General features: G+C 65.5%; 61 protein-coding genes (2 of these 61 only partly in view). 29 read left to right on the top strand and 32 right to left on the bottom strand.

The features are described 5' to 3' along the window. From ACNJYA_RS14775 to ACNJYA_RS14765, 3 genes are all read right to left on the bottom strand, one after another. Positions 1-310, bottom strand: partial view of a glycosyltransferase family 2 protein gene (locus ACNJYA_RS14775; protein ID WP_172783026.1) — the start only. It extends 818 nt beyond the left edge of the window; only the first 310 of its 1,128 coding nucleotides appear in the window; it begins with the start codon at positions 308-310; the stop codon falls past the left edge of the window. 241 nt (positions 311-551) lie between these two features. Next, positions 552-755 carry a hypothetical protein gene (locus ACNJYA_RS14770; protein ID WP_439366733.1) on the bottom strand — a complete coding sequence of 68 codons (204 nt, stop codon included), beginning with the start codon at positions 753-755 and terminating at the stop codon, positions 552-554. A gap of 87 nt (positions 756-842) precedes the next feature. After that, positions 843-1,223: a hypothetical protein gene (locus ACNJYA_RS14765; RefSeq protein ID WP_439366732.1), complete on the bottom strand. Its 381-nt coding sequence runs from the start codon at positions 1,221-1,223 to the stop codon at positions 843-845. 99 nt (positions 1,224-1,322) lie between these two features. Between ACNJYA_RS14765 and ACNJYA_RS14760 the strand changes: the two genes are divergently transcribed. Next, on the top strand, positions 1,323-2,159 hold the full coding sequence (locus ACNJYA_RS14760) for a DUF72 domain-containing protein (protein ID WP_439366731.1): 837 nt from the start codon (positions 1,323-1,325) through the stop codon (positions 2,157-2,159). 7 nt (positions 2,160-2,166) lie between these two features. After that, positions 2,167-2,628, top strand: coding sequence for a DUF488 domain-containing protein (locus ACNJYA_RS14755; protein WP_260379831.1), 462 nt, complete (start codon positions 2,167-2,169; stop codon positions 2,626-2,628). Positions 2,629-2,754: 126 nt separating this feature from the next. Here the strand turns inward: ACNJYA_RS14755 and ACNJYA_RS14750 are convergent, their stop codons facing one another. The 6 genes from ACNJYA_RS14750 to ACNJYA_RS14725 all read right to left on the bottom strand — a co-directional run bounded on the left by ACNJYA_RS14750 (position 2,755) and on the right by ACNJYA_RS14725 (position 8,724). Continuing rightward, positions 2,755-3,669: a PhzF family phenazine biosynthesis protein gene (locus tag ACNJYA_RS14750; protein ID WP_172783021.1), complete on the bottom strand. Its 915-nt coding sequence runs from the start codon at positions 3,667-3,669 to the stop codon at positions 2,755-2,757. Between the two features lie 151 nt (positions 3,670-3,820). Then, positions 3,821-5,128 (bottom strand): adenylate/guanylate cyclase domain-containing protein, encoded by a 1,308-nt coding sequence (locus tag ACNJYA_RS14745; protein WP_172783020.1) that lies wholly within the window; start codon positions 5,126-5,128, stop codon positions 3,821-3,823. A 29-nt stretch (positions 5,129-5,157) separates the two neighbouring features. Continuing rightward, positions 5,158-6,321 (bottom strand): ABC transporter permease, encoded by a 1,164-nt coding sequence (locus tag ACNJYA_RS14740; protein ID WP_439366730.1) that lies wholly within the window; start codon positions 6,319-6,321, stop codon positions 5,158-5,160. Beyond that, a complete protein-coding gene (locus ACNJYA_RS14735; protein WP_172783018.1) occupies positions 6,318-7,250 on the bottom strand; it encodes an ABC transporter ATP-binding protein in 933 nt (310 codons plus the stop codon). Before ACNJYA_RS14735 ends, ACNJYA_RS14740 begins: the two co-directional genes overlap by 4 nt. Then, the gene (locus ACNJYA_RS14730; protein ID WP_212258071.1) at positions 7,247-8,035 is read right to left on the bottom strand and encodes an HlyD family secretion protein; all 789 of its coding nucleotides are present in this window, start codon (positions 8,033-8,035) and stop codon (positions 7,247-7,249) included. The genes ACNJYA_RS14735 and ACNJYA_RS14730 overlap by 4 nt, the downstream gene beginning before the upstream one ends. After that, positions 8,032-8,724, bottom strand: a complete 693-nt coding sequence (locus ACNJYA_RS14725; RefSeq protein ID WP_212258070.1) for a TetR/AcrR family transcriptional regulator — start codon at positions 8,722-8,724, stop codon at positions 8,032-8,034. The genes ACNJYA_RS14730 and ACNJYA_RS14725 overlap by 4 nt, the downstream gene beginning before the upstream one ends. A 109-nt stretch (positions 8,725-8,833) precedes the next feature. Between ACNJYA_RS14725 and ACNJYA_RS14720 the strand changes: the two genes are divergently transcribed. The 3 genes from ACNJYA_RS14720 to ACNJYA_RS14710 are packed head-to-tail and all read left to right on the top strand — an operon-like array spanning position 8,834 to position 10,056. Continuing rightward, the gene (locus tag ACNJYA_RS14720; RefSeq protein ID WP_212258069.1) at positions 8,834-9,169 is read left to right on the top strand and encodes an ArsR/SmtB family transcription factor; all 336 of its coding nucleotides are present in this window, start codon (positions 8,834-8,836) and stop codon (positions 9,167-9,169) included. Continuing rightward, entirely contained in the window at positions 9,166-9,627 is a 462-nt protein-coding gene (locus ACNJYA_RS14715; RefSeq protein WP_212258068.1) for an SRPBCC family protein, read from the top strand. Before ACNJYA_RS14720 ends, ACNJYA_RS14715 begins: the two co-directional genes overlap by 4 nt. A 15-nt stretch (positions 9,628-9,642) precedes the next feature. Next, positions 9,643-10,056 (top strand): GFA family protein, encoded by a 414-nt coding sequence (locus ACNJYA_RS14710; protein ID WP_212258067.1) that lies wholly within the window; start codon positions 9,643-9,645, stop codon positions 10,054-10,056. Positions 10,057-10,177: 121 nt separating this feature from the next. Here ACNJYA_RS14710 and ACNJYA_RS14705 read toward each other — a convergent pair whose 3' ends face one another. The 10 genes from ACNJYA_RS14705 to ACNJYA_RS14660 all read right to left on the bottom strand — a co-directional run bounded on the left by ACNJYA_RS14705 (position 10,178) and on the right by ACNJYA_RS14660 (position 18,113). Beyond that, positions 10,178-10,588, bottom strand: coding sequence for a DUF2000 family protein (locus ACNJYA_RS14705; RefSeq protein WP_212258066.1), 411 nt, complete (start codon positions 10,586-10,588; stop codon positions 10,178-10,180). Positions 10,589-10,653: 65 nt separating this feature from the next. Next, complete coding sequence (locus ACNJYA_RS14700; protein ID WP_212258065.1) at positions 10,654-11,043, bottom strand: DUF4189 domain-containing protein; 390 nt, start codon at positions 11,041-11,043, stop codon at positions 10,654-10,656. A 186-nt stretch (positions 11,044-11,229) separates the two neighbouring features. Further along, positions 11,230-12,834, bottom strand: a complete 1,605-nt coding sequence (locus ACNJYA_RS14695) for an NTP transferase domain-containing protein (protein WP_212258064.1) — start codon at positions 12,832-12,834, stop codon at positions 11,230-11,232. After that, the gene (locus ACNJYA_RS14690; RefSeq protein ID WP_212258063.1) at positions 12,831-13,532 is read right to left on the bottom strand and encodes an XdhC family protein; all 702 of its coding nucleotides are present in this window, start codon (positions 13,530-13,532) and stop codon (positions 12,831-12,833) included. Before ACNJYA_RS14690 ends, ACNJYA_RS14695 begins: the two co-directional genes overlap by 4 nt. A gap of 2 nt (positions 13,533-13,534) precedes the next feature. Beyond that, entirely contained in the window at positions 13,535-13,858 is a 324-nt protein-coding gene (locus tag ACNJYA_RS14685) for an XdhC family protein (RefSeq protein WP_025037240.1), read from the bottom strand. Between the two features lie 10 nt (positions 13,859-13,868). After that, positions 13,869-15,071 carry a vWA domain-containing protein gene (locus tag ACNJYA_RS14680; RefSeq protein ID WP_172783008.1) on the bottom strand — a complete coding sequence of 401 codons (1,203 nt, stop codon included), beginning with the start codon at positions 15,069-15,071 and terminating at the stop codon, positions 13,869-13,871. 141 nt (positions 15,072-15,212) lie between these two features. Then, entirely contained in the window at positions 15,213-16,136 is a 924-nt protein-coding gene (locus ACNJYA_RS14675) for an AAA family ATPase (protein WP_212258062.1), read from the bottom strand. 61 nt (positions 16,137-16,197) lie between these two features. Beyond that, on the bottom strand, positions 16,198-17,004 hold the full coding sequence (locus ACNJYA_RS14670; protein WP_172783006.1) for an FAD binding domain-containing protein: 807 nt from the start codon (positions 17,002-17,004) through the stop codon (positions 16,198-16,200). A 27-nt stretch (positions 17,005-17,031) separates the two neighbouring features. Then, a complete protein-coding gene (locus tag ACNJYA_RS14665) occupies positions 17,032-17,517 on the bottom strand; it encodes a (2Fe-2S)-binding protein (RefSeq protein ID WP_014494194.1) in 486 nt (161 codons plus the stop codon). Positions 17,518-17,666: 149 nt separating this feature from the next. Continuing rightward, positions 17,667-18,113, bottom strand: a complete 447-nt coding sequence (locus ACNJYA_RS14660) for an SRPBCC family protein (protein WP_212258061.1) — start codon at positions 18,111-18,113, stop codon at positions 17,667-17,669. Between the two features lie 172 nt (positions 18,114-18,285). Here ACNJYA_RS14660 and ACNJYA_RS14655 point away from each other — a divergent pair, with 172 nt between their 5' ends. The 3 genes from ACNJYA_RS14655 (at position 18,286) to ACNJYA_RS14645 (ending at position 20,934) form a co-directional block, all read left to right on the top strand. Beyond that, entirely contained in the window at positions 18,286-19,641 is a 1,356-nt protein-coding gene (locus ACNJYA_RS14655; RefSeq protein WP_439403151.1) for a 3-carboxy-cis,cis-muconate cycloisomerase, read from the top strand. Between the two features lie 15 nt (positions 19,642-19,656). Further along, positions 19,657-20,439: a 3-oxoadipate enol-lactonase gene (gene pcaD, locus ACNJYA_RS14650; RefSeq protein WP_172783004.1), complete on the top strand. Its 783-nt coding sequence runs from the start codon at positions 19,657-19,659 to the stop codon at positions 20,437-20,439. 102 nt (positions 20,440-20,541) lie between these two features. Then, the gene (locus ACNJYA_RS14645) at positions 20,542-20,934 is read left to right on the top strand and encodes a carboxymuconolactone decarboxylase family protein (RefSeq protein ID WP_212258060.1); all 393 of its coding nucleotides are present in this window, start codon (positions 20,542-20,544) and stop codon (positions 20,932-20,934) included. On the opposite strand, the gene ACNJYA_RS14640 is transcribed toward ACNJYA_RS14645, so the two are convergent. After that, complete coding sequence (locus ACNJYA_RS14640) at positions 20,896-21,435, bottom strand: hypothetical protein (RefSeq protein ID WP_212258059.1); 540 nt, start codon at positions 21,433-21,435, stop codon at positions 20,896-20,898. The genes ACNJYA_RS14645 and ACNJYA_RS14640 overlap by 39 nt on opposite strands. Before the next feature lie 264 nt (positions 21,436-21,699). Further along, entirely contained in the window at positions 21,700-21,864 is a 165-nt protein-coding gene (locus ACNJYA_RS14635) for a hypothetical protein (protein WP_172783002.1), read from the bottom strand. A 263-nt stretch (positions 21,865-22,127) separates the two neighbouring features. Between ACNJYA_RS14635 and ACNJYA_RS14630 the strand changes: the two genes are divergently transcribed. The 5 genes from ACNJYA_RS14630 to ACNJYA_RS14610 all read left to right on the top strand — a co-directional run bounded on the left by ACNJYA_RS14630 (position 22,128) and on the right by ACNJYA_RS14610 (position 27,204). Beyond that, complete coding sequence (locus ACNJYA_RS14630) at positions 22,128-23,045, top strand: ABC transporter permease subunit (protein ID WP_212258057.1); 918 nt, start codon at positions 22,128-22,130, stop codon at positions 23,043-23,045. A 5-nt stretch (positions 23,046-23,050) separates the two neighbouring features. After that, positions 23,051-24,370, top strand: a complete 1,320-nt coding sequence (gene livM / locus ACNJYA_RS14625) for a high-affinity branched-chain amino acid ABC transporter permease LivM (RefSeq protein ID WP_212258056.1) — start codon at positions 23,051-23,053, stop codon at positions 24,368-24,370. Continuing rightward, positions 24,367-25,200 (top strand): ABC transporter ATP-binding protein, encoded by an 834-nt coding sequence (locus ACNJYA_RS14620; RefSeq protein WP_439403150.1) that lies wholly within the window; start codon positions 24,367-24,369, stop codon positions 25,198-25,200. Before livM ends, ACNJYA_RS14620 begins: the two co-directional genes overlap by 4 nt. Beyond that, positions 25,197-25,934, top strand: coding sequence for an ABC transporter ATP-binding protein (locus ACNJYA_RS14615; RefSeq protein ID WP_212258054.1), 738 nt, complete (start codon positions 25,197-25,199; stop codon positions 25,932-25,934). Before ACNJYA_RS14620 ends, ACNJYA_RS14615 begins: the two co-directional genes overlap by 4 nt. Positions 25,935-26,085: 151 nt before the next feature. Continuing rightward, entirely contained in the window at positions 26,086-27,204 is a 1,119-nt protein-coding gene (locus ACNJYA_RS14610; protein WP_172782997.1) for a branched-chain amino acid ABC transporter substrate-binding protein, read from the top strand. Positions 27,205-27,311: 107 nt separating this feature from the next. Here ACNJYA_RS14610 and ACNJYA_RS14605 read toward each other — a convergent pair whose 3' ends face one another. Then, positions 27,312-27,698, bottom strand: coding sequence for a response regulator (locus tag ACNJYA_RS14605; RefSeq protein WP_439403149.1), 387 nt, complete (start codon positions 27,696-27,698; stop codon positions 27,312-27,314). Positions 27,699-27,932: 234 nt separating this feature from the next. Between ACNJYA_RS14605 and ACNJYA_RS14600 the strand changes: the two genes are divergently transcribed. Genes ACNJYA_RS14600 through ACNJYA_RS14590 form a run of 3 tightly spaced genes read left to right on the top strand, consistent with a single transcriptional unit; the run spans position 27,933 to position 32,081 of the window. Next, positions 27,933-30,758 carry a PAS domain S-box protein gene (locus ACNJYA_RS14600; protein WP_246708691.1) on the top strand — a complete coding sequence of 942 codons (2,826 nt, stop codon included), beginning with the start codon at positions 27,933-27,935 and terminating at the stop codon, positions 30,756-30,758. Positions 30,759-30,816: 58 nt separating this feature from the next. Further along, positions 30,817-31,815 carry a P1 family peptidase gene (locus ACNJYA_RS14595; RefSeq protein ID WP_439366723.1) on the top strand — a complete coding sequence of 333 codons (999 nt, stop codon included), beginning with the start codon at positions 30,817-30,819 and terminating at the stop codon, positions 31,813-31,815. Between the two features lie 53 nt (positions 31,816-31,868). Next, entirely contained in the window at positions 31,869-32,081 is a 213-nt protein-coding gene (locus ACNJYA_RS14590) for a KTSC domain-containing protein (protein ID WP_260379851.1), read from the top strand. A 114-nt stretch (positions 32,082-32,195) separates the two neighbouring features. Here ACNJYA_RS14590 and ACNJYA_RS14585 read toward each other — a convergent pair whose 3' ends face one another. Then, positions 32,196-32,966 (bottom strand): EF-hand domain-containing protein, encoded by a 771-nt coding sequence (locus ACNJYA_RS14585; RefSeq protein ID WP_439366722.1) that lies wholly within the window; start codon positions 32,964-32,966, stop codon positions 32,196-32,198. Positions 32,967-33,220: 254 nt separating this feature from the next. Here ACNJYA_RS14585 and rpe point away from each other — a divergent pair, with 254 nt between their 5' ends. From rpe to ACNJYA_RS14560, 5 genes are all read left to right on the top strand, one after another. Next, complete coding sequence (gene rpe, locus ACNJYA_RS14580) at positions 33,221-33,922, top strand: ribulose-phosphate 3-epimerase (RefSeq protein ID WP_439403148.1); 702 nt, start codon at positions 33,221-33,223, stop codon at positions 33,920-33,922. Positions 33,923-33,971: 49 nt separating this feature from the next. Then, on the top strand, positions 33,972-34,571 hold the full coding sequence (locus ACNJYA_RS14575; protein ID WP_439403147.1) for a hypothetical protein: 600 nt from the start codon (positions 33,972-33,974) through the stop codon (positions 34,569-34,571). Positions 34,572-34,661: 90 nt separating this feature from the next. After that, a complete protein-coding gene (locus ACNJYA_RS14570) occupies positions 34,662-34,802 on the top strand; it encodes a hypothetical protein (RefSeq protein ID WP_439403146.1) in 141 nt (46 codons plus the stop codon). Positions 34,803-34,807: 5 nt separating this feature from the next. Then, a complete protein-coding gene (locus tag ACNJYA_RS14565; RefSeq protein WP_212258046.1) occupies positions 34,808-34,987 on the top strand; it encodes a hypothetical protein in 180 nt (59 codons plus the stop codon). A gap of 22 nt (positions 34,988-35,009) precedes the next feature. Next, positions 35,010-35,198 (top strand): hypothetical protein, encoded by a 189-nt coding sequence (locus ACNJYA_RS14560; RefSeq protein ID WP_025037262.1) that lies wholly within the window; start codon positions 35,010-35,012, stop codon positions 35,196-35,198. Between the two features lie 28 nt (positions 35,199-35,226). Here ACNJYA_RS14560 and ACNJYA_RS14555 read toward each other — a convergent pair whose 3' ends face one another. From ACNJYA_RS14555 to ACNJYA_RS14535, 5 genes are all read right to left on the bottom strand, one after another. Next, positions 35,227-36,660, bottom strand: a complete 1,434-nt coding sequence (locus tag ACNJYA_RS14555; RefSeq protein ID WP_439403145.1) for a serine/threonine protein kinase — start codon at positions 36,658-36,660, stop codon at positions 35,227-35,229. 6 nt (positions 36,661-36,666) lie between these two features. Further along, a complete protein-coding gene (locus ACNJYA_RS14550) occupies positions 36,667-37,407 on the bottom strand; it encodes a metallophosphoesterase family protein (protein ID WP_439366718.1) in 741 nt (246 codons plus the stop codon). Between the two features lie 117 nt (positions 37,408-37,524). Continuing rightward, the gene (locus ACNJYA_RS14545) at positions 37,525-38,130 is read right to left on the bottom strand and encodes a hypothetical protein (protein ID WP_212258044.1); all 606 of its coding nucleotides are present in this window, start codon (positions 38,128-38,130) and stop codon (positions 37,525-37,527) included. Continuing rightward, positions 38,123-38,809, bottom strand: a complete 687-nt coding sequence (locus ACNJYA_RS14540) for a hypothetical protein (protein ID WP_439366717.1) — start codon at positions 38,807-38,809, stop codon at positions 38,123-38,125. The genes ACNJYA_RS14545 and ACNJYA_RS14540 overlap by 8 nt, the downstream gene beginning before the upstream one ends. Further along, positions 38,806-39,576 carry a MotA/TolQ/ExbB proton channel family protein gene (locus ACNJYA_RS14535; protein ID WP_172782984.1) on the bottom strand — a complete coding sequence of 257 codons (771 nt, stop codon included), beginning with the start codon at positions 39,574-39,576 and terminating at the stop codon, positions 38,806-38,808. Before ACNJYA_RS14535 ends, ACNJYA_RS14540 begins: the two co-directional genes overlap by 4 nt. 199 nt (positions 39,577-39,775) lie before the next feature. Between ACNJYA_RS14535 and ACNJYA_RS14530 the strand changes: the two genes are divergently transcribed. The 3 genes from ACNJYA_RS14530 (at position 39,776) to ACNJYA_RS14520 (ending at position 42,213) form a co-directional block, all read left to right on the top strand. After that, positions 39,776-41,146: a sensor histidine kinase gene (locus ACNJYA_RS14530; RefSeq protein WP_439366716.1), complete on the top strand. Its 1,371-nt coding sequence runs from the start codon at positions 39,776-39,778 to the stop codon at positions 41,144-41,146. 7 nt (positions 41,147-41,153) lie between these two features. Further along, the gene (locus ACNJYA_RS14525) at positions 41,154-41,807 is read left to right on the top strand and encodes a response regulator (RefSeq protein WP_212258040.1); all 654 of its coding nucleotides are present in this window, start codon (positions 41,154-41,156) and stop codon (positions 41,805-41,807) included. A gap of 106 nt (positions 41,808-41,913) precedes the next feature. Continuing rightward, positions 41,914-42,213, top strand: a complete 300-nt coding sequence (locus ACNJYA_RS14520; RefSeq protein ID WP_172782981.1) for a hypothetical protein — start codon at positions 41,914-41,916, stop codon at positions 42,211-42,213. 28 nt (positions 42,214-42,241) lie between these two features. Here the strand turns inward: ACNJYA_RS14520 and ACNJYA_RS14515 are convergent, their stop codons facing one another. Beyond that, positions 42,242-42,829 (bottom strand): TetR family transcriptional regulator, encoded by a 588-nt coding sequence (locus tag ACNJYA_RS14515; RefSeq protein ID WP_439366715.1) that lies wholly within the window; start codon positions 42,827-42,829, stop codon positions 42,242-42,244. Between the two features lie 553 nt (positions 42,830-43,382). On the opposite strand from ACNJYA_RS14515, the gene purB reads away from it, so the two are divergent. Together purB and ACNJYA_RS14505 are read left to right on the top strand one after the other, a co-directional pair. Continuing rightward, on the top strand, positions 43,383-44,690 hold the full coding sequence (gene purB / locus ACNJYA_RS14510) for an adenylosuccinate lyase (RefSeq protein ID WP_439366714.1): 1,308 nt from the start codon (positions 43,383-43,385) through the stop codon (positions 44,688-44,690). Positions 44,691-44,864: 174 nt separating this feature from the next. After that, positions 44,865-46,037: a M20 aminoacylase family protein gene (locus ACNJYA_RS14505; protein ID WP_370140512.1), complete on the top strand. Its 1,173-nt coding sequence runs from the start codon at positions 44,865-44,867 to the stop codon at positions 46,035-46,037. Positions 46,038-46,074: 37 nt separating this feature from the next. Here ACNJYA_RS14505 and ACNJYA_RS14500 read toward each other — a convergent pair whose 3' ends face one another. Both ACNJYA_RS14500 and ACNJYA_RS14495 read right to left on the bottom strand, forming a co-directional pair. Continuing rightward, positions 46,075-47,916, bottom strand: a complete 1,842-nt coding sequence (locus ACNJYA_RS14500; RefSeq protein ID WP_439403144.1) for a caspase family protein — start codon at positions 47,914-47,916, stop codon at positions 46,075-46,077. 172 nt (positions 47,917-48,088) lie between these two features. Beyond that, positions 48,089-49,996 carry an acyl-CoA synthetase gene (locus tag ACNJYA_RS14495; protein WP_439366712.1) on the bottom strand — a complete coding sequence of 636 codons (1,908 nt, stop codon included), beginning with the start codon at positions 49,994-49,996 and terminating at the stop codon, positions 48,089-48,091. Between the two features lie 229 nt (positions 49,997-50,225). On the opposite strand from ACNJYA_RS14495, the gene ACNJYA_RS14490 reads away from it, so the two are divergent. Both ACNJYA_RS14490 and ACNJYA_RS14485 read left to right on the top strand, forming a co-directional pair. Further along, positions 50,226-51,305 (top strand): SecDF P1 head subdomain-containing protein, encoded by a 1,080-nt coding sequence (locus ACNJYA_RS14490; RefSeq protein ID WP_439366711.1) that lies wholly within the window; start codon positions 50,226-50,228, stop codon positions 51,303-51,305. 240 nt (positions 51,306-51,545) lie between these two features. Then, on the top strand, positions 51,546-52,352 hold the full coding sequence (locus ACNJYA_RS14485) for a Crp/Fnr family transcriptional regulator (protein WP_172782974.1): 807 nt from the start codon (positions 51,546-51,548) through the stop codon (positions 52,350-52,352). Between the two features lie 10 nt (positions 52,353-52,362). Here ACNJYA_RS14485 and ACNJYA_RS14480 read toward each other — a convergent pair whose 3' ends face one another. Continuing rightward, positions 52,363-53,004 (bottom strand): glutathione S-transferase family protein, encoded by a 642-nt coding sequence (locus ACNJYA_RS14480; protein WP_439366710.1) that lies wholly within the window; start codon positions 53,002-53,004, stop codon positions 52,363-52,365. Between the two features lie 221 nt (positions 53,005-53,225). Between ACNJYA_RS14480 and murI the strand changes: the two genes are divergently transcribed. Continuing rightward, positions 53,226-53,953, top strand: partial view of a glutamate racemase gene (gene murI / locus ACNJYA_RS14475; RefSeq protein WP_439366709.1) — the 5' portion only. The gene runs 70 nt beyond the window's last position; 728 of the gene's 798 nt are visible here — the first part of the coding sequence; its start codon is at positions 53,226-53,228; its stop codon lies beyond the right edge, outside the window.

Below are 53,953 nucleotides of genomic sequence, written 5' to 3'. Positions count from 1 at the left end.
CGGCCACATAGGGCGCGCTGGAGGCGAGGATGCCCTCGATGCAGGCGCCCGACAGGCCGCGGCGGCCGATGCGGCGGACGCAGCGCACGCGGCTGTCGCGCTGCGCCAGTTCGCGCACGACGTCCCAGGTGCCGTCGGGCGAATTGTCATCGACGAACACGACTTCCCAGGCGACGTTGGCGAGCGTCGCCTCCAGGCGCCGGTACAGCACCGTGACGTTGTCGCGCTCGTTGAAGGTCGGGACGATGACCGACAGTTCCGGCCCCTCTTGAGCCTGGTTGTCGATGCCCGGTCTGATCGCTTCGTTCATGACGGCAGCGTATATCCGCCGCATCCTGCGCTGCCAAGCCGGGGTTCTGGGGAATGGCCGAAAAGGGCCCTAAAATGCCAACGACCCCGGAACGGCGGGCCGCGCGTACATCCGGCGCAGGCCTTAAGCTATTCCAAGGTCGTTCCGGCGATGGAGATCTTTACGCTCAACGTCGCCGTTAGAAGCTAAATGGGGACGGCAATGGCGTTCCGCAAGGGGCCGAAACCCGGATTTTCATGCCCTATTGGTTGGGCACTTCCCGGATGATCGGCCCGCGTGGCGCGGGCGCGGCGGGGGCTGCCGGTGCCGCCGCTGGGGCCGGCTCGGCCTTCGCCGGCTTGGGCGGCTTGCCGTACTGGCCGATCGGCCCGAACACGACGGCAACCGCAAGCACGACCGCCGCGACGATCGCCCCCAGAATGCCACCCACCGACTCAGACGACATGCAAGTCCATCCCCGCTCCAGACCGGCCCACTGATACCACGGATGCGCGCGCGGCCGGAAGAGCTCACAGACAGCACTAGCGACGGGCTACTTCGCCGGCGGCCGATGCTTGACGAAGGCCATCACGATGTCCTTCTGCGCCGCCTCCACCGCCCTGTTCGCGGTGGCGAGATGGGCGCCGGCATCGATCTTTGGATACTGCGTGGTGAGATAATCGAGCAGCGCCACCCGGTAATATTGCCGCTCAGAAGGACAGGCGCCCGCAACCGAGCGGCCGAAATCCTGCTCCGACAGGCCCTGATTGGAGTCGCGCGAATATTCCCGCGCCAGGCAATGCCAGTAATCGTCGCGGCCCTGCTGGGCGAGCTTCTGCGCGCCCTTCGCGTCATCGTCATCCGCCACGGCAGAACTTGTCATGGCAGCAGATGTCATCAGGACGAGCGCTATTCCCACCAGCAGCATCCGCATCTTGTTCTCCTTCTTCGCGGGTCCGGTCGCGAGCTTAGACGGGGCCGGCCAACTGGCCAATCACATCTGGTTTGATTAGGATGAGATCCCTCCCCGTCGATGCGAGATCCTCCCGTGGCCAAAGCAAAAACTGCGTCCAAAAAATCCGGCAACATCTTCATCGGCATCGGCGGCTGGACCTTCGAGCCCTGGCGCGGCGTGTTCTATCCGGAGAAGCTGGCGCAGGCGAAGGAGCTGTCCTATGCCGCCTCCAAGCTGACCTCGATCGAAATCAACGGCACTTACTACGGCTCGCAGAAGCCGGAGAGCTTTCGCAAATGGGCGAGCGAGGTGCCTGAGGGCTTCGTGTTCTCGGTGAAGGGACCGCGCTTCGCGACCAACCGCCGCGTGCTCGCGGAGGCCGGCGATTCCATCAAGCGGTTCTACGATTCCGGCGTACTGGAACTCGGCGATCATCTTGGGCCGGTGCTGTGGCAGTTCGCGCCTACGAAAAAGTTCGACGGCGCCGATTTCGGCAAGTTCCTGGAGCTGTTGCCGCGCAAGCTGGAGGGGCGCGCGCTGCGCCATGTCGTCGAGGTCCGCCACGACAGCTTCTGCACGCCGGACTTCGTGACGCTGATCCGCGAGTTCGAGACGCCCGTGGTGTTCGCCGAGCACGGCAAATATCCTGCCATCGCTGACGTCGCCGGCGATTTCGTCTATGCGCGGCTGCAGAAGGGCAATGACGAGATCAAGACCTGCTATCCGCCGAAGCAGCTCGATGCCTGGGCCGAGCGCTTTCAGGCCTGGGCTTCGGGCGGTGAACCCGACGACCTGCCGAAGGTTGACAAGGCCAGGCCGGAGAAGGAGCCGCGCGACGTGTTCGCCTATGTCATCCACGAGGGCAAGGTGCGCGCGCCCCACGGCGCCATGGAATTGATCGCGCGGGTGAGCTGAGGTTCACATGGCAAAGGCGAAGAAGCTGTTCACCATCGGCTATGAGCAGACGCCGCCCAAGGCCGTGCTGGACGAGCTGGAACAGGCCGGCGTCAAGCTCGTGGTCGACGTGCGCGCGGTGACGTCGTCGCGCCGGCCGGGCTTTTCCAAGAAGCAGCTGTCGGCAGGCCTCGACGAGCGCGGCATCGGCTATGTCCATCTCGCCGCGCTCGGCACGCCAAAGGAAGGCCGCCTCGCCGCGCGCGGCGGTCAATACGACGTGCTCGAGAAGATCTATTCAAAACACCTGAAGACGCCGCAGGCGAAAGAAGAGATGGACGAGCTCTCGGCGCTGGTGAAGAAGGCCGGCCCGGTGTGCCTGCTCTGCTACGAGCGCGACCACACCCACTGCCACCGCCAGATGATCGCGGAGATCATCGAGGAGCGCGACGGGGTTGCGGTGAAGAATTTGGCGGGGCGGCAGGTGTAGGGGTCGCAGTCATTCCGGGGCGCGCCTCTTGGCGCGAACCCGGAATCCATCGAGCGGCAGAGGTGGTGGATGAATGGATTCCGGGCTCGCGACTTCGTCGCGCCCCGGAATGACACGTGGGGAGGCTCAGCCCTCCCCCGCCAACCTAAACGTCCCCTCCATCATCGGCACGCAAGCGCCGCCGACGTGAGCGGACACGCCCTTGCCATCCTGCTTGCGCACGCGCGTCGAGAGGATGCTCGGGCGGCCCATGTCAAAACCTTGGCCTACAGTGAGCTTCAGCTCACCGTCGCGCGCGGGATCGAGGTCGGCGAACAGCGCGGCGGCGGCAACCGTGGCGCTGCCGGTGGCGGGATCCTCGACGAGACCGCTGGCACCACGCATGAACATGCGCGCCTGCCGCTCGCAAGGCGCCTCCGCCGGGGGCACGTCGCGGGTATAGAACCACACCGAGCGAGCACCTTCGCGCGGCAAGACCTTGCTGAAGGCTGCCGCATCGGGCCGGGCCCGCTTCAGCGCCTCGCGCGAATGCAGCTCCATCACCAGAAACGCGTTTCCGACGGTGACGATCTCAGGCTCGTGATTGTCGGTCTTGATGTCGTCGGCAACGAGTGAGACGCAGCTCGCAGCTTCGGCAGCCGACAGCCGCGACAGCCGCTGCAGCGGCTGCGGCGCGGTGAGCTCGGTTCTGATCACCCTGCCCCGCTCTCGCACGATCTCGACCGGGACGAGCCCGGCCTTCTCCTCGAACAGCAGGCGCGGCTTCGGCTCTTTCGCCATCGAGGCGAGCACGAAGGCGGTGCCGACATTGGGATGGCCCGCAAAGGCAATCTCCTGGACCGGCGTGAAGATGCGCACCTCCGCATCATTGGCCTTGTCGCGCGGAGGCAACACGAAGGTGGTCTCGGAATAGTTGAACTCGGTCGCGATCGCCTGCATCTGCGCGGTCGTGAGCCCGCCGGCATCGAGCACCACGGCAAGCTGGTTGCCGCCGAAGGCGCGGTCGGTGAACACGTCGACGGTGATGTAGCGGCGCTGCATCGTCACTTCCCCATGCAAGTCGCGGCCACGACCGGCCGCATCGCGCGGCACTCTACAGGCCGACAACATCGCTCGTCATGCCCCAAAATTGAGTGCAATCGGAGCAATCGCTTGGATGAAAGAGAACTGCGCACACCGATTTGTGAGCGCGCTACCCCAGCTGATACACGGGTACTTTCTCGTCATAGCCGCGCACTTCAACCTCGCCGAGCGCGACGGCATCGTTGCCGTCATCGCCCAGCGCCTCGCGCACGGATGCGGAGATCAGGAGCTGCGAGCCGAACTCCTTGTTCAGCGCCTCGAGCCGCGAGGCGAAGTTCACGGTGTCGCCGATGACGGTGTATTCCTTGCGCCGGGGCGAGCCGATATTGCCGGCGACGACCTCGCCGAAATGGATGCCGATGCCGATCCGCAGCGGCCAGCTGCTCTCCGCGTTGATGCGATCCATCGCCCGCAGCATCTCGCGGCCGGCGGCGACCGCGCGGTGCGCGGCGTCGGATGCTTCCAGCGGCGCGCCAAACAGCGCGAGAAAGCCGTCACCCAGGAACTTGTTCACGATGCCGCCCTCGCGGTCGAGAATGTCGACCAGCACGGCGAAGGCGCCGTCGAGCCGGTCGACCACCTCCTGCGGCGTACGCGACTGCGCACCGGTCGTGAAGCCGCGGAAATCGACGAACATCACCGCGACGCGGCGGACATCGCCGCCGGTGCGCGGCCCCGCCGTCATCAGCCGCTCCACCACCTGCGGCGACACGTGCTGGCCGAACAGATTGGTGACGCGGTCGCGCGCGGTGGCGGCCGCGATGCTCGCGGCGAACTGCCGCCGCAATTGCGCGCCGACGGCGCCCGCGAGCACGCCGCAGATCAGGATGATGGTGCTGCGGACGGCGTGAAAATAGAGCTGGGGCTCGCCGACGCTGCTCGAGGGATCGTAGACCAGTGCGACCGCGAACAGCTCGGCAGCAGCGACGAAGCCGGTGAAGGTCGAGAGCCAGAAATCGAGCCGCAGCGTCGAGAGGATGACGAAAATGAAATACATCAGCGGCACGGCGAAGCCGAGGGCCTGGGTCGCGCCCATGGTCCGGATCTGCAGGATCAGGATCACGGTCGGCAGCGACGTCTCGATCAGCGTGCCGATATAGCGCCTGGCCACCGGCACGTCGCGATCGAGGCGGAGGTTCTTCCTGATCTGGGTATGGACCCAGACCTCGAACAAAATGAAGCCGACGAGCAGGCCGTAGACTTCGGCGAGCCCTTCGGTGCCGCGCCAGACCCGGTTCACCACGGCGGGATCGACCAAATAGACCGCGGTGAGGAACAGCGTCATGACGCAGCCGGTCGCGATCAACGCCCGCACCCGCAACAGCTCGGTGCGCAGCACCTCCCGCGTCAGCTCGCGCTCGAAGTCCTCCGACAAGGCGGCATGCTGCCGCGCCTTCCTGCTCGCAAACTTGGCCATTCCACCCCTCGATTCCGGGGTATTGTGCCTCAATCCAGCGTACGGCGGAAGCGCGTCACGGCGACGGTCATGGCGAGCAGCATCAGGGCCGCCAGCGCCAGCGCGTCGAAATGCAAATTCTGCATGGTCGCGCCCTTCAGCATGATGGCGCGGACGATTCGCAAATAATGGGTCAACGGCAAGGCCTCGCCCAGATATTGCGCCCAGGCCGGCATGCCTGCGAACGGGAACATGAAGCCCGAGAGCAGAATGCTCGGCAGGAAGAACATCATCGACATCTGCATGGCCTGGAGCTGGTTCTGCACCAATGTCGAGATGGTGTAGCCGATCGACAGATTGGTGGTGATGAACAGCGTCGAGAGCAGCGCCAGCAGAACGAGATTGCCGAGCACGGGCACGCCGAACAGGCCGACGCCGATGCCGATGATCAGGAAGGCCTGGACGAAGCCGACCAGCACGTAAGGGATGATCTTGCCGAACATCACCTCGACCGGCTTGATCGGCATCGACAACAGGCTCTCCATGGTGCCGCGCTCGACCTCGCGCGTCACCGACAGCGCGGTGAAGATCAGCATGGTCATGGTCAGGATGGTGCCGACGAGGCCCGGCACGATGTTGAGGCTGGAGCTAGCTGCCGGGTTGTAGCGGGCATGGGCGCGGATCTCGAACGGCATCTCAGGGGGATCGCCGATATAGAGGTCGTGCTTGAGCGCGGTCTGCACGACCATGCCGAGCGAGCCGATCGCCGAGCTCGCCGCCACCGGATCGGTGGCGTCGGCGGCAACCAGCAGCGCCGGCCTGTCGCCGCGCCGCACCGCCCGCTCGAAGCCGCGCGGGATCTCGACCCCGAACAGCACCTTGCCGGACTTCAGGAGGTTGTCGAAATCGTCGACGTCATGAACCTCGTAGAGGAAGCGGAAATATTTGGTGTTTTCCAGCGCCTTCAGGATCGAGCGGGCGAGATCGGAATCCTCCTGGAGCAGCACCGCGCTCGGCAGATGGTGCGGCGTGGTGTTGATGGCATACCCGAACAGCATGAGCTGCATCACCGGCAGCATCACGATCATCGCGAACGACACGCGGTCGCGCCTCAGCTGGATGAACTCCTTGATCAGCATCGCGTAGGAGCGCCGCAAAAAGCCGAAGCGCTCGCGGATTTCGCGCCGTGGTGCAGGATCGTCGACTGCGCTCATTGGAAATTATCCTTGGAGCGCCCCATCAGCTCAATGAACACGTCTTCGAGTGAGGGCTGCGACTTCTGCCAGTGCAGTCCGCTTTTCTCGCGCCAGGGCGCGATGCTGGCTTCGAGCGCCGGGACGTCGCGACCGGACACATGCAGCGAGGTGCCGAACGGCGCCACCATGTCGATGCCGGGCTTCCCCGTGAGCGCGCTGCCGAGCTCGTTCAGGTCTTCGCCCGTGACGGTGTAGGTCGTCAGCGCCGATTTCGCGATCACCTCCTCCACCGTGCCGTGCGCCAGCAGATAGCCATAGGCGATGTAAGCGATCTCGTGGCAGCGCTCGGCCTCGTCCATGTAATGGGTCGAGACCAGCACGGTGAGGCCCTCGGCGGCGAGGGCGTGGATCTCGTTCCAGAAATCGCGCCGCGCCTTGGGGTCGACGCCGGCCGTCGGTTCGTCCAGCAGCAACAATTGTGGATTGGGCAGCGTGCAGGCCCCCAGCGCCAGCCGCTGCTTCCAGCCGCCGGAGAGCTCGCCGGCGAGCTGCTCCTCGCGCCCCGAGAGCCCGAGCCGCTTGATCATGTCGCGCGCGGCGCCGCGCGCGTCGGTGAGGCCATAGAGCCGCGCGACGAATTCGAGGTTCTCGCGCACCGAGAGGTCCTGGTACAGGCTGAAGCGTTGCGTCATGTAGCCGACCTGGCGCTTGATCTTCTCGGCATCGCGGCGGATGTCGTAGCCGAGGCAGGTGCCCTCGCCGCTATCCGGCGTGAGCAGGCCGCAGAGAATGCGGATGGTCGTGGTCTTGCCCGAGCCGTTGGGACCGAGGAAGCCGTAGATCGAGCCGCGCTTCACCTGCATCGACAGATCGTGCACGACCTCGCGGCCGCCGAATGATTTCGTCAGGCCTTTGACGTCGATGGCGATGCCGTTGCCGTTGCTCATCGCTTGTCCGCCACCGGGGTCTTCGGATTAAGGTAGATGTCGATCGGCTGTCCGACGCGCAAGGCATCGGGCCGCGAGGGTCGCGCCTGGATCAGATAGACCAGCTTGTTGCGCTCCTCGAGGCTGTAGATGACGGGCGGCGTGTATTCGGCCGAGGTCGCGATGAAGTAGATCTTCGCGGTGAGATCGGCGGCGCAATTGTCGCAGGACACGCGCACCGTGTCGCCGATCGCGAGCTTCGGCAACTCGGTCTCCGGCACGAAGAAGCGCAGCTTCATGTTGCCGGGCGGCATGATCGAGAGCACCGGCCGCTGCGCCGCCACCATCTCGCCTTCGCGGAAATAGATCTGCTGGATGGTGCCGGCGACGGGCGCGAAGCCCTTGCGCCTCGCCATCCGCGTCTCCGAGGTCGCCACCCGCGCCTCCGCGACGCGCAGGGCGGACACGGCGGAATCGAGATTGGCCTGCGTGCCGGAGCCGGTCTTGTTCAGCGAAGCCGCACGGTCATAGGTCTGCTGCGCGTTCGCGAGCGTCGCCTTCTGCTGGTTGAGGTCGGCAAGCTGAAGATCGTCATCGACGGAATAGAGATGATCACCGACCTTGACCTCGTCGCCCTCGCGGACGTTGAGCTTGGTGACCCGCCCGGCTTCGTCCGGGCTGACGAAGATCATGTCGGCCTCGACCCAGCCCTGGAAGCCGGGATCGCGCTTCTCCTTGCACCCGGCAAGCCCGGTTGCGAGCACAGCGAGCAATGCCAGAACAGAAATTGTTTGCGACGACCTCATGTCGTCCTCCGTTCGCCAAAAATCAAATCGAGATGCACGCGCAGCATCTCCTGCGCGTCGAGCGGCGCATGCCGCGCAAACAAGCTCTGCCAGATCACGGCGATCATCGCGGGCGCGACCAGGATCTGCGGATAGCGCGCGAGGTCCTTCTGCCGGATCTCGCCGCGGGCGATGCCGAGCTCGATCAGCGCGCGCATCGCGGCGACCCCGCGCGAGACCACCTCGCGGTAGTAGAAGTCGGCGACCGACGGAAAGCGCGGCCCCTCCGCCACGATCAGGCGCACCAGATCGCCGCGCCTGGTGCCGATCACCTCCTTCAGGAAGTTGCCGGCGAAGGTCTCGACGAGGTCGCGCACCGAGCCCGCCGGCGGCGGCAGCGTGGTCAGCCGTGCGACCACGGGAACGATGACGATGCGCACCAGCTCCTCGAACATCGATTCCTTGTCCTTGAAGTGAAGGTAGATCGTGCCCTTGGCGACGCCGGCGCGCTTGGCGATGTCGTCGAGCCTGGTCGCCGCAAAGCCGCGCGCGATGAACTCCTCCATCGCCGCCTCGACGATCGCCGCACGCCGCTCCGCCGCCCGCGTGGCGCGGTTCGAGGCAGGTGCTGCATCGGGGCCTGCAGGCGCAGGACCGGTCGCGTGGGAGGCCGGAGAGGGCAAGGCGGCTTTGGTCGGCTTCTTCGTCATTTGAAATTTATGACTGACTAGTCAGTCATAGTCAAGACCGCAAAGAACAGGCCATTCCAGTAGACGAATTAGTGTTGACTAATGCATTAGTATTCGCTAATTTGATTTCATGATCGAAGCCGCCCCAAACCCCGTCACCGCCGTGATGCGCGCCCTTGCCGATCCGACCCGCCGCGCCGTGTTCGAGCGCGTGTTCGACAGCAAGGAGATCAGCGTCGCCGAGCTGACGCGCGGCAGCGGCGTGACCCAGGGCGCGATCTCGCAGCACCTGAAGTCGCTGAAGCAGGCCGGCCTCGTCGCCGAGCGCGCCGAGGGCCGCAACGTCTATTACCGCGCCGCGCCGCAAGGACTCGAGCCGCTGGTCACCTGGATGGACCATTACGGCGTGTTCTGGCGCGAGCGTTTCCAGAACCTGCGTGACCTCTTGAAGGAGATCGACCCGTGAGTGCTGCCGCGTTGAAAGCCGACACAAGAGACATCGTCATCGACGAGGTCTTCCCTCACACAGCCGAGACGATCTGGAAGGCGCTGACCAGCGCGCAGCTGATCGGGCGCTGGCTGATGCAGCCGACCGGCTTTGAAGCCGTCGAAGGCAAGGCCTTCACCTTCCAGACCACCCCCGGCGGCAATTGGGACGGCGTGATCCATTGCCGGGTTCTGGAGGTCGTGACCCTCAGGCGCCTCGTCTACGCCTGGAAGGGTGGCGACGAGCGCAACACCGGCTATGGCGCACCGCTCGACACCGTCGTGACCTGGTCCCTCACCCCGGTCGAAGCTGGCACGCGGATCCGCCTCGTCCATGCGGGCTTCGTCCTGCCCAGGAACGAGTCGGCCTACACGGTGATGAGCGGCGGCTGGAAGAAGGTCGTTCGCAAGCTCGATGAGATCAGCGGCGAAGGCTGAGTGGGAGATATCGCGATGGAAAAGCCCTATACCGGCGGCTGCGCCTGCGGCGCGATCCGCTATTCGATCGAAGGGGAGCCCCTCTTCAGCAATCACTGCCAGTGCCGGGACTGCCAGCGGGAAAGCGGCAGCGGCCATGGCTCCTACGCGACCTTCGCGCGCGCCGGTGTCACGCTGACGGGCGATGCCAGGCACTGGGACATGGTCGCCGACAGCGGCAAGGTGAAGACGCGCGGCTTCTGCACACAATGCGGCGTAGCCGTCTACATGACCTTCGCCGCGCAGCCGGACGTCTTCACCATCCGCGCGGCAAGCCTCGACGAGCCCGCCCGCTACAAGCCGCAGGCGGTGACCTTCGCCGCGCGGGGACATGGCTGGGATCCTCTTGACGCTGGCCTGATGAAATTCGAGGGCATGCCGCCGGGGTGAGCACGCACTCCGTCATTGCGAGGAGCGAAGCGACGAAGCAATCCAGAAAACCTGCGCCGAACGATTCTGGATTGCTTCGCTGCGCTCGCAATGACGATGTGGGAGCTTTTGAGCGGTGCGACTAACTATGGAATTTCAGGCCATCGACGATCTTGTCGATCACCTTGCGCTCGGCGCGCATGGCGATGCCGACGAGATTGAGGTCGGCGCGCGCAACCGCCCTCACCGCCTCGCGGTTGGCGGCGTCGTGCGTGGTCTTGAACATGTCCTCGGTGTAGACCGCCGCCTTGACGTTGCGGGTGAGCGCGCGGTCCAGCGCGCGCGACAATGCAGGACCATCGGCGCCGTAGATCAGAATCGGCTGGCCGATCAGCGCATGATACTTCGTGCCCGAGGCGTCCTCATAGGCTTCGCCGATGCATTCCGGAAAGGCCGCGGCGATGCCGCTGGTGAGGAAGGACGCGACGTTGAGCTTCTGCCAGGCTTGAAGATCGGTGCGGATCACGACGGCGATCTTGGTGTCGAACTGCATGTATGCCTTCCACTGTCATTCCCGAGGCGATGCTACGCAACGCCCCATCACGACAGCAAGAGAAATCAGCCCTTCGCGTCGCAGGCCCAGGCGCGGATCACGCATTCCTTGCCGCCGTATTTGTAGCATTCGCGCGTAGCGGCATTGAGCGAGGCCGAGATCTTCGGCTTGACGGCGTAGCCATAGGCGCCGCAGGGGTTGGTCATATCGACCGACATCGCGGCGCAGGCGCGCTTCATCGTCACGGTGGTGCAATCGCCCTTGCATTGCTTCTGGGCCGCCGCACGCGCCTCGTGCTCGGCGCCATAGTCAAAGGCCTGGCCGTAGGCGCCGCACTTGCCGACTGCAAACGCGCCGGCCGCGTGCGCATCCGTGATGTGGCGGGCGCCGGCGACGCAAACGGACAGCGCAAAGAAAAACATCGCGCAACGGCGCGCGACGACGTTCGAAGCCATGGAAAAACCCCTCCCCCCAAGGCAGGTCGGGGCAACTCTAAGCGGCGGTCGTTTCCAGATGGTGAATGGGTGGTTGAAATCGGGAGGCTTGGGAGGCGCCGTAGGGTGGACAAAGCGCAGCGTGCCGATCGCAATGACGAGACGGTGGGCACGGCGCTGCGCGCCTTTGCCCACCCTACGGCGCCCTCATCCGCGTCTTGCCGCTTCCAATGCCTGCGGCGTGTCGATGTCGAGGAAGGCGCTCTCGCCGTCCACCGGCACCTCGGCGACGGCCTCGGTGTGCTTGGCGATCAAATGCCGCGCGCCGATGTCGCCGTCGAGCGTCATCAGCTCCTTGAAGAAGCGGCGCGACCACAGCACGGGGTTGCCGCGGCGGCCTTCGCTGACGGGCACGACGATGAGGTTGCCGCGGTCCGGTGCAAAACTGTCGATGAGCCGGTCGATCAGGCCGGCGTCGATCAGCGGCATGTCGCCGAGACACACCACGGCGCCGTCGCAGGTCTCGGGCACGTCCGCGATTCCCGCCTTGACCGAGCTGGCGATGCCGCCGGCGAAGTCAGGGTTGCGGACGAATTTCACCTTCAGGCCTTGCAGCGCCTGCTCGACCAGTTCGGCTTGATGACCGGTGACGACGATCACCTCGGATGCCTTGGAGGCCAGCGCCTGCTCAGTCGCGAGGCGCACCAGCTTCTTGCCGTCGAGCTCGGCGAGCAGCTTGTTCGGTCCGCCCATCCGCGTCGAGCGGCCCGCCGCGAGCACGATGGCCGCGACCTGGCTGTTGCCCTCGGTCTCGGGCTTGGCGCGCGGCTGCGGCCGCGTCACGATCTCCATCAAGAGGCCACCGACGCCCATGCCCATCAGCTCGGACCGCGTCACCTCGATGCCGGCGAGAAGCCGCATCAAGACCCAGTCAAAACCGTTCTCGACCGGTGAGCGCGCGCAGCCCGGCGCGCCCAGCACCGGCACGTCGCCGGCGCGGGCGATCAGCAAGAGATTGCCGGGGTCGACCGGCATGCCGAAATGCTCGATCTCGCCGCCGATTCCGGTCACCGACGCTGGAATCACGTCGCGGCGGTCGGCGATCGCTGACGCGCCGAACACGATCACGAGCTCGGCGCCGAGCCCAAGCAATTCCTTGATCGCGGCCGACAGCGCCTGCTCCTCGTGCGGGACCCGGCGCTCGGCAATGATGCTGGCGCCGGCCGGGGCCAGCCGTTCGGCGGTGACGCGCAAGGTCTTGTCGATCACCTTCGAAGACAGGCCCGGCAGCAGCGTCGAGACCACGCCGACCTGCTTGATCACGTAAGGCGCGACCTTCAATACGTCCTTGCCCGCCGCCTTCACCGCGGCATCGCGCAAACTCGCTTCGACGCCGAACGGGATGATCTTGACGGTGCCGACCATCTCGCCCTCGACCACCGGCTTGTAGGCGGCGAGCGTCGCAAAGGTGATGGCTTCGTCGATGTTGTTGATACGGTCGACCGCGGCGCGGTCGATCACCAGCACGCCCGCTCGCGCGGCGAACAGATTGGCGCGGCCGGTGAAAGCGCGCTCGACATGGATGCCCTCGCCGCCGATGGCGAGCGCGATGCTGGCGGCCGCAACGTCCTCGGAGACGTCGCCCGCCTCCATGCGCACCACGACGATGTCCTTGATGCCGGCGCGCTCCAGCGCCTCGACCTCGGCAGGCCCGATCGTCGTGCCCTTCTTCAGCACCAGCGATCCCTGGCGCAGGGTGTGGACGGTCACCCCGCCAATCGCATCCCTCGGGCTCGCCGGGCCGAACTTCATGCCGCTTCTTCTTTTTCCTTGGGAGGCAGCCGAAGCACGGCCGTGATCTCGGCCATGATCGCCACCGCGATCTCGGATGGCGAGACCGCGCCGATCGCAAGGCCAATGGGCGCGTGGATGCGCGCGATGTCGCTTTCCTTGGCGCCCTGCGCCCGCAGCCGGTCGCCACGCTTGGCATGCGTCTTCCGCGAGCCGAGGGCGCCGATGTAGAAGCAGTTGCGCTCGAAGGCGTGCAGCAGCGCGGGGTCGTCGATCTTGGGATCGTGCGTCACCGCGACGAACGCCGTGTAGGCGTCGACGTTGAGCGGCGGCAGCGCAGTATCAGGCCATTCGGCGATCAGCGGAATGTCCGGAAAGCGCTCCGGGCTCGCGAAGGCCGTGCGCGGATCGACCACGGTGACGTCATAACCGAGCGAGCGCGCCAGCGGCGCCAGCGCCTGGCTGATATGGACCGCGCCGACGATGACGAGCTTTGCCGTCGGGGCATAGACATTGAGGAACAGCTTCTTGCCGGCGGCCTCGACACTGGCGCTCTTGCCCGTGCGAAGCTGCTTGTCCAGCTCGGCGCGCAGCGGATCCCTGGCGAAATCCTTCGCCTTCACCAGGCGCTGCTCGCCGCTCTCAGTGTCGGTCACCAGGATCACCGGTCGGCGCGCGGCGCGCTCGGCATTGAGTTCGTGCAGGATATCGAGCTTCACGGCTAACCGACCTTCTCGACGAAGACGCGGATGGTGCCGCCGCAGGACAGCCCGACATTCCAGGCGGTCTCGTCGGCGACGCCGAACTCCAGCATCTTGGGCTTGCCGCTCTGGATCACGTCCATGGCCTCGGTGACTACGGCGCCCTCGACGCAGCCGCCGGACACGGAGCCCAGGAAGGTGCCTTCGTCGTTGATGACGAGGCTGGAGCCCGCCGGGCGCGGCGCCGAGCCCCAGGTCTCGACGACCGTCGCCAGCGCAACGCCTCGGCCGGCCTTCTGCCAGTCCTCCGCCGCCTTCAGGATGTCCTCGTCGCGATCGAGCATGGCTGGCCTCTCAAGCTGCGGAGCGGATCAGGCTGCGGTGATGCGGGGGCAGCGGCTGGGAGAGCGTGGTGATCAGCTCCTGGATCGAACTCAAATTATGCACGGGGCGGAATTCGTCAACGTGGGGGAGCATCATTTTGATGCCCTGCGCCTTGGCCTCGAAGCCGCCAAACCGGAGCAGCGGGTTCAGCCAGATCAGCCGCCGGCAAGACCGGTGCAGCCGGTCCATCTCGAAGGCGAGCCTGGAATCGGCCTCCCGTTCCAGCCCATCGGAGATCAGGAGCACGATGGCGCCCTGGCTCAGCACCCGCCGCGCCCACAATTTGTTGAAGTTATGCAGCGAGGCCGAGATGCGGGTACCGCCAGCCCAGTCCTCGACCGACGCCGAGCAGCTCGCCAGCGCCTCGTCCGGATCGCGTTGGCGCAGCGCGCGGCTGACATTGGTGAGGCGCGTGCCGAACAGGAACACCGAGACGCGCTTGCGGGCATCCGTGATCGCATGCAGGAAATGCAGGAACAGTCGGGTGTATTCGCTCATCGAGCCCGAGATGTCGAGCAGCGCCACGATCGGCGCCGGCTTCTCGATCCGCCCGAGGCGATGGATGTCGATGATGTCGCCGCCGGTGCGTAAGGATGCGCGCAGCGTCCGGCGCAGGTCGAGGCGCAGGCCGCGGGCATCGGGCCGTTGCCGGCGCGTCAAGAGCTCGGCCTGCGGCAGATGCATCCGCTCGACGGCACGGAGCGCCTCGGCGATCTCCGCCGCGCTCATCTGCGCAAAATCCTTCTTCTGCAGGATCTCCTTGTCGGAAACCGACAGGCGCAAATCCTGCTCCTGGTGCTGCGGCGTCTCGGTCATGCGCGGCTGCGACATCGCCTCCTGGACGCGGCGGGCGCCGGCCTGGGGCTTCTTCTTGGCCTCGTCCGGCAGCGGCACCGAGTCCAGCATGTGCTTCCACTCTTCCGAGGCACGGAAGAACAGGTTGAAGGCCTGCTTGAAGATCAGCGCATGCTCGTGACGCTTGACGAAGATCGCCTCCAGCGTGGTGAAGACGTCGGATCGGTTGCCGATGTCGATCACCTGCAGCGCGCTCATGGCATCGATGACGGCGCCCGGCCCGACCGGCATGCCGGCGGCACGCAGCGCGCGGGCGAAGCCGACGATGTTGTCGGCGAATTGCTCGGTCTTTTCGGGGGCAAGGTGGTTGATGGCCATGGTCTATCCTCGCTCCGTCATTCCGGGGCGCGCCACTTGGCGCGAGCCCGGAATCCATTCATCCACCGTCGCCGCTGCCCAATGGATTCCGGGTTCGCGCTGACGCGCGCCCCGGAATGACGAACTCAATCTGACGCGAGATCAATTCTCGCTCGTCGCGTCCTTCAGCACCTTCTGCAGCGTCTCGCCCTGCATGCGGGTGATGTCGTCCTGGTACTTGAGCAGCGCGCCCAGCGTGTCGCCGACCACTTGCGGGGTCAGCGAGCGGGCATCGAGCTCGGACAGGGCGGTGGCCCAATCGATGGTCTCGGCGACGCCCGGCGACTTGTAGAAGTCCTGGTTGCGCAGCGCCTGCACGAAGCGCACGACCTGCTGCGACAGCTTGGCTGAGATGCCGGGCACGCGCGTCTTGACGATCGCAAGCTCGCGATCGGCGGCGGGATAATCGACCCAGTGATAGAGGCAGCGCCGCTTCAGCGCGTCGTGGATCTCGCGGGTGCGGTTGGAGGTGATGATGACGATCGGCGGGTGCGGTGCCTTCACCGTGCCGAATTCGGGGATGGTCACCTGGAAGTCACTGAGGATCTCGAGCAGGTACGCCTCGAACGCCTCGTCGGCGCGGTCGAGCTCGTCGATCAGCAGCACCGGCGGTCCCGCGACATCGGGCTCCAGCGCCTGGAGCAGCGGCCGCTTGATCATGTAGCGATCCGCGAAGATGTCGCTCGAAAGCTGATCGCGATCGGTGTCGCCGGCGGCTTCCGCCATCCGGATCGCGATCATCTGCGCGGCGCTGTTCCACTCGTAGACCGCGGAGGAGACGTCGAGGCCTTCATAGCACTGCAGGCGGATCAGCTTCCGCCCCAGCGCCGCCGAGAGCACTTTTGCGATCTCGGTCTTGCCGACGCCGGCCTCGCCTTCCAGGAACAGCGGCCGGCCCATGCGCAACGACAGATACGTCACCGTCGCCAGCGATCGCTCGGCCAGATAGCCGCGCGACGTCAGGAGTTCGAGCATCGCATCGACCGATGCCGGCATAGCACCGGAAGAAGTGGCCGCTGAAGTCATGAAAAAGCCAGTCTCGCTACGCCCTCACCGGGACAGGTCTGGACCGAGGAATGAGGTCAGCTCATTCCTTGGCATTGGCGGCGTCGACGGCGCGACGCGTCAGCACCCCGATCAGATGCGCGCGGTATTCGGCGCTGCCGTGGATGTCGCTGTTGAGGCCTTCCGCCGGTACCGCGATGCCCTCCAGCGCCTTCGAGGCGAAGCGCTTCTTTAGGGCCTCCTCGAATGCGGTGACGCGGAACACGCCCTCGGAGCCCGCACCGGTGACGGCAACGCGCACGTCCGACGGACGCCGCGCCACGAACACGCCGACCAGCGCATAGCGCGAGGCCTGGTTGCGGAACTTGACGTAGGCGGCCTTCTTCGGCAGCGGAAACATCACCTTGGTGATGATCTCGTCCGCTTCGAGCGCGGTCGTGAACAGGCCCTGGAAGAACTCTTCCGCCTTGAGGCGACGCTTGTTGGTGACGATGGTGGCGCCGAGCGCGAGCACCGCGGCAGGATAGTCGGCCGTCGGATCGTTGTTGGCGAGCGAGCCGCCGATCGTGCCCCTGTGGCGCACGGCGGGATCGCCGATTCCGCCGGCGAGATTCGCCAGCGCCGGGATCGCCTCGCCGACGATGGCGGAGGTCGCGACCTCGGCGTGCTTGGCGGTGGCGCCGATCACCAGCGAGCGGCCCTTCATCTCGATCGTGTTGAGCCCCTCGATGTGGGAGAGGTCGACCAGATGCGGTGGGCTCGCGAGGCGCTGCTTCATGACGGGAAGCAGCGTGTGACCGCCGGCGATCACCTTGGCGTCCTCGTTCTTCACCAGGAGGTTGGCCGCCTGGCGCACGGTGCCGGGGCGATGATATTTGAATTCGTACATTTGAATGTCCTGATCGCGGGGTGCGCGTTACGCGAGATCGGATTTCGCCATCGCCTTGGCGCCGGCGGAGATCGACGCCACGATGTTCTGGTAGCCCGTGCAGCGGCAGAGATTGCCTTCGAGCTCCTCGCGAATGGTGTGGTCGTCGAGCTCGTGGCCCTTGCGGTGCACGATGTCGATCGCGGTCATGATCATGCCCGGCGTGCAGAAGCCGCACTGCAGGCCGTGGTGCTCGCGGAAGGCCTCCTGCATCGGATGCAGCGGCGCGCCGTCGGCAGCCAGCCCCTCGATCGTCTTGACCTCGTGACCGTCGGCCATCACCGCCAGCGTGGTGCAGGACTTCACGGCCTTGCCGTCGAGATGCACGACACAGGCGCCGCACTGCGAGGTGTCGCAGCCGACATGGGTGCCCGTCAGCCGCAGATTCTCGCGCAGGAATTGCACCAGAAGCGTGCGGGGATCGACGTTGGCCGTCACAGGATTGCCGTTCACGATGAGGGAGATTTTTGCCATAAGCACTCTCTATCAGCGCCCCAACGGGTCCCGTCGAAGCGGTTCTTATAATTATTCCAACCCATCATATGGGCCATTATGGCCCGGGGCAACATCGCCCAGGGCGCAAGGCGCCATGCCGAAGGCGCTATGCTAAAGGTATTGGACCTTCAGCCCTGCACCGCCTTGGCGAAGTTCGCGAAAAATTCGTCGGCCAGCTTCTTGGCGGCGCCGTTGATAAGGCGTTGGCCGAGCTGCGCCAACTTGCCGCCGATCTGCGCCTCGACGTCGTAGGAGAGCAGCGTGCCGCCGTCCTTCTCGGCGAGCTTGACGGCCGCGCCGCCTTTGGCGAATCCGGCCACCCCGCCCTCGCCCTCGCCGGAAATCTTGTAGCCGTTCGGCGGGTCGAGATCGGACAGCGTGACCTTGCCCTTGAAGCGCGCCGACACCGGTCCGACCTTCATTTTCGCCGTCGCGCGGAAGCCGCCGTCGTCGGTCTTCTCCAGCTCCTCGCAGCCGGGGATGCAGGCCTTCAGCACCTCGGGATCGTTGAGCTTGGCCCACACGGTCTCGCGCGGCGCCGCAAGTTGGACTTCGCCGTTCATCGTCATGGCCATGAGGGTGCCTCCCGGATCGCGCAACTATAGTGCTGATCAAGTAACGCAGCGACGCGGCAAAGAAAAGGCCGGCGCCCGGTCACGTGCAATGCATATTCGCAACTGCAAAATGACGTGTGCGGGCGGTGGGGGATTGGCAGGGCCGGGCCATGATGATTAGGTCGCGCGCAACATGAGCACATCCATCTCCCCCCTGCTCGCACCGATGCTGTCGAGCGCCGCCATGCGCGCGATCTGCGACGATCGGTCGACCCTGCAGAACATGCTCGATTTCGAGGCAGCCCTGGCACGCGCCGAGGCCGCCAGCGCGGTGATTCCGGCATCCGCCGTCGGATCGATCGAGGCGGCATGCAAGGCCGATGGCTTCGACCTCGCCGCACTGGCGGAGGCCGCGACGCGATCGGGCAATCTCGCGATTCCCCTGGTCAAGATGCTGACCGCCAATGTCGCCAAGAATGACGCGGAGGCCGCGCGCTACGTGCATTGGGGCGCGACCAGCCAGGACGTCATCGACACCGCGACCATGCTGACGCTGCGCGCCGGCATCGCCGCATTGGACGCCGACCTCAGCCGCGCCATCAAGGGCTTTGCCGCGCTGGCGCGCAGCCATCGCAATACCGCGATGGTGGCGCGGACCTGGCTCCAGCACGCGCTGCCGATGCCGTTCGGGCTGAAGGCCGCCGAATACGCCTCGAGCCTTGCCCGCGCCCGCTGCCGCCTGCGGCGGCTCTCCCGCGAGGGCCTCGCCCTGCAATTCGGCGGCGCCGCCGGCACGCTCGCTGCGCTCGGCGACAAGGGGCTCGCGGTGGCCGAACGGCTGGCGCAGGAGCTGAACCTGCCGCTGCCGGAGGCGCCCTGGCATACCCATCGCGACCGCATCGCCGAGGCTGCATCCTGCTTCGCCATTCTCGCCGGCAGCTGCGGCAAGATCGCGCGCGACGTCTCGCTGCTGATGCAGACCGACGTCGCCGAAGCGTTCGAGCCGGCCGGCGAAGGCCGCGGCGGCTCCTCGACCATGCCGCACAAGCGCAACCCGGTCGCCGCCGCGAGCGCGCTGGGCGCCGCGACCATGGCCCCGCAGCTCGCCGCGACGATTTTCGCCGCGCAGGTGCAGGACCACGAACGCAGTGCCGGCCCCTGGCACGCGGAATGGCCGACGCTGCCGCAATTGATGCTGGTCACCTCCGGCGCGCTGGCTGCCGTCGTCGACATCGCCGAGGGTCTCGAGGTCGATGCGGCCCGCATGCGCAGCAATCTCGATGCGACGCACGGGCTGATCATGGCGGAGGCCATCACCTTCGCGCTCGCCGAAGCCATCGGCAAGAGCGACGCACATCATCTCGTCGAGGCCGCGAGCAAGCGCGCCGTCGCCGAGAAGAAGCATCTGCGCGAGGTGCTGTCGGCCGATTCGCAAGTCACCGCGCACCTGACGCCGGAAAAAATTGCGGCACTGTTCGAGCCGATGGCCTATCAAGGGGCGTCACAGGCGCTGATCGACCGCCTGCTCGACAACCTCGATCAAGATTAGGAGTGGAGACGCCGCATGCCCATGATCGATGCCGACGGATGCCTCCTCAACGTCTCCGTCGAAGGCCGCGACGGCGGGCCGACCTTGATGCTGTCGAACTCGCTCGGCTGCACGCTGCAGATGTGGGAGCCACAGATGAAGGCGCTGACGCAGGTGTTCCGCGTCATCCGCTACGACCGCCGCGGCCACGGCAAGTCGAACGTTCCGCCCGGCCCCTACACGATGGAGCGCTTCGGCCGCGACGTGCTCGCGATTCTCGACGATCTCAACATCGAGAAGGTGCATTGGTGCGGCCTGTCGATGGGCGGCATGGTCGGGCAATGGCTCGGCGCCAATGCGCCCGAAAGGTTCGGCAAGCTCATCCTCGCCAACACCTCCTGCTATTATGCCGAGCCGACCCGATGGCTGGAACGAATCGAGGCGGTGAAAAAAGGCGGCATCGCCGCGGTCGCCGACGCCGTGATCGCGGGCTGGCTCACCCAGGATTTCCGCGAGCGCGAGCCTGCGATCACCGCAAAGATGAAATCGATGCTGCTGGCGTCCCCCGTTGAAGGCTATCTCGCCTGCTGCGAGGCGCTGTCGACGCTGGACCAGCGCGCGCTGCTGCCGAAGATCAAGAGCCCGACGCTGGTGATCGCCGGCCGCCACGACGTGGCGACGCCGATCTCGGCGGCCGAATTGATCCGCTCCAACATTCCCGGCGCCAGCATGACCATCATCGACGCCGCGCACATTTCGAACGTCGAGCAGCCGCATGCGTTCACGGATGCGGTGGTGGGGTTCCTGACGCAGCGCTGATCTCACAACTCGTCATTGCGAGCGCAGCGAAGCAATCCAGACTGCCGCCGCGGAAAGATCCTGGATTGCCTCGCTGCGCTCGCAATGACGAAGGAGGAAACAATGGACGACCAGAAGCGCCGCGATGCCGGCATGAACGTGCGCCGCAAGGTGCTGGGCAATGCCTGGGTCGACAAGTCGATCGCGAACCGCAATGCGTTCAACACCGACTTCCAGGACCTGATCACCCGCTACGCCTGGGGCGAGATCTGGACGCGGCCGCATTTCGACGAGCGCACGCGGCGCGTGCTCGTGATCGGCACCATGGTCGCGCTCGGGCAATGGGACGAATTCCGCCTGCACGTGCGTGCGGCGCTCGCCGAGGGCGGCTTCACGCCCGACGACATCAAGGAGATCCTGCTGCAGCAGGCGATCTATTGCGGTGTGCCGGCGGCGAACCACGCCGTCAAGGAAGCCTCAGCGATTGTGCAGGAGCTCGGCCTGCTCAAGATCTAAAGGCTGAAGATTCGGCGGCGCGGCGGCCTCGGCCGTCTTCGGCGCAGCCGCCGGCTTCTCGATCACGACCACGATGGCCGCACCGAGCAAGAGCAGCAGCTCGGTGGCGTGCAGCCGAAGCGCGGCCAACTCGCCGACCTTGGAGGCCATCACCATGCTGGCAAAGGAGATCAGGCTGCCGATCGCCAGCGCAATCCCGAGCGCCTCGTCACTGCCGCCGCCCTTGCGGGTTCGGGGAATGCAGAGCAGCACGAGATAGATCGCGAAGAACGCCACCACGGTCAGCCGTCCGAGCGCCAGCAGCCAGGCGGCACGCACCGTGTCCATGCCCGCCATCTGCAGGTGGTCGCTCAGATACAGCGCCACCGCGACGCTCGGCCGCTCGTAAAGGCCGTGCACGGGCGCAACAATGATGTTGAAGGCGACGAGGCTCCATACGGGAATGAAATAGGCCGCCAGCAGGGCGCCGTTGACCGAGCCGATCCGCCAGTTCCTGAACATGCCGCTTCCCGCCTGGTTTGCCGCGCCTTCGATGGAAGGCGGCGGCCATGCCGGAGCTAACTCGCATCAGACTGTGGCGGCAATTTAAACCCTTTGTTTACCTTAACTGCCTGCTCCCGTGGCGTCATTCGGGTGCGCAGCCCCAGACCCGGAATCTCGAGATTTTCGGGTTCGGCTCTTCGAGTCGCCCCGGAATGACTCTTCAATAAGAAAAAGGCCCCGCCTCTCGGCAGGGCCTCACCCTCTTACTCCTGGGCTCCCAAACTACTTGTCCTGCTGACCCTGCTGGCCCGGGCGATCGCCCTGGCGCATCGGATCGTTCTGCTGCTGCTGTCCGGGTTTCTGACCGCCGCCCTGCTGCTGCCCGGGGCGCTGCTGACCGGGGTTCTGGTTCTGCTGACCCGGATTCTGGTTCTGCTGCTTCGTCATTCGGGGAAACTCCCTTGTTGGACGTCAGAGGGAAGACAACGACCCGCATCCACTTTGGTTGCCTGCGGAACCCGGTTCCTCGCAGGTGCGGGAACCCGGCGGCAAAATGATCTCTGTACAAGCCTTAAGGCGGAGACCGGGCCAGTTGCAGCCGCCAGTTCCCTCCTGTTACAAAACCATGTGAACGCTCAAGGGCTGCCGGGGCCCAAGAACTCTCTGCAAGAGCTCCCTTTGAGCCGCGTCAAGTTTGGGTACGGCAGCTTATGGATTATTTCGCCCAGCAGCTCATCAACGGCCTCGTGCTCGGCTCCATCTACGGCCTGATCGCGATCGGCTACACGATGGTCTACGGCATCGTCGGCATGATCAACTTCGCCCATGGCGACGTCTTCATGATCGGCGGCTTCATCGCCCTCATCACCTTCCTGATCCTGATCTCGCTCGGCCTCACGGCCGTTCCCGTGATCCTGCTCGTGGTGCTGCTGGTGTCGATGGCAATCACCGCGCTCTATGGCTGGACCATCGAGCGCATCGCCTACCGGCCGCTGCGCCATTCCTTCCGCCTCGCCCCGATGCTGTCGGCCATCGGCATGTCGTTCGTGCTGACGAATTATTCGCAAGTGGCGCAAGGCGCCCGCGTCAAGCCGATCCCGCCCTTCATCACCGGCGGCTATACGCTGCACGAGAGCGCCGACGGCTTCGTGATCCAGCTCTCCAACATCCAGATCATGGTGGTCCTCACCACCATCGTGCTGCTGGCGATCTTCACCTGGCTGGTGTCGCGCACCCGGCTCGGGCGCGACATGCGCGCCTGCGAGCAGGATCAGACCATGGCGGCGCTGCTCGGCGTCGACGTCGACCGCACCATCTCCATGACCTTCGTGATCGGCGCCGCGCTCGCCGCCGTCGCGGGCCTGATGTACCTGCTGTATTACGGCCTGGTCGACTTCTTCATGGGCTTCGTCGCCGGCATCAAGGCCTTCACTGCCGCCGTGCTCGGCGGCATCGGCTCGCTGCCCGGCGCCATGCTCGGCGGGCTCGCGATCGGCCTGATCGAGACGTTCTGGTCGGCCTATTTCTCGGTCGAGTACAAGGACGTCGCGGCGTTCTCGATCCTGATCGTCGTGCTGATCTTCATGCCGACCGGCCTGCTCGGCCGTCCCGAAGTCGAAAAAGTCTGACGCGCGTGACAGCTCCCTCGACCCACACGACCAAACCTGCAACGGGCATCCCCGCCCTCCTCAAGACCGCCTTCATCAACGCAGTGATCGCGCTGGTGCTGTTCTCGCTGATGGTCGGCATCCGCACCGAGGCGGGCTCCGACGGCCAGCTCACTTACTGGACGCGATTCGGCGAGCTCGCCTCCCTCGTCGCCGCCGTGTTCGGCGGCTCGATCGTGATCGAGCTGCTCAGGCAATGGATCGGCCCGGCCGGCACCGAGAAGCTGGTGCCACCAGCGGTGCAGAAGGGCATGTCGCTGGTCGGCCGCTACCTTGCACCCGCGCTGCTGATCTTCACGCTGCTGGTGCCCGTCATCTTCTATAACCAGCGCTACATCCTCGACCTCGCCATTCTCGTGCTGACCTATGTGATGCTGGGCTGGGGCCTCAACGTCGTGGTCGGGCTCGCCGGCCTGCTCGATCTCGGCTACGTCGCCTTCTATGCGGTCGGCGCCTATTCCTACGCGCTGCTCGCCACCAATTTCGGCTGGTCGTTCTGGATCTGCCTGCCGCTCGCCGGCATCCTCGCCGCATTCTGGGGCGTGCTGCTCGGCTTTCCCGTGCTGCGCCTGCGCGGCGACTATCTCGCCATCGTGACGCTCGCCTTCGGCGAGATCATCCGCCTCGTCCTGATCAATTGGCAGAGTCTGACCGGCGGACCGAACGGCGTATCCGGTATTCCGCGTCCGACCCTGTTCGGCATTCCGCTGAGCAACACCGACGATGGGCTGGCCGCCATGCTCCGCATCGAGTATTCGCCGACCCACCGTATCGTCTTCCTGTTCTATCTGATCCTGGCGCTGGCGCTGCTCACCAACTGGGTGACGATCCGCCTGCGCCGGCTGCCGATCGGGCGCGCCTGGGAGGCCTTGCGCGAGGACGAGGTCGCCTGCCGCGCGCTCGGCATCAACACCACGACGACCAAGCTCACGGCGTTCGCGACCGGCGCGATGTTCGGCGGCTTCGCCGGCGCCTTCTTCGCCACCCGCCAGGGCTTCATCAGCCCGGAATCCTTCACCTTCCAGGAATCGGCGCTGGTGCTCGCCATCGTCGTGCTCGGCGGCATGGGCTCGCAGCTCGGCGTCGCGCTCGCGGCGCTGACCATGATCGGCGGGTTCGAGCTGTTCCGCGGCCTCGAGACCTATCGCATGCTGGTGTTCGGCTGGGCCATGGTGCTGATCATGATCTGGCGGCCACGGGGCCTCGTCGGCCATCGCGCGCCGACCGTCTATCTGAAGAAGGCGCAGGCCATCTCCTCCGACCTCGTCAAGGAGGGCCACGGATGAGCGGCGAGCGTATCCTCCACGTCGATCGGCTCACCATGCGCTTCGGCGGCATCGTTGCCGTGCAGGACCTGTCGTTCGCGGCGGAGCGGCGCAAGATTACGGCGCTGATCGGACCGAACGGTGCGGGCAAGACCACCGTGTTCAACTGCATCACCGGCTTCTACAAGCCGACCGGCGGCGCCATCCGCCTCACCCACGATGACGGCAGGGAAATCGCGCTCGAGCGGCTCAACGACTTCCGTATCGCCAAGCAGGCCAAGGTCGCGCGCACCTTCCAGAATATCCGCCTGTTTCCCGGGATGACCGTGCTCGAAAACCTGATGGTGGCGCAGCACAACATGCTGATGCGCGCCTCGGGCTTCACCTTGCTCGGCCTTGTCGGCGCGCCGGCCTATCGCGACGCCGAAAAGCGCGCGATCGATCTCGCCACCGACTGGCTGAAGCGGGTCAGCCTGCTCGACCGCGCCGACGATGCGGCCGGCAATCTCGCCTATGGCGATCAGCGCCGCCTCGAGATCGCGCGCGCGATGTGCACCGAGCCTGCACTCCTGTGCCTTGACGAGCCGGCTGCAGGCCTCAACGCGCGAGAGAGCGCCGCGTTGAACGAACTCCTGCTTTCGATCCGCAACGACCTTGGAACGTCGATCCTCCTGATCGAGCATGACATGTCGGTCGTGATGGAGATCTCCGACCACATCGTGGTGATGGATCACGGCGTGAAGATCGCACAAGGCACGCCGCGCGAGGTGCGCGACGATCCCAAGGTGATCGCCGCCTATCTCGGCGCCGACGAGGAAGAGGCCATGGCCGTCATGGAGAGCGGATCGTGACGGCGGCATCCCCCCTGCTCGCGATCCGGGGCCTGCGCGCGGCCTACGGCAAGATCGAGGCCTTGAAAGGCGTCGACGTCGACATCAATTCCGGCGAGATCGTCGCGCTGATCGGCGCCAACGGCGCCGGCAAGTCGACGCTGATGATGACGATCTTCGGCAAGCCGCGCGCCCGCGCCGGGCAGATCCTGTACGAGGGCAAGGACATCACGGCCGTCCCGACCCACGAGATCGCCCATTTGCGCATCGCGCAGTCGCCCGAAGGCCGCCGCATCTTCCCGCGCATGAGCGTCGCCGAAAACCTCCAGATGGGGGCCGACGTCACCGAGAGCACGCCGGCGGAACGGGAGAGCACGCTCGAGCGCGTGTTCGCCCTGTTTCCCCGCCTGAAGGAGCGTTTCGCCCAGCGCGGCGGAACCCTGTCCGGCGGCGAGCAGCAGATGCTGGCGATCGGCCGCGCCTTGATGAGCCGCCCTCGCCTGCTCATGCTCGATGAACCCTCGCTGGGGCTCGCCCCGCTCATCGCGCGGCAGATTTTCGACGCCATCCGCACACTGAACCGGCAGGACGGCCTGACCGTGCTGATCGTCGAGCAGAACGCCAACCATGCCCTCAAGCTCGCCCACCGCGGCTATGTCATGGTCAATGGCCTGATCACGCTGGCCGGCAGCGGCGCCGAATTGCTGCAGCGCCCCGAGATCCGCGCCGCTTATCTGGAAGGCGGCCGGCACTGACCGGCCCCGCCCTGCGCGAGAATGCGGCTAGATATCTTGACCTATGCCCGTATTTTGCCGGTGACTTCTCCTCGAATTCATTCAAGAATGGCGCCGGTTTGAACCGGGCATGCCCGGCAACTTCCACAGGCGACCACCCGCGAGGTATCTCATGAAATCACTGAAGCTCATCGGTCTAGCATTCGGCGCATCGCTCGCGCTGTCGAGCGCGGCATTCGCGCAGGATGTCACCGTCGCAGTCGCAGGCCCGATGACCGGCGGCGAGTCCGCCTTCGGCCGCCAGATGAAGAACGGCGCCGAGATGGCCATCGCCGACATCAACGCCGCCGGTGGCGTCAACGGCAAGAAGCTCGCGCTCAACGCCGAGGACGACGCCTGCGATCCGAAACAGGCCCGCTCGGTGGCGGAAAAGATCGCCGGCGCCAAGATCCCGTTCGTCGCCGGCCATTTCTGCTCGTCGTCTTCGATCCCGGCCTCTGAAGCCTATGCGGACGGCAACGTCCTGCAAATCACTCCGGCTTCGACCAACCCGCTCTTCACCGAGCGCAAGCTGTGGAACGTGGCGCGGGTCTGCGGCCGCGACGACCAGCAGGGCCTGATCGCCGCGCAATACATCGCCAAGAACTACAAGGGCAAGAACATCGCCATCCTCAACGACAAGACCACCTACGGCAAGGGACTTGCGGACGAGACCAAGAAGGCGCTCAACAAGGCCGGCATCACCGAGAAGCTCTACGAGAGCTACAACAAGGGCGACAAGGACTTTAACGCGATCGTCTCGCGCCTGAAGAAGGAGAATGTCGAGCTCGTCTATGTCGGCGGTTACCATCAGGAAGCCGGCCTCATCCTGCGCCAGATGCGGGATCAGGGCCTGAAGACGGTGCTGATGTCGGGCGACGCGCTCGCCGACAAGGAGTACGCCTCCATCACCGGTCCCGCCGGCGAAGGCACGCTGTTCACCTTCGGTCCCGACCCGCGCAACAAGCCGACCGCGAAGAAGATCGTCGAGGCGTTCAAGGCCAAGGGCATCGATCCGGAAGGCTATACGCTCTATACCTACGCTGCGCTGCAGGTCTGGACGCAGGCGGTCAAGAAGGCCGGCACCACCGACGCCAAGAAGGTCATGGAGACCATCAAGGCCGGCAAGTGGGACACGGTGCTCGGCCCGATCGAAATTGACGCCAAGGGCGACCTCAAGCAGATCGACTATGTCGTCTACAAGTGGGACGCCAAGGGCAATTACGCCGAGCTCGGCGCCAAGGGTTCTTGATCAAGGGTTCCTGATCAAGGATGCTCGTCGGGGATCCCGATCAGCGATCCCCGAAGGCTCTGCCATCGCGACCGCGCCCCGGCTTGCCGGGGCGTTCTTTTGCCCGGTCAGACCGCGGCCGAGATCTCGCCGCCCGCCGCGGCCTGGGCCTTGCGGAGCGCTTGCAGCAGATCGTTCGGCCGAAACGGCTTTTGCAGGCAGGCGAGGTTGGCGAGGTGGGGCGATTGGTCCATGAAATCGAGCGCCGTCATCCCGGATACCGCAATCACGGGCAGCGCCGGCGCGCGCTCGCGCAGGGCCGTGATGACATCGACGCCATTGGTATCGCCGAGGAAGATGTCGACGATCGCCGCGTCAAAGGGGCTTTCCGCAAAGGCCTTCAGCCCCGCCGCGCCGCTTTCGGCCTCCACGACCTCGAAACGATTGACCCGAAGCACGATCGCGATCATCGCACGGACGTCCTTCTGGTCGTCGATGATGAGCACGCGTGGCATCGGAGCAACTCCCGATCTCGAAACCAAAATCGCCTGTTTCAAACCTGGAACCCGCCGCAGCGGATGGGCATTATGACCCCGCCCCGTAAAGCGCACCTTACTGATCCCTGTTCCGTGCATCCACCGAAATTAGGTAAGCTGTAACCCTCGGTTGAGTCGCAAACCGGTTCCGTCACGACCCGCGCCCAAAACCCGCTAGCATGAACGGATTGCCGGCGAATGAGACTAGCGGAGATGCTCAAACCCGACCTACTCAACACCGAGGCGCGCGAACTGGACGTGCCTGCGACGATCGACCGAACCACCTTTCTGTCGACCCTGCCGGCCACCTCGACCGACCGCACTGCAGCATTGACGATTGTCGGTGTGTCCTCCCTGCTGTTCGCCGCGGCCGTGCCCTTCGCCGGTACCCCGCTCCTGCCGGTCCCCGCCTTCGTCGCCAGCTATCAATCCGCGCTGGCCGTGAGCGACATCGTCACGGCCGTGTTGCTGCTATCGCAATTTGCGATTCTGCGGACCCGCGCGCTGCTGTGGCTCGCGAGCGGCTATCTCTTCACCGCCGCGGCGGCGCTGGTTCATGCCCTCACCTTCCCCGGCCTGTTCGCACCGACCGGACTCCTGGGCGCGGGCCGGCAGACCACGGTCTGGCTCTACATGGTCTGGCACGCCGGCTTTCCGCTCTGTGTGATGGCGTATGCCTGGCTGAAGGAAAAGGACGGTGGCCCCCGGATCCGCGGCGCGGCAAGCAACGCGATTTATGGCAGCGTGCTCTGCGTCATCGCCGCGATGGCCGTCTTCGCCTGGATCGTCACCGCACAGCACGATCGGTTGCCGGTCCTGCTGAGCGAGGGCCGCTACACGGCGACCATGATCGGAGTCGTGTCCTTCGTGTGGTCGCTGAGCTTTGCCGCGCTGGTCTCGCTCTGGTTCCGCAGGCCGCATACGGTGATCGATATCTGGCTCATGGTGGTCATGTGCGCCTGGCTGTTCGACATCGCACTGTCGGCGATCGTCAACGTCGCGCGCTTCGATCTCGGCTTCTATGCCGGCCGGCTCTACGGCCTCGCCGCGGCGACCTTCGTGCTCGCGGTGCTTCTGATCGAGAATGTCCGCCTGCAGGCGCGTACGGTGGGCCTCGTCGGAAGGCTGCGCCAGCAATCGGCCTCGGAACGCGACTATTTCGGCAAGCGCCTCGCGCTGTACGGCGCAGTGGTCGAATCGTCCAATGACGCGATCATCACCAAGTCGCTCGACGGCATCATCACCGGCTGGAACAAGGCCGCCGAGCATCTGTTCGGCTACTCGGCCGCCGAGGCCGTCGGCAGGTCGATCGACATCATCGTGCCGCCGGATCGCAAGGGCGAAGTCAGAAGCATCCTCAACCGGATCGCCAGCAACGAGTCGATCGCCCAGCACGAGACGGTCCGAACCCGTAAAGACGGCCGCCCGCTAGACGTCGTCCTGAACATCTCACCGCTGCGGACCGACGATGGAGAGATCATCGGCGCTTCCAAGATCGCCCATGACATCACCGAAGAGAAGCAGGCCAGAGAGAAGCTGCGCCGCGAGACCGAGGAACGCCAGCGCATCTTCGAGACATCGCAGGACCTGATCCTGGTCACCGACGGCTACGGCAATTTCGTCCAGGTCAGCCCGAGCGTGCAGAACATTCTCGGCTACAGCCCCGAGGACATGGTCGGGCACAGCGCGATCGAGTTCATCCATCCCGACGATCTCGAGAAGACGCGGAGCGAGATGCGCGCAGCCCGTCGCGGCGCGGTCAAGCGGAGCTTCGAGGCGCGCTATTACCATTACGACGGTCACGAGGTCTCGCTGAACTGGATGGGCACGTGGTCCGAGCCGGTGAAGCGCCACTTCTTCATCGGCCGCGACCTCACCGACAAGCAGGCCGCCGAAGCCCAGCTCCGGCAGGTCCAGAAAATGGACTCGATCGGCCAGTTGACCGGCGGCGTCGCCCACGACTTCAACAACGTGCTGACCGTCATCACGGGCACGATCGGCATTCTCAGCGACGCGGTCGCCGACCGGCCCGAGCTTGCCGCCATCACCAAGCTGATCGACGACGCCGCCGAGCGCGGCGCGCAGCTGACCAAGCATCTGCTCGCCTTCGCCCGCAAGCAGCCGCTCCAGCCGCGCGAGATCGACGTCAACGCACTGGTGCTCGAAGCCGCCAAGCTGCTGCATCCGACGCTCGGCGAGCAGATCAGCATCATGCCGCAGCTCACCGAGGATGCCTGGCCGACGCTGGTCGACCCGGGCCAGCTCTCCACCGCGATCCTCAATCTCGCGCTGAACGCGCGCGACGCCATGCCCGAGGGCGGCACCCTGGTGCTGGAGACCCGCAACATCTTCCTCGACGACGGCTATGCCAGCATGAACCCCGACGTCGTCGCCGGCAATTACGTGATGATCGCCGTCAGCGACACCGGCAGCGGCATTCCTGCCGAGCTGATCGACCGGGTGTTCGATCCCTTCTTCACCACCAAGGAGGTCGGCAAGGGCACCGGCCTCGGCCTCAGCATGGTGTTCGGCTTCGTCAAGCAATCGGGCGGCCACATCAAGATCTACAGCGAGGAAGGCCACGGCACGAGCGTGAAGATCTACCTGCCACGCTCGACCGGGGTGCAGGAGACCGAGTTCGAGGCGCTCCAGAATGCGCCCATCACCGGCGGCAACGAGAAGATCCTGATCGTCGAGGACGATGCGCTGGTGCGGCAGTATGTCGTGACGCAGGTCAAGAGTCTCGGCTATACCGCGCTCGAGGCCGCCAACGGCGCCGAGGCGCTCAATATCATCGACAGCGACGAGACCATCGACCTGCTGTTCACCGACATCATCATGCCCGGCAACATGAACGGCCGCCAGCTGGCCGACGAAGCGCACAAGCGCCGCCCAGATTTGAAGACGCTGTTCACCTCGGGCTACACCGAAAACGCCATCGTCCATCACGGCCGGCTCGATTCCGGCGTGCTGCTGCTGGCCAAGCCCTACCGCAAGTCCGAGCTCGCCAAGATGCTCAGGACCGCGCTCGCCTGTTGAGCCTGCGGCATTGCCGCGCTATCGCAGATCGTGAATTGCTCTCGACGACGAGGCCGCCGTGAAGAACCTTCTCACCGATATCGCCGGCGTCCGGGTCGGCCATGCCGAGGACCCGAAAGTCGGCTCCGGCGCGACCGCGATCATCTTCGATTCTCCCGCGATCGCCGCGATCGACGTTCGCGGCGGCGGCCCCGGCACGCGCGAGGATGCACTGCTCGATCTTGCCAACACGGTCGAGCGCGTCGACGCGATCGCGCTGTCGGGCGGCTCGGCCTTCGGCCTCGACACCGGCGGCGGCGTGCAGGCCTGGCTCGCCGAGCAGGGCCGCGGTCACCGGGTTCGCGAAGCGCTGATCCCGATCGTCCCTGGGGCGATCCTGTTCGACCTGCTCAATGGCGGCGACAAGGCCTGGGGACGCTTCTCGCCCTATCGCGACCTCGGCTATGCCGCGGCGACCGCCGCCGCCAGCGCGGATTTCGCCCTCGGCAGCGTCGGCGCCGGCTTCGGCGCCACCACCGCGACGTTCAAGGGCGGGCTCGGCTCGGCATCGGCCGTGACGCCGAGCGGAATCAAGGTCGCGGCGATCGTCGCCGTCAACGCGGTGGGCAGCGTCACCGTCGGCAATGGCCCGTGGTTCTGGGCGGCACCGTTCGAGGTGGACGGCGAATTCGGCGGACGCGGCCTGCCGGACAAGTTCACCGAGGACATGCTCCGCATGCGCATCAAGGGCGGACCTGCCGCGAGCGCGCGCGAAAACACCACCATCGGCGCCGTCGTGACCAACGCGGTGCTGACCAAGCCCCAGGCCAAGCGGCTGGCGATGATCGCGCATACCGGCTTCGCCCGCGCGATCTATCCGGTGCACGCGCCGACCGACGGCGACGTGCTGTTTGCCGCCGCCACGTGCGAAAAGCCGATCGAGCCGCTGGTTGGCCTCACCGAGCTCGGCACGATCGCCGCCAACGTGGTCGCCCGCGCGATCGCCCGCGGCGTCTACAGCGCGACGCCCTTGCCCTTTCCGAGCGCGCAGGCGGCCTGGAAGGACCGGTTCGGCTAGGCCAGAAACGAAACGGCCCCCAAAGCGTTACCCCGCGGACAAGGTGTGCGGCCATGCCCTCTTCCGTGATCCGCTTCTTTCGCTATGCGCCCGATACACGCGAGCTGAAGGTGACGTTCGTCAGCGGACGCCTCTATGTCTATGAGGATGTTCCGCCCGAGGTCGCTGCCGCGTTCGGGGATGCGCGCGCAAAAGGAACGTTCTTCAATCGCGAGATCCGCGACCGCTATGCCTATCGTGACATCACGCACGAATATGCGAGCTAAAGCGCGATGCGATGAGGATGAATCGTCATCGCGCTTTAGGTTATTGTTTGAGCATGATCTTTTCGGAGAACCGCTACGCACTTTTCCGGATCATGCTCTAGCTTCAGGATGCACTCACACGCTGATCGACATCGATGAAGCCGCTGCTCCCGCAGTGGCCTGCGCCTGGCGCTGCATCATCTGCCCGAACCAGTCATAAGGCGAGTTGCCGCCACCTTTCGCATTCGACGCGCTGGCGGCGCCCGGCACCGTCGTCGACATCTTGAAGCCGTCGGCATAGGTGACGGTGGTGGTGGTCGAGCCGTCGGCATTGGTCGTCGTGGTCGACGTCGAGCCGCGGCTGGATTGCGACGAGGAATCCGAGCCATCGCCCGCGCCCTGCGCGTGATCACGGCCGTGACCGCCCCTCAGCGCCTTCGTCATCTCGCCGAGATTGATGCTGCCATCCGCATTCGCATCCATCTTCGAGAACACGTCGTCGGCCTGGGCCAGGTTGGTGCCGCCCGCGCCGAGCGCGTCCTCGAACTCGGACTGGGTGATCTTGCCGTCGCCGTCCGCGTCGATCTGCGAGAACAGATCCTTCAGCGCAGCCTCCCGGCTCTTCGACGTCGAGGAGGTCGAGTTCGACGAGGCCGCGCCGTCGGCCGACTGGCTCTGCGCCGCGAACAGCGCGTTCATCGTCTCCGACGAGATCTGCGGATATTTGCCTGCATTGACCGACGAGGTCGCGCCGGCCGTGCTGCTGCTGCCACTGTCGATTGCGAACGGATTGACCGGCGCGCTCTGCGAGGCGCCCGTCTTGTGCGCCGCCGAGGACGATTTCGAGTTCGTCAGCGACTGGATCGCGTCGAGCGCGCTCGATACCGCACCTAGGGCTAACAACATTGCACAACTCCAACGGGATGCGACATGCCGCGATCAATGTTCTCCGGCTGAAGTCAGCAAGCACCGTGCCATCGCGAAAAGCTCAATGAAATCCGCACCCATCAGGTCGTGCAGGGCGCGGGAACATCGGCAATTCATGCCGCCAGCGGCAGAAATTTCCGCCCACAGGAAGCGCGTCCCTCCTGCATTGCCCGCCACAAGGGCCCATGTTAGGCGAGGCCATTCGTCGTCCGTCCGCCACGGGAAAACGCGCCATGACACAAGCTTTCGCCCCCCGCCCACTGGCCATCGCGCCCTCGATCCTGGCCTCGGACTTCTCCAAGCTCGGTGAGGAGGTGCGCAGTGTAGACGCCGCCGGTGCCGACTGGATCCATCTCGACGTGATGGACGGGCACTTCGTTCCGAACATCTCCTATGGCCCTGATGTCATCAAGGCGATGCGCCCGCACACCAAGAAGATCTTCGACGCGCATCTGATGATCTCGCCCTGCGATCCCTATCTCGAGGCCTTCGCCAAAGCCGGCTGCGACCACATCACCGTGCACGCGGAGGCGGGTCCCCACCTGCACCGCTCGCTCCAGGCGATCCGCGCGCTCGGCAAGAAGGCCGGCGTCTCGCTCAATCCGGCGACGCCGATCAGCGCGCTCGAATACGTCCTCGACCTCGTCGACCTCGTGCTGGTGATGTCGGTCAATCCGGGCTTCGGCGGCCAGGCCTTCATTCCCTCCGCGATCAACAAGATCCGCGACATCCGGGCAATGGTAGCGGGCCGTCCGATCGACATCGAGGTCGACGGCGGCGTCGGCCCCGATGTTGCGGGCGCGCTCGCCGCGGCCGGCGCCAACGCCTTCGTCGCCGGCACATCGGTGTTCAAGGGCGGCACGCTGGACGCCTACAAGACCAACATCGCCGCGATCCGCAACGCGGCGGCAACGGCGCGCGGCGAGGCGATCTGACGGCTCTTCGCGGTCCGAACCGGCCTTGCGGCCGCTGCGACCAATGGGAATGGATGAAATCCGCGCCACTCTGTTTTGCGCAGGCCTGCGGCGCCTGCTCGCCGAGACCCTTCAGGAGGGGGAGCAGGTGGTCTGGCAGGGTCAGCCCGACGGCGTTGCCCGCATGATGATGTGGCGGTTTCTCTGGTGGATCGGATTCCCCTGGCTGTTGCTGACAGTCATCGCCGTCAGGAACGATTGGATCGACCAAGCGACCCAACCTCTCGCGATGCTTGGAGTTGGGATGGTTGCAGCTCCGTTCGTGATGCTGCTGCAAGACCTGCAGACGCTTTATGTGATCACCGACCGCCGCGCGCTGATCGTGCGCACGGCCTGGAGCAGACGCAGCGTGACTGCTACTTCGTTCGACGCCATGGATGCAGTGTTCGAAATCCTCGACGTCGGCGGCGGCGTCGGCCACCTCAACTTTGCGTCAGGGTGCTCGACCCGTTCGCCCGATACCGACTACACCGGGCGATATGGGTTTCGCTGTGTTCGAGACGCACGGCGCATCCGGGATATCCTCGATCATGCGCGCACCGGCAAAGTACGTCGGTCGCACCCGGAAAGAACTGCGGCTTCTACGGGTTCTGCAACGCGCAAAGCTTAAAATTGTAACCGTGGTCCGTACTCATCCGGACTTCACTGATTCGCGCAAATCACTGCAAGTGATTCCTGCCTGTTTTCGCGGGAGCACATCATGACGACGACCCTGGTTTGGACTGGCGTGGCGTTGTGGATTGGTTTCAGTGCGTTTGTCGTGTTTGGTCCATCGGCCGGCCCGGCCGAGGCCCCGGCCCGTTCGGCCCGCAACATCCGCCGCGCCCGCGACAGGGGCTGACGTCCATGCAGATCGCACTCGTGAAGCGTCGGCCGAAGCGCAGGTGCCGGATTCCACGGCGCCCGCATCCGAGCCTCGATGATTTCTTCGGCCGCCTCGAGCGCACCGATGGCACGCTGGACGATAATGCCGGGCCCGACAATTCGGACCTCGAGCGTTCGCTTGGCTCGCCGCGCCGCCACTGAGACTTCCTTTCCGGACCGCCCCATGAAACCGCATTGCCCGAACTGCCTGAAGGAAATGACCAAGGCGTCCGCGTCGCGTAACCTGTTCAATTGCGAGCCTTGCCGCGAGATCATCCAGTATTTTGGCGGCAGCGCGGATCACGGCGAGCCGGGGCCGCAATTCTCCTGGCCGATCCGCCGCAAGCGCGCCATGGCCGTCCACGCGGCCTGATCCAGCCCCGCAAATCACCCCGGCCGGCCTAAGCTTCGCCGGCCTCCGGCCCGCCGCCGTCCCCAGCCATCCGCGGCGGCCGCACCACGGTGACGGTGCAGCTCGCCTCCGAGGCCACCTTGGCCGACACGCTGCCGAGCAGCGTGCGCCGGAACGAGCTCTGCCGGGCGCCGATGATGACGTGGTCGACCTGGTTGGCTTTGGCAAACTCCAGGATCGCGGCGGCGGGATCGACCGCCTCCAGCACATGAGCCGACAGCCGGCTCTCGTCCAGCTTGAGCGGCGTTGCCCAATGCCGGAGCGCGACCAGGCGATCGATATGCTTGTTGGAGCCCTGCTGGTCCAATGTCCGATCGATCGCGATCCGGTTCAGCTTGAGCACGTTGACGCAGGCAAGCCGCGCCGAGGGCAAGGTGGCGAGGATGCGCTCGGTGGTCACGCGCAGCGCCTCGTTCAGCTCCGGAGCGCCCTCCGCCGTGTCGAGCGCAACGGCGAGGATCGGGCTCGATGCGATCTGGGCTGCGACGTCCGATTTCGCACGCGGCGCCATGACGCCCTGGTTGAAGCGCCGCCGCCAGGCGACGCCGAGGGAATCGCGCTTCAGCCGCTCCGAGCGCGCGGTGAGCTTGACCTGGTCCGGATAAGCGAGATCGAAGGCGAGCTGGGACGCCGTCGGATAGCGCCACACCGGCTCGATCTCCAGACACCGCAACACCACCTCCTGAAGCCAGGGCGGATAATCCGCGCGACGCTTCCGCGGCGGATGCGGATCGCGCCACAGCCGGCGCCGCATCGCCCGTAGCGTCTCGCCCTCGCCGAACGGCCGCTCGCCGGTGGTGAAGAAATAGAGCAGCACGCCGAGCGAAAACAGATCGCTGCGCGGATCGTCGCGCACCCCGAGCAGCCGCTCGGGTGCCATATAGGGCGCGGTGCCGTAAGGCAGGCGGAATTCCTCCTGGAGGAGGTCCGGCAGGTGGTTGTGATGCGACAGGCCGTAGTCGATCAGCACCGCCTCGCCGCTCTCGCGAAACATGATGCTGCTCGGCTTGATGTCGTGATGGATCACGTTCTGCCGATGCAGATCGGCAAGCGCTGTCGCGATCCTGGCGACGAGCTGCCGCGCCTCGTCATAAGGCAGCGGCAGGTCGGGGAGCCGCTTGTACAGCGTGGCACCTGAAATGCGCTCGATCACGACATAGGCTTGGCGGGCAAAATCGCCGGTGCCGAAGCAGGCCGGCACGTGCGGCCCCGCAAGCCGCGGCAGGATCATCATCTCCATCTCGAAGGAGACGATCGCGGCGGGGTCCTCGCCCTCCGACACCCGCGGGATCTTCATCAGCATGGGCACGTCGATGCCGGGATGGGTGACGGTCCACAGCGTCGCCATGCCGCCGGCATGCACGCATTCGCCGATGGTGTAACCGTCGATCTCCGCACCTGATCTGACCAGGGGTTTCGGCATCGGCCTCTAGCGCCCCTGCGACAGGCGGTCGGCGAGCCAATGCGGCAGGCCGTTCTCGCGGATCCGGCTCGCGGCCGTCTCGATATCGTAGGGCGCACGGCAATAGGTGATCTGGCTCGACACGGTGTCGAACAGCGCGAAGGCCGCCGACGGATCACCATCGCGGGGCTGGCCGACCGAGCCGAGCACCGCGAGCCATTGCCGTCCGCGCAGGAGCTGCACGGGGACGTCGGTCTTCGGCACGAAGCTCGTCATCTTCGCCGTCACCGACATCGAATAGAGCGCCGGCCTGTGGATGTGGCCGCAAAAGGTGACATGGGCCTGCGTCGCAATCAGGCTCTTGGCGGCGTCCACGGTCGAGCGGACATAGTGCCAGCGCTGCGGATGCGAGGCTTCCGCGTGCACGAACAGGCGGCCATCGTCCTCCACCTGCATCGGCAATTCGGCCAGGAACCGCCGCTGCGCGGTGTCGAGGCGGCCGCGGGTCCATTCGATCGCGATCTGCGCCTCGGTGTTCATGGTCTCGGCCGTGGAATTGATCGCCTGGTCGTGATTGCCGCGCACCGCGACGGCGCCCTGCGCGACCAGCTCCATCGCGGTGTCCACCGCCCATTCCGGATCGGCGCCATAGCCGACGAAATCGCCGAGCAGGACGAACTGCTCCGCGCCCCTGGCGCGGGCAACCCTCAGGCAGGCCTCGAACGCCTGCCGGTTGCCATGGATATCCGAGAAGACAGCGAGAAGCACGCACCCTCCACCCTCAAATTCCTATTCGAGGCCGATGAGGCCAAATTGAGGGACGTCAACAAGATGCGCCAGCACCGGGCCGTTTGCCAGCACTGCCCTGCCGTGATGGTGAAGGGCCTATTGCTCGTCCTTCGGCGGCATCCGAGGCGGCGGAATCGGGGTGAACACGGCGCCTTGGGCACCGGCCGGCGGGGCATTGAACTCGCCGGTCGAGGAATCGCCGCCGCTGGTCTCCAGGATGGTCTTGGGCGTCACATACTCCCGGACCATGTCGATCAGGCTGCCGTCGCCGCCGCCGAAATCCGCGGCGCGCCCGCCTTGCGGATGACCGGCCGCGATCTCGTTCTCCGCGGCGTGGGTCTTGTCGGCCAGCCGGTCATTGTAGGGCACACGAAAGGCGCGCGGGATGCCGCTCGGGCGATTGTCCTCGTCCAGCGCCTCGACCCAGAGATAGATCGAGCCGGGATCGCCCTGAAGCGAATGCGGCTCGACGATGCGGGCCTTCAGCAGCTTGAAGGTCGCCGGTAGCCGGTCGGAGCTGGCCCAGCCGAGCAGGCCGCGCATTTCGGTGAAGCTGACGATGTAGAAGGTGCTGGTCACGACCACGGCGACCGCCTTCAGCGACCAGTGCAGCCGCGCATAGACCAGAACGACCAGCAGCAGCGCGCCGATGACGGCATACGCGACCGACAGCGTCAGGATGACCGTCTGCGGATTACTCACGGCGCACCCTCACAGCGTTCCTGCTCACACCGGTCTTGGGGTCGACGTCGGCGCCGTTGCGCCAGCTGCTGCGAAACGTCTCCAGCAGCGATTTCGGTCGCTGATCGACATTGACGACCTTGCCTTCCGCATCGATCCGGAAACGGACCGCGGTCTTCTCGTCGCCGGTATGGTCGAGCGTGAACTTGTTGTCGAAGATCACCTGCGCGGTCGGATTGAGCTTCTGCACCTTCACATTGGCTGTCACAGGCGCGCCGGTAGTGGCAACGAAATGCGAGACGTTGACGGTGTATTCTCCAGCGAGGATGCCGCGCACGGTGACGATCTCCTCGCGGATGGGCGAGGCGATCTTCTTGCCGTTGACGATGATGAAATCGTTGGCCCCGCCGCGATCGTCGCGGTCGAGCGTCAGGAAGCCGGCTTCGCGATGGCGATACCAGGCGATGTTGCCGGCGGGATCCTGCACGAACAGGTCGAGATCGTCGGGGTGGTTGTCCGGCCAGTCCAGCGTGATCATGAACTCCGCCTTGGAGTCGATCTTGCCGTCCTTGGCATCCGGAGAGACCGCGAGCAACGCCAGGAAGAACAGGAACGCGATCACCTGCAGCGCCTTGAACAGCATCACGCCGAGGGGATCGAACGGCTCCTCGCGCGGATAGAGACCGAAATCATCCATCATGACGGCGTTCCAGCGCCTTTTCGCTCGAGCACCGGCGTCACATAGGTCTCGGTCAGCACCACCGCATCCGAGAACACCCGCTGGGTCGCGGCATCCAGCATGTAGTACTGGATGCGGACCAGGATCGAGCCGACGAGGCCGGCGAGTGTCGTGTACATCGCGACTGCCATGCCGTCGCTCATCAAGCCCATCGAGGAGCGCATCGCGACCTTGTCTGCGGCATCGAGCCCCGCGATCGGCGCCAGCATGATGATGAAGCCGATGATGGTGCCGAGCAGGCCGAGCTTCATCAGCGTATCCGAGACGAAGGCCCCGAACCCGTTGGAGCCGCGCAGGCGGTCGGCGAGCGTCCGCAGCAGCAGCGTCTGATCGACCGGGCGATAGCCCTGCGCGGCGGCCTTGGTCACCAGGCTTTCGATGTGGTCGCGCACCAGTCCGCGCGGCAGCGCCACAGCGCTCGCATCGAGCGCCTTGCTGCCGCCGGCCGCCGACAGCACTGCGCGGCAGCGCCGCGCCGCCGCCCCTTCCCGCGCGATCGCCCGCGTCCGCAGGAAGCAATGGCCGCAGGTGACAATGTAAAGCGCCGCGATGACGCTGGAAATGTAAGTGCGGTCCGAGGTCAGCATCAGATGGATCAGGCCGAAGCGCCACAACAGCACGACGGCAAAGATCGAGAGCCCGGTGAAGATCATCCAGAACAGCAACGCGCTGCGCTCGGATGGATCGGCAGCCTGGCTCGCAATTGGTCCAATCGTCATCGAACTCATGCTGCACCGCTCCTGGCTTGCAAGCACCGGCCTGCAACGTGTCCTCGCCGATTAGATCAAAGCCGCCGTTTCAGGTCCAAAGACCCATGCCCAATCCGGCTTGGGAAATTTGCCCGAGCTGCAATCCCGGCGTTCGCTGAGATTGGCAAGGCACGGCGGCGTTGTTAGGCTGACCTTACCAAACGTCGGGGGTGATCGCATGCGCCTCGTGCTTCAGCTTGTCGCCCGCCTGCTTCTGATCGTAGCGCTGTGCCTGGCAGCCGCGACAATATGGGCTACGTTCGAGGCCTATCGCAGCGTCGATCGGGCGACGGCGGCTTCGGCGCAGCGGGTCGCGCAGGCGCTTCAGGCGCTGTATTGGCGCGAACTGTTGTTGCGCAGCAGCAGGGCGCGCGAGCATCTACTGCCGGTTCCGGATTGGCGTACCCTGGAGACGATGAAGCTGATCTCACCCGGCGTCTGCGTCGAGTTCCAGCCCGCCGCGGCTTTCGAGAAGCCGCTCTGTGGCCAGAGCGAGGGGTTGGGCAAGACGCCGCCACGCTGGTTCGCGGCCATCGTGCCGACCTTCCTCGGCAGCCACGCCGAGGTGGTGCGGCCCGTCAGTCCGCGCGCCGCGGCCGCCGGCACCGTCGTTGCGACGCCCGATGCAGCGGCCGCGATCTCGATCGCCTGGGACTACATCCTCAACGTCATCGACGTCGCGCTGCTGATGGCCGCGGCGATCGCCCTGCTCGCCTCGCTCGCCATCGCGCACGCACTTGCGCCGGCGCGCGCGATCGTCACCGCGCTTCAGCGCATGGCGCGCGGTCAGTATCACACCAGGCTGCCGCGCTTCCGCTCCATGGAGCTGGCGATGATCGGCAGCGCCGTCGGCGAGCTCGGCGGCCGGCTGGAGGAAGCGACCGAGCAGCGCGCCGCGCTGACGCGGCGCCTGATCGAGATCCGCGACGACGAGCGCCGCGCGCTCGCCCGCGAGCTGCACGACGAGTTCGGGCAGAACCTGTCCGCCATCCTCGCCTTCGCCAACACGATCGAGACGGCGAGCGCGAAGCAGAACGGAGACGATGGGATCGCGCAAGACGCGCGCATGATCTCGCAGGCGACGCACCATCTGATGGCCTCGCTGCGCGATGCGCTGAAGCGGCTGCGCAATCCGTTGCCGGAGGAGCTCGGGCTCGAGGCGAGCCTCGTCAATCTCGTCGACAGCTGGCGCTCGCACAGCGCGGCGCGACCGGCGATCCAGCTCGATCTCAGGGGTGACCTCACCGACATCAGCGGTCCGGCCGCCACAACGGCCTATCGCGTGGCACAGGAATGCCTGACCAACGCGCTGCGCCACAGTGCAGCGCGCGAGATCTCGCTCCGCGTCGAGCGGCGCGCGGGCGAGGAGGATGCGCTGCTGATCCGCGTCGAGGACGACGGCGGCGGCGATGCGGAGCGCGTCGCGCAATCGGCCGGCTTCGGCCTGACCGGTATCCGCGAGCGCGTCACGGCGGCCGGCGGATCGCTGTCGATCCTGCCCGCCCGCGGCGGCCTCAGCGTGGCCGCAACCATTCCGCTCGCTGCGTGAGGCGGAAATGAGCGAGGTGGCGGCAACAGGCATCTCCGTGCTGCTGGTCGACGACCATCCGATCGTGCGGCAAGGCTACCGGCGCGTGCTGGAAAGCCAGGGCGATCTGCATGTCGTGGCCGAAGCCGACAACGCCGCGGACGCCTACAGCGCGTTCAAGGCGCATGACCCCGATGTCGTCGTATTGGATATCTCTATGCCCGGCGCGAGCGGGTTGGAGGCCATTCGCAACATCCGCGCGCGCAGCCCGCGTGCACGCATTCTCGTCTTCACCATGCACAACGAGGCCGTGCTGGTGAAATCAGCCTTCGGCGCCGGCGCATCCGGCTTCGTCACCAAGAGCAGCGAGCCGTCCGCAGTCGTCAACGCCATCCGCAGCGTCGCCCGCGGCGAGCGCGCCATGAGCGATGACATCGCACATGTGCTGGCAGAGGACAGCCTGTCGCCGACCGGCTCGGTGCTGGACCAACTGGGTGAGCGCGAGATCGAGATCCTGCGCCAGTTCGCCGGCGGCGCCACCACCGAGGAGATCGCGGCGCATCTCAATCTCAGCGTCAAGACCGTGCAGAACTATCACTACCTGATCAAGTCGAAGACCGGCGCGCGCACCGATGCGCAGCTGGTGCGGCTCGCCGCGACCTGCGGGCTGACGAGGATTTAGCAGCAAAGCTGCCGCACAGCCCTCGAGGGTGCTTCAATCTGCTGAACGAAATTGGAACGGTTCCGATCCAGCCCCGGTTAGTACGGCAGAGAAGGAGTAAAGGGTCATGAGTAAGGGTCACCCCAAGGCAATCGACCATCCCCCGATCATCACCGTAGGCGAGCTCATCGACGAACTTTGCCGCCTGCCGGACACGGCCATCGTCCACTTTCGCTGCCCGATGTTCGATCAGGAACTGACATTCTACCGGCTTCGAAGGCGGTCAAAGGACGCCGTCGAAATCGCAGTCAATGCCTATCCGGATAGTCCTCCGGTCGTGCCGTCGTCCGATCCTGCCTTCCACACGCGAAGACATTCGGCACCCTCGCTCCGCGACGGCGCCGCTCTCCAGAAGACGCGAGGTTGATTGAAAGACCAAGGTGTGAAAGGCGGCCTTAGGCCGCCTTCAACCCACGCAGCAGCAGCGCCAGTGTCGCATCGACGCGCGCGGAGAGATCGGCGTCCTTCCATTCCTCGGCATGAGCCGGATGGTGGAAGCGGACGGTCGCATCGAAGATCGCGCGCGCGGTCGCCTTGACGTCGTCCACGGCGAATTCGCCGTTCTTCACGCCGTCGCTCAGGATCCCCGCGATCTGGTCGATCATGGTATCCTTGTGGCATTTGACGGCCGCGCAGGCCTCGCGGGCCAGGGTTAGATAAGTTTCGAACATCTCGGGATCGTCGAGCACGCGCGAACGCTTGGCCGCGAACAGGGTGCGCAGCCAGCGGTCGAGCCTGTCAGGCGCGGGCCCCTGCTCCTTGGCGATCGCCAGCAGCGGGGCATCGATGCGGTCCAGCCAGCGCTTGGCAACGGCCTCGCGCAGCGAGGCCTTGCTGGGGAAATGGCGGTAGACACTGCCGTGGCTCACATCGAGCGCACGGGCAACGTCGACCACGGTGGCCTTGGCAAGTCCGTAGCGCCTGAGCACGTCCTCGGTGACTTCGAGGATCCGCTCCGGCGTCAAGACAACGGCTTCATTCATGCCAGCACCATGTTCCCGTTAGGGGCTCAGTTACCCGGCAGTAGGGCTGCTTCCGAAGCGCCCGTGCCGGTCGTTCGGAAAGCCTATGCCTTAATGAGGCAGTTTTGCAGCCTGCGCCGCGATCTGGCGCGCCACCAGCAAATTGAGCCAATGCCCAATCGCGCCGGTGAAATTGAGGATTTCGGTCGTCATTGTCCAAGTCTCCATTCGTCCGCGGTCCCGTTCTTCAATCCGCCCTCCGATCCGCTGTGGATGTCGGGCTCCCCGGGGCTGTCGCGGGACGCCCAATCGGAGCGTCCGGGAACGGATATACACATCTCGCTGACAGATTTCAATATCTGTCAGTCAATGATCCGTGATTGACAGTTAATATCTGCGCCCAGGCGCCGCCATCCCGTCCGGCCGGTCCGGTGGAAAGGTCGGCGATCCCCCTCTCCTGAAGGCCCAGATCGTTTGTTTCGCCCTGCCCGCTCTGTTAAATCACGGCGTAAAAAGCATTTTGGCCGGCGCCGCCCTTTTCGGGACCGCCCGCCCACCTTCCTGGAGCCGCCCAATGATCCCCCGCTACACCCGCCCGGAAATGGCCTCGATCTGGGAGCCGCAGACCCGGTTCAAGATCTGGTTTGAGATCGAGGCGCATGCGGCGGACGCTCTCGCCGAGCTCGGGACCATCCCCAAGGAGGCCGCCAGGACGGTCTGGGCCAAGGCCAAGGACGCCGTCTTCGACGTCGCCCGCATCGACGAGATCGAGCGCGAGACCAAGCACGACGTCATCGCCTTCCTCACCCACCTCGCCGAGATCGTCGGCCCCGAGGCGCGCTTCGTCCACCAGGGCATGACCTCCTCGGACGTGCTCGACACCTGCCTCAACGTCCAGCTCACCCGCGCCGCCGACCTCTTGCTTGCCGACCTCGACAAGGTGCTGGCCGCACTGAAGAAGCGCGCCTTCGAGCACAAGATGACGCCGACCATCGGCCGCAGCCATGGCATCCATGCCGAGCCCGTGACCTTCGGCCTCAAGCTCGCTTATGCCTATGCCGAGTTCACGCGCGCCAAGGAGCGCCTGATCGCGGCACGCAAGGAAGTCGCGACCTGCGCCATCTCCGGCGCCGTCGGCACCTTCGCGCAGATCGACCCGCGCGTCGAAGAGCACGTCGCGAAAGCCATGGGCCTGGTGCCGGAGCCGATCTCGACGCAAGTGATCCCGCGCGACCGTCACGCCATGTATTTCTCGACCCTCGGCGTGATCGCCTCCTCGATCGAGCGCATCGCGGTGGAAATCCGACACATGCAGCGCACCGAGGTGCTGGAGGCCGAAGAGTTCTTCTCGGAGGGACAAAAGGGCTCCTCCGCGATGCCGCACAAGCGCAACCCGGTGCTGTCGGAGAACCTCACCGGCCTGTCCCGCATGGTGCGCGCCTATGTGACGCCGGCGCTGGAGAACGTCGTGCTCTGGCACGAGCGCGACATTTCGCACTCCTCGGCCGAGCGCATGATGGGCCCCGACGCGACCGTGACGCTCGACTTCGCGCTGGTGCGTCTCGCCGGCCTGATCGACAAGCTGCTGGTCTATCCCGCCAACATGCAGAAGAACCTCGACCGCCTCGGCGGCCTCGTGCATTCGCAGCGCGTGCTGCTGGCGCTGACCCAGAAGGGCGCCAGCCGCGAGGACGCCTACAAGCTGGTGCAGCGCAACGCCATGCCGGTCTGGCGCGGCGAGGGCGACTTCCTCCAGCTGTTGAAGAAGGACAGTGAGGTGAAGAAATATCTCACCGACGCCGAGATCGAGGAGCAGTTCGACCTCGGCTATCACCTCAAGCACGTCGACACGATCTTCAAGCGCGTGTTCGGAGAAGCGTAGGATCGTATAGGGTGGGTTAGCCTTGCGGCCTGCGCGAAGCGCAGTCCGCTGGGCGTAACCCACCTCTTTCGCTCCCACGGAGACAAACAATGGTGGGTTACGCCGCGCAGATGCGCTATGCGCATCTGCAGGGCTAACCCACCCTACAAACGACGACAAAAAACGGATTCCCTCATGCCCATCGTCAACCGCGTCGCCGCCCTCTCCGACGAAATGGCCGCCTGGCGCCACGACTTCCACGAGAACCCCGAGCTGCTCTACGAAGTCCACCGCACCGCCGGCATCGTCGCCGATCGCTTGCGCGAATTCGGCTGCGACGAGGTGGTGACGGGCATCGGCCGCACCGGCGTGGTCGGCGTGATCCGTGGCCGCAAGTCGGCATCCGGCAAGACCATCGGCCTGCGCGCCGACATGGACGCACTGCCGATCATGGAGACGTCGGGCGTGCCTTATGCCTCAAAGGTCCCCGGCAAGATGCACGCCTGCGGCCATGACGGCCACACCGCGATGCTGCTGGGCGCGGCCAAATATCTCGCCGAGACTCGCAATTTCGATGGCACGGCCGTGATGATCTTCCAACCCGCCGAGGAAGGCGGCGGCGGCGGCAAGGCCATGGTCGAGGACGGGCTGATGACGCGCTGGAACATCCAGGAGGTCTACGGCATGCACAACATGCCGAACCTGCCCGAGGGCCATTTCGCCACCACGCCCGGCCCGATGCTCGCCTCCTCCGACAACATCCAGATCATCGTTCGCGGCAAGGGTGGCCACGCCGGCGCCGGCCCGCATAAGTCGGTCGACAGCGTGCTGATCGGCTCGCAGATCGTGAACGCGCTGCAATCGATCGTGGCGCGCAACGTCGATCCGCTCAAGTCCGCCGTCATCTCGATCACGCAATTCCACTCCGGCACCGCCTTCAACATCATCCCGGAGGTCGCCGAGCTTGCCGGCACCGTGCGCACGCTCGACCCTGAGGTGCGCGATCTCGTCGAACGCCGCATCGGCGAAGTCGCCGACAGCATCGCCCGCGCCTATGGCGGCTCGGCCGAAACGAAATACACGCGGATGTATCCGGTGACGATGAACCATGCCCGCGAGGCCGGCCTTGCCGCCGACGTAGCGCGCGACATCGTCGGCGCCGATCGCGTCAACGACAAGTTCGTCCCGATGATGGGCGCCGAGGACTTCTCCTTCATGTTGGAAGCACGCCCCGGCGCGATGGTGCTGGTCGGCATGGGCGACGGCAACGAGTGCCACCACCCGGCCTACGTATTCAACGACAACATCCTCGGCCACGGCGCCTCGTTCTGGGCGCGCCTGGTCGAAACGCGGATGCCGGCGGGGTAGGACCAGTCTTGTTAATGGGAGACGAGGCGCGGTCTGGTCAGTTGCAGATCTCGCCAGTCATCTTCATGATTCCGCTGCCTGGACTAGCCACCGTACCAAGACGGCAGCCCTTTGCGACCGGTCTGCAGCCGGCTTGATTGCAGATCATCTGACCGGACGCTTGCGACTTTGGTGCCGCAGATTCCGCCTCTTTCCTGTCCTGATCGCGCTTCTTCGGTTCCTCGCGAGTCGCGACCGGCTTCTTCTCTTGCACCTTCTCGCACTCGTTGTCGTCGCCGACGCGATAGCCGGCGCGGCAGGTGATCTTCACGCATTGATCGCCGTCGGCCTTGAAGCCGAAATTGCACACCAGCGGACAGACCCGTCCCGGCTTTGCCTTCAGCGCGTCGAGTGCATCAACGCTGGCGAGCTTCACGTCGAACTGGGTGCCGGCGTATTTGTTGAAGAGCGTCAGCGAACGCTGCGCGGCCGAGCTCCACTCGCCCTCCGCCGCTGAGGTCAGGCAGCCGACGCGGCGCAGTTCGCTCTGCACGGATTTCGCGAGTTCGGCCGCCGATAAGGTCGACTTCGGCCCCGGCGAGAGCGCAGCCACTTTCTGGTTCTCGACTTCGGGCATCTGCCGATCGGCGGCCGGCTTGGCGCCCTGCTCCGCTTTCTCGGCGCCCTGCTTGGCCGCCAGCTCGGCCTTGGTCTTCTCCGCCGCCTGTTTCTCTGCGAGCGCTTGCGCCGCCGCCGCCTCGGCGGTCTTGCGCTGCTTCTCGGCCGCTTCCGCCTTGGCCTGTTCGATCTGCTTTTGCTTCTCCGCAGCGATTCGCGCCTCTTCGGCGGCCTTGGCCGCAGCAGCCGCCTTCTCCTGCTCGGCCTTCTGGGCGCGCTCGGCAATAAGCCTTGCCTTTTCGTGCTCGGCCGCCTTGGCCTTTTGCTCGGCAGCAACGCGCGTCTCTTCGGCGCCGATCTTGTTCAACTGTCCCTTGGCGAGGTTGGCATAGAAGCCGTCCGGATACGCCGCCAAAAAGGCTTCCCAGGCATCGCGCGTCGCAAGCTGAAGCGCGAGCTCGTAGTCCCTGCGAACGGCGTCCTGCGGGTTTGCCTGCGGACCGGTTGCCGCCGGCTTCACCACGAGCGGCACGTCGTCGCCGCCGAGCGAGCCGTAGACATAAGGCTCCTGCTTGTAGCCGGTCGTCTTGAGCACGTCGTCACGTACGAAGCCGAACGCCTTGCGCAGATCGAGGCCCGGCTTCGGCAGGTGCTCGACCAGCGCGGTGGCGAACGGGCTGTTACGAGAATCGCCGTCGGATGCGGTCGAACCGGCCTTCGCGGCAAAGGCAATCATCGTATTCGGGCTGGTTGGCTCCACCTTGGCAAGGCCCCGTCCGATCGCCCGCGAGGCCAGCGTCCGCTTCATCGTCTTCGCAAACGGGTTATCGCGGCAGGCATCAAGGATGATCAAACGCAGCTGCTTGGCGGGCTCGACTGCGAACAATGCGCGCTCGACAGGGATGGTCTCGTCGAGAACGTCGCCATCCGTCTCCAGCGTGGCGTCGGTCGGAATGAGATAATTGTTGCCGTCGAGCTCGATGCCGTGGCCGGCATAATAGATCACCGCCATTTCCGCGTCGCGCGACCTGCCGGCGAACTCGCGCAACATGCGCCGCATCTCGCTCGCACTCAGATCTAACCGGACGTCGACGGAATCGAAGCCCGCCTTCTTGAACATGCCGCCGACCAGGGTGGCATCGTTCACGGGATTGGTGAGCTTGGGCGCGCTCTTGTAGGCGGAATTGCCGATGACGAGCGCGACCCGCCGATCGGCATGTGCCGATCCGCAGGCCAGCAAGGTCGCAAAAATCAATAAACCAAACAGCCGAAACGGAATCACTTGCGTCCCCCCGGATGCAATTTCCTGAGACTATCCGGAGCATCGATGAAAGCCAAATTTTCCTATGTGAGGTCGATCACATAAACTCTTCGATTGCGGCTTATGGCTAATGCAGTCGGGCCTCGCCCCACAGGCGCGGCGCGAGCTTGGTCGATCCGACGTGCCATCATACCTACCCCTGCACCACCTCGTGGCGCATCACGAATGGGGCGAGCAGTGCGTGCACCTCGCTCTCCACCGCTTCGCGCTGGCTCGCCGGCAGGCCCGTCAGCGTCACGGTCGCGATCGAGCCGTGGCTGCCGTGCGGACCGACCTTGACCTTGCAATCGATGCCGCGCTCGACCAGCGGCGCCAGCACCCTGGTGAACACGCGCGCGGCGGCGTCCCAGCGCAGTTGCGGCTTGAACACCTTGCCGACGCCCGTCACCGGCATCGGGTCGATCGGGATGACCTGCACCGGAACTGCGGCGCGCTCCGGCGTGCGCTCGCGCACCCAGGCTTCCAGCTCGCCCGGCTCGACCTTTGCGCCGGGCTTCAGCTGCACGTAGCCCACCGGCAGTTCGCCTGCGTAAGCATCGGGCTGGCCGACCACGGCGGCGAAGCCGACGGCGGGATGACGGAACATGATCTCCTCGATCGGCGCCGGGTCGATGTTGTGGCCACCGCGGATCACGAGATCCTTGGCGCGGCCGGTGATCCAGAGATAGCCGTCGGCATCAAGCCGGCCGAGATCGCCGGAATTGACCCAGACCCCATCGATAAAGGCACCGTTATTGTGCTCGTCGTTGAGATAGCCGCCGAACACGCCGGGGCCGGCCATGATGACGACCCCGATCTCGTCCGGCTTGCAGTCGCGGACCAGGCGGCCATCGGCGTCGAGCTGCACGATGCGCACCCGCGCGTAAGGCATGGGAAGGCCGACCGATCCGAGCCGGATCGGCCGGCCCGGATAAGCGAGCGTGTGCACGCTCGAGGTCTCGGTCATGCCATAGACTTCGACAACCGGCAGCTTCAGCTTCTCCTGAATCGCCGAGCCGACGGCGACCGGAATAGCCGAGCCGCCCCCTGCCGCGTATTTCAGGCTCGAGATGTCCGCATTCCCCGGCGGCACCGCCAGCGTTGCGGCGAGCACCGTCGGCACGCTCGACAGCGCTTCGGGCTTGAAGCGCGCGACGAGCTGCCAGATGTTCTTCACCGCATTCGGGTTGCGCCAGCCGCTCGGCGACAGCACGACCAGCGAGCCCCCGCCCGACAGCATCGTCAGCACCTGTGTCAGCGATCCGCCGACGTGAAACAGCGGCATGCCGAACAGCAGGTTGGCGCCGGGCTTCCCCTGCAACAGCAGATTGAGCGCCCAGGCCTGATAGACTTGGTTGGCATGGGTATGCCGCACCAGCTTCGGCGTGCCGGTGGTGCCGCCGGTGTGGAAATAGGCGGCGATGTCGCTGCCGCGAATCTTGCGTCCGCTGACGAGCCGGTCCGACGGCTGCTGCTTGATCAGGTCGCTGAAGGCGAAGATGCCATTGGCCGGATCGCCGCCGCCGAACACCTGCACGATGGCCTTCAGATGCTTCAGCTGCGGGCGGATCTGCTCGACCTTCTGCCAGATGTCGGTGCCCGGCATCGGCCCGAGCGCCACCAGGATCTTGGTGTTCGCAGCTTCCAGGATTTCGGCGATCTGGTGCGGCTCGAGCAGCGGATTGACGGGATTGGCGATGCCGGCGGCCTCGGCGCCAAACAGAGTGACGAACGCATCCGGCACCAACGGCAGCATGAAGCTGATGACGTCGCCCTTCCCGGCGCCGAGCGCGTGAAACATGTTGGCGGCCTGGGTGACGCGCGCGATGAAATCGCGGTGCGTGACGACCAAAGGCGTGTCGGCGGGATCGGCATTTTGCAGGAACTGGATCGCCGCCCCGTCGGGATTGCGCTCCGCACCAAGCCTGATGGCGTCATAGGTGCTCTCGGCCGCGACGCGGTCGGCGTAGGGAACCTGCTCGAACGCCCGGACCTCCTCGTCCGTGAGCAGAGCCGGATAGTCGTTGCCGATCAACCGATCGAGCGCGTGGATGCCCGCCATGAAATTCCGTCCTCCCTCAGATGCTTGTCCCCGCCACGTATCTTTTGACGTTTTGGTTCGGCGAAGGGCTCGGCCTAATGCCCGGCCGACCCGGACCAGAATGATGGATGATTTCCATTTCGTCCATTGCCCAGCCGCAGTGGCGCTTGAACCTCTGCGCCTGATCCGGGGACCAAGAACTGGCACTGAATTCGCCCGCCAGCGCCCTGCCGCAAGACACGAGGTCACCATGACGATGCCCCTGCGGAACCGGATCACACGGCTGATCGCTGCGTTTGCGACGGTATCGGCGATCGCCCTGCCCGGCGTCGCGCTTGCCGACAGCCAGCTCGACAAGGTGCGCGTCAAGGTCGCGGCCTTCATCGCCGACAAGATGGAGAAGCTGGGCGGATCGCGCATCGTCTACAGGGTGGACGCCGACGCCTTGCGCGAGGCGGTCGTCACGGATTTGCGCGACGACGTCTACAAGATCCTGCGCGAGGGCCGCATCGCGTTCTCCGGACTTGCGATCCGCGACGGCGGCGTCGACGTGAGGATCGCGGACGCCAAAGGCCGCGAACAGCTCACGCGCAAGCTCGTCGCGGCGGCGGAGGGATTGCCCACGCACGCGCTCACCGTCACCGACGCCGGCGACGGGCCGCTCAGGCTCGCGCCGACCGATGCCGCATCCGCTGCGCGGCTGCGCGATCTCGTCGAAGATTCCATCGCCATGATCGAGCAGCGCCTCAAGGACGCCGACGTCAAGTTCGCCAGCGTCCAACCTGAGGGGACGGACCGCATCCGTATCTTCCTGCCGGGGATGATGGAGCCCGAGCAAATCGCCGCGATCTTCGCCAGGAAGGTCAAGGTCGGCTTCCGCCTGATTGACCTCTCGATGTCCGCAGAGCAGGCGCAATCGGGCACGCCGCCGGCGGGCACGGAAGTCCTGCTCGGCTTCAAGGACCAGCGTCCTTATCTCGTCGCCAAGGACAGCGCGCTCGAGGGCGGCGATATCAGCTATGCCGGCCCGGGACTGACCGGCGAGAGCAAGGAGCCGATCGCCTCGTTTCGCTTCAACGGCCGCGGCACGCGGCGCTTTGCCCATATCACGGCAGAGAACGTCGGAAAGCCCTTTGCCATCGTGCTCGACGACAAGGTGATCTCCGCTCCCGTGATCCGCGAGCCCATCACCGGCGGCTCCGGCCAGATTTCCGGCAATTTCACCCTGGAGGAGGCCAACAGCGTCGCCATGCTGCTGCGCGCCGGCTCGCTGCCGGGGCGCCTTGGTCTCGTCGAGCAGCAGGTCGTGCAACCCGCCGCCAAGCCGTAAGCGAAGGTCGCCCTTCGCTGTCGCCCAAGCCCGTCCGCGACGCCGGATCCTCCGCGGCTGGCCCGAATCACGGCCTCCGCGGCCAGACGCGCAACCAACGGGCAATTGCCGAAACGCCCGATCAGGCTAAAATTTGCCTCTTGCGGCACGATGGCCGGAAGCGTCATTCAAGCGGCCGTCATTCGATTTCGGCTATACGGGTGCCGACCAGGACTGAATGCCTTACGTGGGGTTAGTACCATGCCGTCCGGCAGCGCAGACATTTCGTCGATCCTCGACCGCATCCTCGAGGCGGCCACGGACAACCTCAGGATCGCGAAAATCCTGGTCCAGATGGGCCTCGATCCCGACAACGTCACCTACGACGCGATCTTCAATCGGCTGCTGGAGATCTTTGTCCACAACATCACGTTCGCCAATTTGTTCGCAGCGGTCGGCGCCGGCTTCTTCGTCGCCACCCTCCTGATGCGGACGATGGTGCCCCTGCGCGTCGCCAACATGATCGGCTGCGCGTTCTTCGCCGCTTTCGGCGCACTCACCGCCAACGTCGCCACGTTCCTGCTCTATCTGCTGCTGCTGCCGATCAACGCCCTGCGCCTGCGGCAGATGCTCAAGCTGGTCAAGAAGGCGCGGCATGCGGCCGAAGGCGACATGTCGATCGAATGGCTCAAGCCGTTCATGACCGAACGCAGATATCGCCGCGGCGACATCCTCTTCAAGCTGCGAGATCCCGCGCAGGAGATGTTCCTCACCGTCACCGGCAAGTTCCTGGTCAAGGAGATCAACGTCGAGATCCTGCCCGGAGCGCTGATGGGCGAGCTCGGCTTCCTCACACCGGACAACCGGCGCACGGGAACGGTTGAATGCATCGAGGACGGCCAGGTGCTGACGATCACCTATGACCGGCTGCTGGAGATCTACTTCCAGGATCCGCAGTTCGGCTATTACTTCCTGGTGCTGACCAGCCAGCGCCTGTTGCAGAACATCGACCGCCTGCAGAAGCAGCTGGCATCCGAGCGCGGGACCACCACGAACAGGATCGCGTAAGCGCTGCCGCTCAACTCAAGAGCAGCGCCATGCCGGGATCGCCCTTCTCCATCGCGCGACGGTATGCCGGGCGGGCGCCGATACGGCCGAGATATTTGACCACATTCTGACAGCGCGCGAGATCATAGGGCTGGAAATAACGCATCGTGGTGAGCGAGAACACCGTCATGATGTCGGCCGTGGTGAAGGCGCTGCCCGCCAGATATTCGGACTCGCGAAGCCGTGCGTCGAGAAGATCGTAGGCGCGGTCGAGGCGCCCCTTCATGGCGAGCAGGGTCGGGTTGTCCCTGGCGAGATCGAGCCGGCTCAGGATCATCATCCGCCCCATGCCGGGCTGCAAGGTGCCGTTGGCGAAATGAAGCCAATACAGAAATTGGGCGAAGGCGGGATCATTGGGACCGAGCACGAGCCGGCCGTTGCCGTATTTAGCAACGATGTAGTCGACGACGGCGCCGGATTCCGCAAGCACCAGCTCGCCGTCGGTGATGACCGGCGCCGTGCCGGCCGGATGCAGCGCCTTGTACTCGGCCGGCGCCAGCATGGTCGCGGCATCGCGCGTGTAACGCTTCATCTCATAAGGAATTTCGAGCTCCTCGCAGAGCCAGACAATGCGTTCGGATTGCGATTTACCGAGATGGTGGACCGTGAGCATGTTGCTTTCTCTGCGAGATCGCCGACCGGCGAAACGCCGTCTTGTTCCGCGGCTAGTGTGAGCTGTCAACCTGCGGGCGGACGCCCCCTTGCCGCTTCGGCCGACCCGATGGCGAATATCGCATAAGCCGGAAATTCGGCGTCCCGACCTGCGGTCCCGGCCCCACGCCGCAAAATCGCCCCAAAAACCGAATGGTAACCATGCCGGGCTAGGGTGGCGACGTGACCAATTCTCCGACGATCCTGGTGTTCGATTCCGGCCTTGGCGGGCTCACTGTGCTGCGTGAGGTCGTAGCCGCCCGCCCGGACGCGCATTACGTCTATGTCGCCGACGACGCCTTCTTCCCCTATGGCCACCACAGCGAGGACGAGATCATCGCCCGCGTCGTGCCGCTGATGGGGGAGTTGATCGGCCGGCATGATCCGGACCTCGTCGTCATCGCCTGCAACACTGCGTCCACCCTGGTCCTGTCTCACCTGCGCGCCGCCTATTCCGTGCCCTTCGTCGGCACCGTGCCGGCGATCAAGCCGGCCTGCGCGCAGTCCAAGACCCGCCGCGTCTCGGTGCTCGGCACCAAGGGCACGGTGAAGCGCGAGTACACCAAGGCGCTGATCCGCGATTTCGCGCAAGGATGCGAGGTGACGCTGGTCGGCTCGCCCGCGCTCGCTTCGCTGGCCGAAGCCGAGCTCAGCGGGGCTCCGATCAGCGACGAAGCCATCCTCGCCGAGCTCGCTCCCTGCTTCGTCGGCGACCCCTCGGATGCAACATCGCGCACCGACACCGTGGTGCTCGCCTGCACGCATTACCCGCTGCTGCTCGACCGGATGAAGATGCTCGCGCCCTGGCCGGTCGACTGGATCGATCCGGCGCCCGCGATCGCCCGCCGCGTCTCCGACCTGCTCGGCCAGCGGATCGGCGGCATCGTGCAGTCCGGCGCCGAGATGATTTT

This window comes from Bradyrhizobium sp. BLXBL-01 (assembly GCF_051853025.1).
In the GTDB taxonomy this organism is placed as follows: domain Bacteria; phylum Pseudomonadota; class Alphaproteobacteria; order Rhizobiales; family Xanthobacteraceae; genus Bradyrhizobium.
Note: the sequence above shows the minus strand (reverse complement) of the source record. Positions and strands in the feature narration are given on the sequence as shown.

Excerpts from the sequence above, each read along its gene's own strand:
- ACNJYA_RS14645 (WP_212258060.1), top strand. The coding sequence starts at position 20,542 with ATGGACGACCAGAAGCGCCGCGATGCCGGCATGAACGTGCGCCGCAAG.
- ACNJYA_RS14575 (WP_439403147.1), top strand. The coding sequence starts at position 33,972 with ATGGATGAAATCCGCGCCACTCTGTTTTGCGCAGGCCTGCGGCGCCTG.
- ACNJYA_RS14630 (WP_212258057.1), top strand. The coding sequence starts at position 22,128 with ATGGATTATTTCGCCCAGCAGCTCATCAACGGCCTCGTGCTCGGCTCC.
- ACNJYA_RS14740 (WP_439366730.1), bottom strand. The coding sequence starts at position 6,321 with ATGAGCGCAGTCGACGATCCTGCACCACGGCGCGAAATCCGCGAGCGC.
- rpe (WP_439403148.1), top strand. The coding sequence starts at position 33,221 with ATGACACAAGCTTTCGCCCCCCGCCCACTGGCCATCGCGCCCTCGATC.
- ACNJYA_RS14555 (WP_439403145.1), bottom strand. The coding sequence starts at position 36,660 with ATGCCGAAACCCCTGGTCAGATCAGGTGCGGAGATCGACGGTTACACC.
- ACNJYA_RS14665 (WP_014494194.1), bottom strand. The coding sequence starts at position 17,517 with ATGGCAAAAATCTCCCTCATCGTGAACGGCAATCCTGTGACGGCCAAC.
- ACNJYA_RS14610 (WP_172782997.1), top strand. The coding sequence starts at position 26,086 with ATGAAATCACTGAAGCTCATCGGTCTAGCATTCGGCGCATCGCTCGCG.
- ACNJYA_RS14700 (WP_212258065.1), bottom strand. The coding sequence starts at position 11,043 with ATGGCTTCGAACGTCGTCGCGCGCCGTTGCGCGATGTTTTTCTTTGCG.
- ACNJYA_RS14770 (WP_439366733.1), bottom strand. The coding sequence starts at position 755 with ATGTCGTCTGAGTCGGTGGGTGGCATTCTGGGGGCGATCGTCGCGGCG.
- ACNJYA_RS14675 (WP_212258062.1), bottom strand. The coding sequence starts at position 16,136 with ATGACTTCAGCGGCCACTTCTTCCGGTGCTATGCCGGCATCGGTCGAT.
- ACNJYA_RS14695 (WP_212258064.1), bottom strand. The coding sequence starts at position 12,834 with ATGAAGTTCGGCCCGGCGAGCCCGAGGGATGCGATTGGCGGGGTGACC.
- ACNJYA_RS14655 (WP_439403151.1), top strand. The coding sequence starts at position 18,286 with ATGAGCACATCCATCTCCCCCCTGCTCGCACCGATGCTGTCGAGCGCC.
- pcaD (WP_172783004.1), top strand. The coding sequence starts at position 19,657 with ATGCCCATGATCGATGCCGACGGATGCCTCCTCAACGTCTCCGTCGAA.
- ACNJYA_RS14635 (WP_172783002.1), bottom strand. The coding sequence starts at position 21,864 with ATGACGAAGCAGCAGAACCAGAATCCGGGTCAGCAGAACCAGAACCCC.
- ACNJYA_RS14490 (WP_439366711.1), top strand. The coding sequence starts at position 50,226 with ATGACGATGCCCCTGCGGAACCGGATCACACGGCTGATCGCTGCGTTT.
- ACNJYA_RS14525 (WP_212258040.1), top strand. The coding sequence starts at position 41,154 with ATGAGCGAGGTGGCGGCAACAGGCATCTCCGTGCTGCTGGTCGACGAC.
- purB (WP_439366714.1), top strand. The coding sequence starts at position 43,383 with ATGATCCCCCGCTACACCCGCCCGGAAATGGCCTCGATCTGGGAGCCG.
- ACNJYA_RS14720 (WP_212258069.1), top strand. The coding sequence starts at position 8,834 with ATGATCGAAGCCGCCCCAAACCCCGTCACCGCCGTGATGCGCGCCCTT.
- ACNJYA_RS14560 (WP_025037262.1), top strand. The coding sequence starts at position 35,010 with ATGAAACCGCATTGCCCGAACTGCCTGAAGGAAATGACCAAGGCGTCC.
- ACNJYA_RS14540 (WP_439366717.1), bottom strand. The coding sequence starts at position 38,809 with ATGATGGATGATTTCGGTCTCTATCCGCGCGAGGAGCCGTTCGATCCC.
- ACNJYA_RS14745 (WP_172783020.1), bottom strand. The coding sequence starts at position 5,128 with ATGGCCAAGTTTGCGAGCAGGAAGGCGCGGCAGCATGCCGCCTTGTCG.
- ACNJYA_RS14760 (WP_439366731.1), top strand. The coding sequence starts at position 1,323 with ATGCGAGATCCTCCCGTGGCCAAAGCAAAAACTGCGTCCAAAAAATCC.
- ACNJYA_RS14725 (WP_212258070.1), bottom strand. The coding sequence starts at position 8,724 with ATGACGAAGAAGCCGACCAAAGCCGCCTTGCCCTCTCCGGCCTCCCAC.
- ACNJYA_RS14765 (WP_439366732.1), bottom strand. The coding sequence starts at position 1,223 with ATGCGGATGCTGCTGGTGGGAATAGCGCTCGTCCTGATGACATCTGCT.
- ACNJYA_RS14710 (WP_212258067.1), top strand. The coding sequence starts at position 9,643 with ATGGAAAAGCCCTATACCGGCGGCTGCGCCTGCGGCGCGATCCGCTAT.
- ACNJYA_RS14640 (WP_212258059.1), bottom strand. The coding sequence starts at position 21,435 with ATGTTCAGGAACTGGCGGATCGGCTCGGTCAACGGCGCCCTGCTGGCG.
- ACNJYA_RS14485 (WP_172782974.1), top strand. The coding sequence starts at position 51,546 with ATGCCGTCCGGCAGCGCAGACATTTCGTCGATCCTCGACCGCATCCTC.
- ACNJYA_RS14660 (WP_212258061.1), bottom strand. The coding sequence starts at position 18,113 with ATGGCCATGACGATGAACGGCGAAGTCCAACTTGCGGCGCCGCGCGAG.
- ACNJYA_RS14590 (WP_260379851.1), top strand. The coding sequence starts at position 31,869 with ATGCCCTCTTCCGTGATCCGCTTCTTTCGCTATGCGCCCGATACACGC.
- ACNJYA_RS14505 (WP_370140512.1), top strand. The coding sequence starts at position 44,865 with ATGCCCATCGTCAACCGCGTCGCCGCCCTCTCCGACGAAATGGCCGCC.
- ACNJYA_RS14520 (WP_172782981.1), top strand. The coding sequence starts at position 41,914 with ATGAGTAAGGGTCACCCCAAGGCAATCGACCATCCCCCGATCATCACC.
- ACNJYA_RS14705 (WP_212258066.1), bottom strand. The coding sequence starts at position 10,588 with ATGCAGTTCGACACCAAGATCGCCGTCGTGATCCGCACCGATCTTCAA.
- ACNJYA_RS14495 (WP_439366712.1), bottom strand. The coding sequence starts at position 49,996 with ATGGCGGGCATCCACGCGCTCGATCGGTTGATCGGCAACGACTATCCG.
- ACNJYA_RS14680 (WP_172783008.1), bottom strand. The coding sequence starts at position 15,071 with ATGGCCATCAACCACCTTGCCCCCGAAAAGACCGAGCAATTCGCCGAC.
- ACNJYA_RS14685 (WP_025037240.1), bottom strand. The coding sequence starts at position 13,858 with ATGCTCGATCGCGACGAGGACATCCTGAAGGCGGCGGAGGACTGGCAG.
- ACNJYA_RS14535 (WP_172782984.1), bottom strand. The coding sequence starts at position 39,576 with ATGAGTTCGATGACGATTGGACCAATTGCGAGCCAGGCTGCCGATCCA.
- ACNJYA_RS14570 (WP_439403146.1), top strand. The coding sequence starts at position 34,662 with ATGACGACGACCCTGGTTTGGACTGGCGTGGCGTTGTGGATTGGTTTC.
- ACNJYA_RS14730 (WP_212258071.1), bottom strand. The coding sequence starts at position 8,035 with ATGAGGTCGTCGCAAACAATTTCTGTTCTGGCATTGCTCGCTGTGCTC.
- ACNJYA_RS14750 (WP_172783021.1), bottom strand. The coding sequence starts at position 3,669 with ATGCAGCGCCGCTACATCACCGTCGACGTGTTCACCGACCGCGCCTTC.
- ACNJYA_RS14585 (WP_439366722.1), bottom strand. The coding sequence starts at position 32,966 with ATGTTGTTAGCCCTAGGTGCGGTATCGAGCGCGCTCGACGCGATCCAG.
- ACNJYA_RS14480 (WP_439366710.1), bottom strand. The coding sequence starts at position 53,004 with ATGCTCACGGTCCACCATCTCGGTAAATCGCAATCCGAACGCATTGTC.
- ACNJYA_RS14605 (WP_439403149.1), bottom strand. The coding sequence starts at position 27,698 with ATGCCACGCGTGCTCATCATCGACGACCAGAAGGACGTCCGTGCGATG.
- ACNJYA_RS14620 (WP_439403150.1), top strand. The coding sequence starts at position 24,367 with ATGAGCGGCGAGCGTATCCTCCACGTCGATCGGCTCACCATGCGCTTC.
- ACNJYA_RS14515 (WP_439366715.1), bottom strand. The coding sequence starts at position 42,829 with ATGAATGAAGCCGTTGTCTTGACGCCGGAGCGGATCCTCGAAGTCACC.
- ACNJYA_RS14530 (WP_439366716.1), top strand. The coding sequence starts at position 39,776 with ATGCGCCTCGTGCTTCAGCTTGTCGCCCGCCTGCTTCTGATCGTAGCG.
- ACNJYA_RS14565 (WP_212258046.1), top strand. The coding sequence starts at position 34,808 with ATGCAGATCGCACTCGTGAAGCGTCGGCCGAAGCGCAGGTGCCGGATT.
- ACNJYA_RS14600 (WP_246708691.1), top strand. The coding sequence starts at position 27,933 with ATGCTCAAACCCGACCTACTCAACACCGAGGCGCGCGAACTGGACGTG.
- ACNJYA_RS14755 (WP_260379831.1), top strand. The coding sequence starts at position 2,167 with ATGGCAAAGGCGAAGAAGCTGTTCACCATCGGCTATGAGCAGACGCCG.
- ACNJYA_RS14735 (WP_172783018.1), bottom strand. The coding sequence starts at position 7,250 with ATGAGCAACGGCAACGGCATCGCCATCGACGTCAAAGGCCTGACGAAA.
- ACNJYA_RS14670 (WP_172783006.1), bottom strand. The coding sequence starts at position 17,004 with ATGTACGAATTCAAATATCATCGCCCCGGCACCGTGCGCCAGGCGGCC.